We start from the raw sequence: 57,671 nt of genomic DNA, 5'->3' as shown, positions 1-57,671 counted from the left end.
TCGACGACTGCGGAATGTGCAGCTCAATGGCCAGGCCCGCATCGCCCGGCAGCCCTTCATCCCTGAGTACCTTGGCCATATACGTTAGAGATCCTTGCCACGACCTGATTTCCGACCTGCCAACGGTCTTGCCGGTGGCTTCCTTGAAATGCCTGAGGATCACGTCCTCGATGTCATCGTTATCGTTGTCTTTTAGAAATTGCTGTTTGGTCGCAGCGTAAACGATCACGGGTTGTCCTTAGATTAGGGCTGATCAGAGTCGGTCGTACTTTTTGCTGCTGCTTTTGGCTTTATCCACGGGGTACTTCTGGCCGTTCGAGGCGAGTTTCCGTGTCACCGCCTCGTTGAGGTCGATGCCGAGCACGCTGCTCAGGCGAACCAGGTACATCAGTACGTCCGCCAATTCGTCTTTTACGGCGAGGCCTATTTCGGGATCTTTAACTACGGAGAGCGAATCGGCATCGCTCATCCATTGGAAAATCTCGCATAGCTCTCCTACCTCGCCAGTGAGCGCCAAGATGAGATTTTTCGGGGAGTGGAACTGCTGCCAGTCGCGGTCATCTGCGAAACGCTGAAGGGATGCGGCAAGCTTCACTACGTCAACCAGCGGCACGGATGAGGTGTCTGAGTCACTCACGGGGCAATCTCTTGAGTATCGGGGGGGCACAAAGAATGTGTAGGAAATCTGCGTGGGATTGTAAGAGTTTTCGCCGCTTGCGCAGCTTTTTTGTGTTTTTTCTTACACGCTCTCTGAGTTCCGCATTGCTTGCCAATATTCGATAGGTACTTTGAGCATCGCTAAGTAGGCCGCAACGACCCCCATGCCCACCGGCTAGCGGCTTTTCCCCTCTGTTCGTTAGTTTGAAAAATGGGCCGTTTCTGGGCTAGCAAGTGATGGCAGTCGGCACCAGACGGACGGATGTTGGCCGTGACGAAAATTATTGTTGGGGTTGGACGCAAAGCGCAGAAGACCGCGTATTTACTAGATCGCAGGCACAAAAAAAGACGTCCATAGACGTCTTTTTTCGTTGATTTGGTGGAGCCGGGGGGATTTGAACCCCCGTCCGCCAGTACTCCGCTGTCGGTACTACATGCGTAGCCGTTTCTATTAAGTTAACCCTCAGCGACCCGAAGGGCAGGATGCTTTGGGCGAGTTGTGTAAGTTTTAGCCGCTTCGTCCACAACGTACTGCACGGCGATTCTGTTCTATATGACAATCACTTTGGGTTTACAGACATCCCCTGGTGATTGCTGGACCCGAAGGTACCAGAAGCTCAGGGCTAAGGCTGCTTACGCAGCGAGAGCGAATTCCTGGCCGTAGTTTTCGTCATTGGCAACTATAAGAAGTTGCAACAGTGGATTTACGAGTTCTGTTACCAACTCGGCATGCACCTAAAGTTTCGCGACCGGCGTCGAATCCTAAACGGCCCCGTGCTTGTAACTCGTTGTTTCTTAGTGAGTGACAAGCCTATGCAGTGTACGCCAAACACTCGCGGAAGGCCAACCCGAAGGTTGGTCTTCCGCTACGGCGCTGCCTATTGGCCGCCTTTTTCGCTGTTCTGCAGGTCTTGCAGCGCCTTCGAGGTGATCTCGATGCATTTTTTGTCATCACCCGCAGCGTGGGCCGCCTTGGCCTGGGAGACGGCAGTGTCTATCTCGCCGCTTTTACCACTGGTGTCGGTGGCGAGCAGCGCTTTACCGTTGTTGATTTTGTCCAGATTGATTTTGCACAGATCGGGCTCGCCCGCCGCGAACACAGGGGAGGCCAGCATCGCAGCGGTAATGAACAAGCCAGCAAGAGCGGAACGCTTCATAGGGTATCTCCTTGCGCAAAAGGGCTCGACGCTGCTGGCGTTCAACCGCTGCCAGCGACATCACTGATAAACCTCGCTTGGCGAGGCCTATGCAGATGACTACGCCGGCGCGCAGGGGTTCTGTTTTTTTTGCAGGCTCAGTGAGCGCGGGCCTGGGTGACGCGGTCCACCAGGTAGACCAAGCCGTGATAATCGATGCCGCCATGCTGGCTCAGGCCGATCTCGCAGGTGCGGCTGGTGGAGATGCCTTCGCTGCAATATTGCACCGCATCCTTGAGGGTGCGCAGTGAGTGGGCGTTGAGTTCCGGCGTGGTGAAGCCCTTGTCGCCGGCGAACCCGCAGCAATGAATGCCTTCCGGGATCACCACGGTGTTGGAGCAGCGGCGAGCGAGGTCGATCAGGGCCTGGCTCTCGCCCAGGTGCTGGGTGCTGCAGGTGACATGCACTGCGATGGGGGCTTCCTGGGGGGTGAAGTCGAGGCGGTCCATCAGGTGCGTGCGGATAAATCGTACGGGGTCGTAAAGATCCAGGCGCGTTTCGCCCAGGTCCTGCACCAGGCGCAGGGTGCAGGGGCTGGTGTCGCAGTAGATCGGGTCGAGCCCGCCACGGCTGGCGTGGAGCAGTGCGCCGATCAGTTCCTGGCGCTTGTGTTCGGCCTGTTCGGCGTAGCCTTTGGAGGCGAACGGCTGGCCGCAGCACAGGCTGTCCTGATTGTCGGGGAACACGACTTGGTAACCGGCTTTTTCCAACAGGTTGCGGGTTTTGTCGTACAGCGACATCTGCTCTTTATCGCCCGCCGCCGGGCCCATGGCGCGTGAGACGCAGGCCGCCAGGTAGACCACCCGGGGTCGCTCGTCCGTCACCGCCGGGCTGAAGCGAATGGCTTTCTCCGGCTGCGGCATGGCGTTGGTCCACTGCGGAATCTGCCCCTTGGACAGCCTGGTCACGCCGGCCGATAGCTTCGCCAGGCGCGGGGCGCCCAGCAGCATGCGTGCGCCATTGGCCACATGCAGTGTAAAACGCGCGCCTTGCAGCGCGGTGGCGAAATGCGTGGCGAGCCATTCGGCGGTTTTCGTACGGTCAGCATCGCGGCTGCGCAGTTTTTTCACCAGGTCGCCGGTATTAATTCCTACAGGGCAACGCTGGGCGCACAGGCCGGTGGCGGCGCAGGTGTCGATGCCCTGGTATTGATAGGCGGCTTCCAGCTCAGCGGTGTCGATACCAGCGCGTTTTTTCGCCTGGATATCGCGCCAGATCACGATGCGCTGGCGGGGGCTCAGAGTCAGGCCTTTCGACGGGCACACCGGTTCGCAGAAACCGCATTCGATGCACTTATCCACAAGCTCGTCGGCGGCAGGCAGCGGCTTGAGGTGCTTGAGGTGGATTTGCGGGTCTTCGCTGAGCACCACGTCCGGGTTGAGAATGCCGTTGGGGTCGAGCAGGCGCTTGAGTTGCCACATCAGTTGATAGGCATCGCTGCCCCATTCCAGCTCGACGAACGGGGCCATATTGCGGCCGGTGCCGTGTTCGGCTTTCAGCGAACCACCGAATTCCACCGCTACCAGTTGTGCCACGTCGTCCATGAACGCTTGGTAGCGTGTGACTTCTTGCGCGCTGTTGAAGCCTTGGGTGAACACGAAGTGCAGATTGCCTTCCAGCGCGTGTCCGAAAAGTATCGCTTCGTCGTAGTGATGTTTGTCGAACAGCTCGATCAAGCGATTCACGCCGATTGCCAGTTGTTCGACCGGGAAGGTCACGTCCTCGATGATTACTGTGGTGCCGGTTTTGCGCACGGCGCCGACGGCGGGAAAGGTGTCCTTGCGGATCGCCCACAGGCGGGCGTTTTCCATGGGGTCTTCGGTGAAGTCGACCTGCTTCTCGACCGGAAACTGGGCCAGGGAAGCCATGATCAGCGCCAGCTGCTCGTGCAGTAACGACGAGGACGCTGCACGCGACTCGATCAATAGGGCGCAGGCATTTTCCGATAGGTGCTGTACGAAAGCGGGCATGCCCGGCTTGTTCTGTACCGAGCGCATGCTGCGACGGTCCAGCAGCTCAACGGCCGAAACGGGTTGGGTCTTGAGGACGGTGACTGCATTGCAGCAGGTTTCGACGTCTGGAAACACAATCAACGCCGACGCTTTGTTGGGGTGATCGATCACGGTGTCGTAGGTGACCGCGCTGATAAACCCGAGGGTCCCCTCGGAGCCCACCAGCAGATGGCTGAGGATATCGAGGGGCTCGTCGAAATCCACCAAGGCATTGAGTGACAGCCCGGTGGTATTTTTCAGACGATATTTGTGGCGGATCTTTGCCGCCAGTTCAGTATTTGCGCGGGTCTCGCGCCCCAGTGTCGCCAGACGCTCAAGCAGCGCGCCGTGCTGTTCGCGAAACGCCGCCACGCTGGCTGCGTCTTCGGTATCCAGGCGGCTGCCGTCAGCCAATACCAGGCGTATCCCGGCCAGGGTGTGGTAGGTGTTCTGCGCCGTGCCGCAGCACATGCCGCTGGCATTGTTGGCGACGATGCCGCCGATTTTGCAGGCGTTGATCGACGCTGGGTCCGGCCCGATCTTGCGCCCGAACGGCGCCAGCCACGCGTTGGCCTGGGCGCCGATCACGCCGGGCTGCAGGCGGATTTGTGTGCCTTGGCCGCGAATTTCGCGGCCATTCCAGTTGTCCCCCAGTACGATCAGCACCGAGTCGCTGATGGCTTGGCCGGACAGGCTGGTGCCAGCGGCACGGAAGGTCACTGGAACGTGGTCGCGTTGAGCCAGTTGCAGCAGCGCGACGACTTCGTCTTCCGACTCCACGCGGATCACCAGCTGTGGGATCAGTCGGTAAAAACTGGCGTCGGTGCCGAAGGCGAGGGTGGAAAGCGGGTCGTCGAAGCGTCGATCTTTCGGGATCAGTTGTGCGGCGTCGCGCAGGAAAGCAGCAGGCAGGCTCATCGGTCCTCCAGAAATAGCAGACGCCGGAACCGTTGTCCGGCGTCGATTCTTACCCTATTGCATGCAGGTCTCAGTGCACCAGCATACCGGTGAACCAGTAGGCCTGGGCCAGGGTGATCAGCCCGACGATGGTGGCAAAGAACAAGCTGTGCTTGAGGGTGAAGCGGAACAGGTCGGATTCCTTGCCCACCAGGCCGGTGGCGGCGCAGGCCACGGCGATGGATTGTGGCGAGATCATTTTGCCGGTGACGCCGCCGCTGGTGTTCGCGGCAACCAGCAGGGTGTCGTTCACACCGATCTGATGCGCAGTGGTGGCTTGCAGCGAGCTGAACAGGGCGTTGGACGACGTGTCGGAGCCTGTCAGGAAAACCCCCAGCCAGCCGAGGAAAGGCGAGAAGAACGGGAAGGCTGCACCGGTGCCAGCCAATACCAGCGCCATGGTCGACGACATGCCGGAGTAGTTGGTGACGAAAGCAAAGGCCAGCACCATGCCGATGGACAGGATCGGCCAGCGCAGTTCGTAGAAGGTCTCTTTTAAAGTGGTAAGACCAGTCTTGATGTCGATCTTCAGTACCAGCATCGAGATCAGCGCGGAGAAGAAAATCGCGGTGCCGGTCGCGGAAATCGGGTCCAGCTTGAACACGGCCGGAATCGCAGTGGGGTTGGTCACGATCGGTGCGACCTTGATCACCAGTTGATCCAGGTGCGGGATCGCAAAGTTGAACACCCAGCTGTACATCGAGCCACCGGCGGCGAACATCGCTTTGAACGGCTTGAGGGTCCAGATGGTGACCAGCACCGTGAGAATCAGGAACGGCGACCAGGCCTTGAAAATCTGCACCAGGCTGTAGGGCGAGACAATCGTGTTGCGCGGCAGGCCGAAACCGCCTGCACTTGCGGTGACCGCAGCGCTGGAGGTGGCGCCGGCAATCTGTGCGCCCGCAGTGCGCTTGGGTTGCCAGACTTTCAGGAACAGGGTCAGGGAAATCAGGCTGGCCAGGGCCGAGGTGATGTCCGGCAGTTCAGGGCCGATGAAGTTGGAGGTGAAGTACTGGGTGATGGCAAAGCTCAAGCCTGCCACCAGAGCGGCCGGCCAGGTTTCACGCACGCCGCGCAAGCCGTCCATCATGAACACCAGCCAGAAAGGCACGAACAGCGACAGTAGCGGCAATTGGCGGCCGGTCATGGCGCCGATCTTGAACGCGTCGATGCCAGTGACTTGCCCGGCCACGATGATCGGGATGCCCAAGGCGCCAAAGGCCACGGGAGCGGTGTTTGCGATCAGGCACAGGCCGGCGGCGTACAGCGGGTTGAAGCCCAGGCCGACCAACAACGCTGCGGTGATCGCCACGGGGGCGCCAAAACCGGCCGCACCTTCCAGGAAGGCGCCGAAGCAGAAGCCGATCAGCAGCACTTGCAGGCGTTGGTCATCGGTAATCGACAGGACCGAACTGCGGATGATCTCGAATTGGCCGCTTTTGACCGTGAGTTTGTAGAGGAACACGGCCGCGACGATGATCCACGCGATAGGCCATAGGCCGTAGGCAAAGCCGTAACCGGCGGCGGCCAGCGCCATGTCCACCGGCATCTGGAAGGCGAAGATCGCCACCAGGATCGACAGCGCCAGGGTGATGCTGCCGGCCACATGCCCTTTGAGGCGAAACACGGCCAGGGCCAGGAAGAAGAATACGATCGGGATGACGGCCGCCAGTGCGGACAGGCCGAGGCTGCCGAGCGGGCTGTAGAGCTGTTGCCAGGTTTGCATATGGGGTGGCCCCTGATTGTTGTTGTTTGGTCAGCCTGGATAATTGGTAATACCAATTTACAATCGCTGTTGGCTAGAGTAAAAGCCTTGCCAGGGCGTGTCAATTTGCCGCTTGCGAAACTTTGGTCGTAGGTCGGTGTGCAGGGGGGGCTGATCGGTTGAAAGGAAGGCGTTCTGATAGGTGCCGCAAGTGCTGCGATAGGCCAGAATAGAGCCCCGGCGAGTGGTCGGGATGGTGGAGAGTGAGTGATGGGGTTTGATCAGGTGCGTCAGCGCCGTTTGTCTGACGATATTGTCGAGCAGCTTGAGGGCATGATCCTCGAGGGCACGCTGAAGTCGGGTGAGCGCTTGCCGGCCGAGCGCGCTTTGGCTGAGCAGTTCGGGGTGTCGCGGCCTTCCTTGCGCGAGGCGATCCAGAAGTTGGCGGCCAAGGGGTTGCTCGTCAGCCGTCAAGGCGGTGGCAATTATGTGGCTGAGTCCCTGGGCTCCACGTTCAGTGATCCGTTGCTGCACCTGCTGGAGAACAATCCCGAGGCCCAGCGTGATCTGCTGGAGTTTCGTCAAACCCTCGAAGCGTCTTGCGCCTATTACGCCGCGCTGCGCGCCACGGAGGTTGATCGCGAGCGGCTGACGGCGGCGTTCGAGGTGCTACAGGATTGCTACACCCGCTGCGATGAAGTGAGTCGAGCGGAAGAGGGCGCGGCCGATGCGCGGTTTCACTTGGCGATCGCCGAAGCCAGTCATAACGCCGTGTTGCTGCACACCATTCGCGGTCTGTTCGACCTGCTGAAACGAAATGTGGTGACCAACATTGGTGGCATGTACCAGCAGCGTACGGAAACCCGCGACATGCTGATCAATCAGCATCGGGATCTGTACCTGGCGATTATCGAAGGTCGCGCCGAGCAGGCGCGCGAGGTTTCAACACGTCACCTGCTGTATGTGCAGGAAGTGCTGGAGGAAGTGCGTCAGGAAGTTCAGCGCGTGGCGCGTGCGGAGCGGCGCAAGGGGATGTAGCCGAGGGGGGCGCCCACGGCTGCATCGCAGCAAGGATTATTCTTCCTTGCCCTTGTTGCGCACGGCGCGATGCAGTTCGCGGTTGGAATCACGTTCGCGCTCGGAATCACGCTTGTCGTATTCCTTCTTGCCCTTGCCCAGTGCGATTTCGCACTTGACCAGGTGCTTGCTCCAATACCAGGACAGACAGACGCAGGCATAGCCCTTCTGCTGTACAGCGGCTGCGAGCTTTTCCAGTTCGCGGGCATTGAGCAGCAGCTTGCGCGTACGCACCGGGTCGGCGATCACGTGGGTGCTCGCGGTGGTCAGCGGGGTGATATGACTGCCGAGCAGCCATGCCTCGCCATCCTTGAGCAGCACATAACTGTCGACCAGTTGCAGCTTGCTGGCACGCAGACTCTTTACTTCCCAGCCGGCCAGGACCAGACCAGCCTCGAACCGATGTTCGATGAAGTAATCGTGTCGCGCCTTTTTGTTTTGCGCGATGGTCCCTGTGGGGTGTTTCTTTTGTTTAGCCATAGGGGCGGCATTATAGGGAGTTGCGAGCGTGTCGGCTACGGTCAACCTGCGTGCTTGAGCGTGTTGGATGAATCCCGGACAATGCAGGCAGTTCTCTGGATTTTTTCTTTCGCGGATCGGGCTGTTTTTTCGCGATGTTTGCCTCAGCTGTGGAAATAACGCACACATGACGACGCACATTCAACGTTCAGCGCTGTTGCCCTATCCGGCACAGGCGCTCTATGACCTGGTCAACGACGTGGCGCGTTACCCGGAATTCCTGCCGTGGTGCTCAACGGCCGAGGTGCTGGAAAGCAGTGATGACCACATGGTCGCCAGTGTCGGTGTCGCGAAGAGTGGCCTTAGTCAGCATTTTGTTACGCGTAATGTGCTGGTGCCCGGTAAGTCCATCGAAATGAATTTGCAGGAAGGGCCGTTTACCCAACTGCATGGCGTATGGGTGTTCAAGGCGCTGACGGATAAGGCCTGCAAAATCAGCCTGGATCTTTCTTTTGACTATGCCGGGCCTATTGTGCGGGCGACGTTGGGGCCGTTGTTCAACCAGGCCGCCAATACCCTGGTGGATGCTTTTTGTCAGCGAGCCAAGCAACTGCATGGTTGAGATCGAAGTGGTGTATGCCGCCGAGGATCGCCAGGTGTTGCTGGCGGTGTCGGTGCCGGTGGGCACTCATCTGCGTGCTGCGGTGCAGGCGTCCGGTATTGCAGCGCGATTTCCCGAGCTGGATCCAGCGAATTGCCCTTTGGGGATATTCGGCAAGGTGGTTGCGGATGCCGACGTGCGCGCAGTGCAGGCCGGTGACCGTATTGAGATTTACCGTCCGTTATTGGTGGATCCGAAAGAGGTGCGCCGGCTCCGCGCGGCCAAGGCGGCCCTGGCCAAGCAGCAGCACCCATAGGCCAGGCAAATGGCAGGCAACAAAAAGCCCGGCATGCCGGGCTTTTTGTTGAGCGCCGCACACTTACTGCGGGCTGGTGTCCAGAGGCTGCGGCGTCGGGACGGGTACTGTCTCCACCCCGTCGACGTCTTTCTGGATCTTGTCGAGCAAGGAGCCAGGCTTGGCCGGTACTTCGGACTTCGGCTTCTCGCCTTCCTGCGCAGGCGCAGTCACGTTGTTACCGTTATCCTTGCCAAGCAGGGCTTCATCACGGCTTACGCCGGGCATGAAGTCGCCGGACAGGCTGACAAGCTGGTCATTGCCATTGAAGATGACACTGACGCGCTCCTGCTGGCGTTCACCGCCACCTGGTTGCAGGCTGTAGAGATAATCCCAGCGATCGGCATGGAAAGTGTCGGTCAGCAGGGGATTACCCATGATAAACCGTACTTGCCGTCGGGTCATTCCGGGGCGTAACTGGTCTATCATGTCCTGCGTGACGACATTGCCCTGCTGGATGTCGATTTTGTAAACCCCGGGGAATGAACAACCGGCGAGTGCGAGCAGTCCCACAAAGGTGAAACTGGTTAGCAAGAGCTTGGTGTTTTGCATCGGTGGGCGACTTCCACTATCTTGGCTGGGACAACGTAAACGCCGATCATACCCGTATTAAGAGAAGCTGCGAAGCAGCATCCGCGAGAAAGCTAACCATGGTTGAAAATAGCGAACTACGCAAAGCCGGTCTCAAAGTGACTCTGCCACGAGTCAAGATTCTACAAATGCTCGATTCTGCTGAGCAGCGCCACATGAGTGCCGAGGATGTCTACAAGGCGCTGATGGAGTCTAATGAGGACGTTGGTCTGGCCACGGTTTACCGTGTGCTGACCCAGTTTGAAGCCGCTGGGCTGGTGGTTCGTCATAATTTCGACGGCGGTCATGCAGTGTTCGAATTGGCTGACGGTGGTCATCACGACCACATGGTTGACCTGGATACCAACGAGGTTATCGAGTTCACCAGCCCGGAAATCGAAGCGTTGCAGCATAAGATTGCTGAAGAGCATGGCTTCGATCTGGTTGACCATAATCTGGTCCTGTACATCCGTAAGAAAAAGTAACAAGCGCTGCAGATTTACGCTGCAAAACGATCGAAGGCGACCTCAGGGTCGCCTTCGTGCTTTCTATAAAGAAGGAATGTTGTTCGCTCAGGCCTTTGCTGCCACGACCATTTTCTTCGCGTGCGCCAACGACTCCTTGGTCAAATCAATACCGCCGAGCATGCGCGCCACTTCTTCCACACGTTCGGACTTGTTCAGCTTGGACACGGCCGTGTGCGTCGCATCACTGCCGCGTACCTTGTGCACAAACAAGTGTTGATGACCTTGGGCTGCCACTTGCGGTAAGTGGGTGACCGTCAGTACCTGGCCTCGATCCCCCAGGCGTCGCAACAGTTGGCCAACAATTTCTGCTGTCGGCCCGCCAATGCCCACGTCAACTTCGTCGAATACCAGTGTCGGTACCCGGGAGGTTTGCGCGGTAATCACCTGGATCGCCAGGCTGATCCGCGAGAGCTCGCCGCCGGATGCCACTTTTGCCAACGCCTTGAGCGGCTGTCCAGGGTTGGCGCTTACCAGTAGTTCAACCTGCTCCAGCCCGTGGGGTTGCAGCTCGTTGCTGGTGTTGGCGTGCAGTTCGATGGTGAAGCGCCCGCCCGGCATGCCCAGGCGTTGGATCTCCAGCTCTACTGCGCTGGCCAGGCCGGTCGCGGCTTGTTGGCGCAGGTCGCTCAGTTCGCGCGCTTTCTCCTGGTAATGACGAGCGAACGAGGCGAGTTCTTCGCCCAGTCGTTCGATGGACTCGTCATTCGCATTCAGGGTCTCGATTTCATCCAGCAGCTTTTGCTGCATTGTTGCCACTTCGGTGGGCTGGATTCGATGCTTGCGCGCCAGGGTATAGATGGTGTCCAGGCGTTCTTCTATTTCCTGCAGGCGTGCCGGGTCGGCATCGAAGTGATCCAGGAAGCGATTCAGTTCGCCGACCGCTTCCTCCACCTGGATCTGTGCACTGGTGAGCAGCGTCGTAGCTTCGCTCAGCGAGCCGGAGGCATTGTTCACGCTCGACAAGCGATTGAGGCTGGCAGTCAGTGCATTGAGCACGTTGCCTGAGTCGCTTTCACTGCATTGCTCAACCACCTGGCGACAAATACCCAGCAGTGTTTCTGCGTTGGTGAGGTTCTTGTGTTCCTGCTCGAGCTGCTCCAGTTCGTTCTCGCCCAGGCCCAGGCTCTCCAGTTCTTCGAGTTGATAGCTGAGCAGCTGATGGCGAGCACGTTGTTCATCGCCGGAGTTGGAGAGTCGCTCCAGTTCCTGGCGAGTCTGGCGCCAGCGCTGGGCGGCCAGTTGCACCTGGCGGGCAAGGTCTGTGGCGCCGGCGTATTCATCGAGCAGGCGGCGATGGGTGTCGGTCTTCAGGAGCGACTGGTGCTCATGCTGGCTGTGGATATCGATAAGCAGCTCGCCCAGGGCTTTCAGGTCGCCCAGTGGGCAGGGCGTACCGTTGATATAGCCGCGAGAGCGACCCTCCGCCGTGATAACCCGTCGCAGGATGCACGGGCCTTCATTATCAAGGTCGCGTTCGACCAGCCAGGTTTCGGCCTCGGGAATATCGGCCAGGTCGAAGGTGGCCAGGATATCAGCCTTGTCTGCGCCGGGGCGCACCACGCCGCTGTCGGCGCGATCACCCAGGGTGAGGCCCAGGGCATCGAGCATGATCGACTTGCCGGCGCCGGTTTCGCCTGTGATTACGCTCATCCCGCGGTCCAGTTCGAGATCCAGGTGTTCAACGATGGCGTAGTTATGTACGGACAGGTGCACGAGCATGACGGCCGCTCCCAGGCTTTAGATCTGGTTATTTATACAGTGTTTTGTTCGAGACTGACAATCCTGGCGTTTAGCTCGATTTGCTTGAATAGACGTGTTTTTTAGCGCGCTGAGGAATGAAGGGGCAGGAGTTGATCCCGGTCATGGGAAAGACTTTTGGTAACGCCTACGCCCTTGAACCTGGAAATTGTGGCCCCATATACCGGAACAGAAGCGCGAGTTGAGTTCGCGCATGATTTTGAAAGGAGAAAACTATGGCTGACGAACAGACGCAGGATACGCAAACTCCAGACGCCAATTCGGCTGTCGGCGACGAGCTGGCAACTCGCGTGCAAGTGCTCGAAGAGCAATTGGCCGCTGCGCAGGATCAGTCTTTGCGTGTTGCCGCCGATCTGCAGAACGTCCGCCGCCGTGCCGAGCAGGATGTAGAGAAGGCTCACAAGTTCGCACTGGAAAAATTCGCCGGTGACTTGCTGCCGATCATCGACAGCCTGGAGCGTGGTCTCGAGTTGTCCAATCCGGATGACGAAAACATCCGCCCAATGCGCGAAGGGATCGAGCTGACCCTGAAAATGTTCCAGGACACCCTGAAGCGTTATCAGCTGGAAGCCATCGATCCAACCGGCGGCGAACCGTTCAACGCTGAACATCATCAGGCCATGTCGATGCAGGAAAGCCATGACCTGGAGCCTAACAGCGTGCTGAAAGTGTTCCAGAAGGGCTACCAGCTCAACGGTCGCCTGCTGCGCCCGGCGATGGTCGTGGTGAGCAAGGCGCCTGCTCCGGTTGCGCCTTCTATTGATGAGCAGGCTTGAAATACGCTTTAAAGCCCCCATCTATAAGTCAAGCGTTTAAGTGCTACCGCAGTTAGCCACCACTGCTGCGGCAACCAAATTCAAGTTTCGGGAGAGTAAATCATGGGCAAAATTATCGGTATCGACCTGGGGACCACCAACTCGTGTGTGTCCGTCATGGAAAACGGCAAGGCCAAAGTCATTGAGAACGCCGAAGGCGCGCGTACCACTCCGTCGATCATTGCTTACGCAAATGACGGCGAGATCCTGGTCGGTCAGTCGGCCAAGCGCCAGGCTGTCACCAACCCGCACAACACTCTGTACGCAGTAAAGCGTCTGATCGGTCGTAAATTCGACGAAGAAGTCGTACAGAAAGACATCAAGATGGTGCCTTACAAAATCGCCAAGGCTGACAACGGTGACGCCTGGGTTGAAGTAAATGGCAACAAGATGTCTGCACCGCAGATTTCGGCTGAAGTCTTGAAAAAGATGAAGAAAACGGCCGAAGACTACCTCGGTGAAACAGTGACCGAAGCGGTAATTACCGTTCCGGCCTACTTCAACGACAGCCAGCGCCAGGCGACCAAAGACGCCGGCCGCATCGCGGGCCTGGACGTAAAACGTATCATCAACGAACCAACCGCAGCTGCTCTGGCTTACGGTATGGACAAGGCCAAGGGCGACCACACTGTGATCGTTTATGACCTGGGTGGTGGTACCTTCGACGTCTCGGTTATCGAGATCGCTGAAGTTGACGGCGAGCACCAGTTCGAAGTGTTGGCCACCAACGGCGACACCTTCCTGGGTGGTGAAGACTTCGACATTCGTCTGATCGACTACCTCGTTGACGAATTCAAGAAAGAAAGCGGCATGAACCTCAAGGGTGATCCGCTGGCCATGCAGCGCCTGAAAGAAGCTGCCGAGAAGGCCAAGATCGAACTGTCCTCGAGCATGTCGACCGACGTGAACCTGCCGTACATCACTGCAGATGCCACCGGTCCTAAGCACTTGAACGTGAAGATTTCTCGCGCCAAGTTGGAAGCACTGGTTGAAGACCTGGTTCAGCGCACCATCGAACCTTGCCGCATCGCGCTGAAAGACGCCGGTATCGACGTTGGTTCCATCAACGACGTGATCCTGGTCGGCGGTCAGACCCGTATGCCATTGGTTCAACAGAAAGTCACCGAGTTCTTCGGCAAGGAAGCACGTAAAGACGTGAACCCGGACGAAGCGGTTGCCATGGGTGCTGCCATCCAGGGTGCGGTACTGGCCGGCGACGTGAAAGACGTGCTGCTGCTGGACGTCAGCCCGCTGACCCTGGGTATCGAAACCATGGGCGGCGTGATGACTGCGCTGATCGAGAAAAACACCACGATTCCTACCAAGAAATCCCAGGTGTTCTCGACTGCCGACGACAACCAGGGCGCGGTGACCATTCACGTGCTGCAAGGTGAGCGTAAGCAGGCTGCTCAGAACAAGTCCCTGGGCAAGTTCGACCTGGCCGAGATTCCACCAGCTCCACGTGGCGTGCCACAAATCGAAGTGACCTTCGACATCGATGCCAACGGCATCCTGCACGTTGGCGCGAAAGACAAGGCGACTGGCAAAGAGCAGAAGATCACCATCAAGGCCAACTCCGGTCTGTCTGATGAAGAAATTCAACAGATGATTCGTGATGCTGAAGCAAACGCTGATGCGGATGCCAAGTTTGCCGAGCTGGCTGGTGCCCGTAACCAGGGTGATGCGCTGGTTCACTCGACGCGCAAAATGGTCGCTGATGCTGGCGATAAAGTGACTGCCGAAGAGAAGGCTGCCATCGAAGCTGCTGTCGTTGCCCTGGAAACCGCCGTGAAAGGCGATGACAAGGCAGCTATCGAAGCCAAGATCGAAGAACTGTCGAAAGTGTCTGCGCCAGTTGCTCAGAAAATGTACGCCGAACAAGGTCAGCCAGCTGACGGTGCTGCGCAACAGGCAGAGCCTGAAGCCAAGCACGACGACGTTGTCGATGCCGAGTTCGAAGAAGTCAAAGACCAGAAGTAAGTTGGTCGCCCGGTTGACCGCTATCAAGCGGTGACTGGTAGGATGTCGCCGCGCGGGAGCTTGCTCCCGCGTTGGCGTGTCTGGGGTATGCGAATTTTTACAGCATGCGACAGTCTTCGGATGCTGGCGGTGTGATCGGGAATGCTCCTGCTTTCCGAGCAGTAAATACCGCATTTTTGGCCGGGTCCCTGGCTAAAAGTAGTAATGACCAGGATCGTTGAATTGACGTGAGTTGGGTCCGGGCCTGTATTGGGGCTCAACGAGTTTGGCAAGGCTCAGGAGGGTCTGGCCGAACGTCCTTAAGAGTGCAAAGACTTATGGCAAAGCGTGACTATTACGAAGTATTGGGTGTGGAGCGCGGCTCCAGCGAGACGGACCTGAAGAAGGCCTACCGTCGCCTGGCGATGAAGCATCACCCGGACCGTAATCCGGATAGCAAAGAATCCGAGGAAATGTTCAAAGAGGCCAACGAGGCCTACGAATGCCTGTCCGATCCCAACAAACGGGCAGCGTACGACCAGTATGGCCACGCCGGTGTCGACCCGAGCATGGGCGGCGGCGGTGCCGGTTTTGGTGGCCAGAACTTCTCCGATATCTTCGGCGATGTATTCAGCGACTTCTTCGGTGGTGGCCGGGGTGGTCAGCGTGGCGGCGCCCAGCGTGGCAGCGACTTGCGCTACACCCTTGAGTTGAATCTGGAAGAAGCCGTACGCGGCACCAGCGTCAATATCCGTGTGCCGACGCTGGTCAACTGCAAGCCGTGCGACGGTTCGGGGGCCAAGAAAGGCTCTTCGCCGATCACCTGCCCAACGTGCGGCGGTATTGGTCAGGTCCGTATGCAGCAGGGCTTCTTCTCTGTGCAGCAGACCTGCCCGCGCTGCCATGGCCAGGGCAAGATCATTTCCGACCCGTGCGACTCCTGCCACGGCGAAGGTCGTGTCGAAGAGTACAAAACCCTTTCGGTGAAAGTGCCGGCGGGTGTGGATACCGGTGATCGCATTCGTCTGTCGGGTGAAGGCGAGGCGGGTACGCAGGGTGGCCCTACGGGGGACTTGTACGTGGTGATCAATGTGCGCGAGCACTCGATCTTCCAGCGTGACGGTAAGCACTTGTTCTGCGAAGTGCCGATCAGCTTTGTTGATGCGGCGCTGGGTGGCGAGCTTGAGATTCCAACGCTCGACGGTCGAGTCAAGCTCAAGATCCCTGAAGGCACCCAGACTGGCAAGCAATTCCGTATCCGTGGCAAGGGCGTTGCGCCGGTGCGTGGCGGCGGTGCTGGCGACCTGATGTGTCGTGTGGCGGTAGAGACTCCGGTCAACCTGAATCGCCGTCAGCGCGAACTGCTTGAGGAGTTCCGCAGCTCGATGGAGGGTGATGACTCTCACTCGCCGAAAACCGCGGGCTTTTTCGACGGTGTGAAGCGCTTCTTCGGCGATCTGTAAGGAATTGAATATGCGACGTATAGCCGTAATGGGCGCTGCCGGGCGCATGGGCAAGACGCTGGTCGAGGCGGTGCAGCAACGCTCGCCGGCCTCCGGGCTGACGGCGGCGATCGTCCGCCCGGGCAGCACGTTGATCGGTGCGGATGCCGGTGAGCTGGCTTCGCTGGGGCGCATCGGCGTTTCGTTGTCGGGCAACCTGGAGCAGGTGGCTGACGAGTTCGACGTACTGATCGACTTCACCCTGCCGGAAGTGATGCTGAAAAACCTGGCGTTCTGCCGCAAGGCGGGCAAGGCGATGGTGATCGGCACCACCGGTTTGACGGTTGAGCAGAAGCAGTTGCTGGTGGAGGCGGGCAAGGATATTCCTATCGTCTTCGCGGCCAACTTCAGCGTGGGCGTGAACCTGTCGCTCAAGTTGCTTGATCTGGCAGCGCGCGTGCTGGGGGATGAGGCGGATATCGAAATCATCGAGACCCATCATCGCCACAAGATCGATGCGCCGTCGGGCACTGCGCTGCGCATGGGCGAGGCGATCGCTGATGCGCTGGGTCGCGACCTGTCGAAAGTGGCGGTATACGGCCGCGAAGGCCATACCGGCGCGCGTGCGCGTGACACCATCGGCTTTGCAACGGTGCGCGGGGGGGATGTGGTGGGTGATCACACCGTCTTGTTCGCCACTGAGGGCGAGCGCCTGGAAATCACGCACAAAGCGTCCAGTCGCATGACGTTTGCCAAGGGTGCGGTGCGTGCAGCGCTCTGGTTGGAAGGTCGCGAAGCGGGTCTTTACGACATGCGCGATGTGCTGGATCTGCACTAAGCAGTAGCTAAAACGGGGCCTCAAGCTTATGCTTAGGCCCCGTTTTTACCCGCTGAGCGACGTCCTGTCGCATTCCCCTGCCTTTAAGGCTCATTAGCGGTGGACCAAAAAAGCCTTTTTCTGTAAGCTACAGCTTTAGTGTGTCCACTAAAAGCGCGCAGAATAATTCAGTGAAGAAGCGGGGTGACGTGTCCATACGTCACTCCGCTTTTTTACAACCTGCGATCGCCCTTTCAGGCTTTATTTACGGGAGGTCTTCTTGACTAAGCCAGCCATACTCGCCCTTGCTGATGGCAGCATTTTTCGCGGCGAAGCCATTGGAGCCGACGGTCAGACCGTTGGAGAGGTAGTGTTTAACACTGCCATGACCGGCTATCAGGAAATCCTTACCGATCCTTCCTACGCCCAACAGATCGTTACCTTGACCTATCCGCACATCGGCAACACCGGTACTACACCGGAAGACGTCGAGTCTGATCGTGTCTGGTCTGCCGGTCTGGTGATTCGTGACCTGCCCCTGGTTGCGAGCAACTGGCGTAACACGATGTCGCTGTCTGATTACCTGAAGGCCAACAATGTTGTGGCGATCGCGGGTATCGACACGCGCCGCCTTACGCGCATCCTGCGTGAGAAGGGGTCGCAGAACGGCTGCATCATGGTCGGTGACAATATTTCCGAAGAGGCGGCGATTGCCGCAGCCCAAGGTTTCCCTGGCCTGAAGGGCATGGACCTGGCGAAAGTCGTCAGCGTCAAAGAGAAGTACGAATGGCGCTCCACGGTCTGGGACTTGAAGACCGACAGCCACGCGACCATCGAAGCCGCAGACCTGCCTTACCACGTGGTCGCCTATGACTACGGCGTGAAGTACAACATCCTGCGCATGCTGGTCGAGCGCGGTTGCCGCGTGACCGTGGTGCCGGCGCAAACCCCGGCCAGCGACGTGCTCGCCCTGCAACCGGACGGCGTGTTCCTGTCCAATGGCCCGGGTGACCCTGAGCCATGCGACTACGCCATCCAGGCGATCAAGGAAGTGCTGGAAACCGAGATTCCGGTGTTCGGTATCTGCCTCGGTCACCAATTGCTGGCCCTGGCCTCCGGCGCCAAGACCCTGAAAATGGGTCATGGCCACCACGGCGCCAACCACCCGGTACAAGACCTGGATACCGGCGTTGTGATGATCACCAGCCAGAACCACGGTTTTGCGGTAGATGAAGCCACCCTGCCGAGCAACGTGCGCGCCATTCACAAGTCGCTGTTCGACGGTTCCCTGCAGGGTATCGAGCGCACCGACAAGAGCGCGTTCAGCTTCCAGGGCCACCCTGAAGCCAGCCCGGGCCCGAACGACGTAGCGCCGCTGTTCGACCGTTTCATCAATGAGATGGCCAAGCGACGCTGACTGAGCGGCCTGCGGGCGGCCCCGGATGTCGGTGGCCCCCGCAGGCTCTTCAAAGATTGTTCAAGACGGCTTGCCGACTGACCTGCGGATTTGAGTGACAAACCCATGCCAAAACGTACAGACATAAAAAGCATCCTGATTCTCGGCGCTGGCCCGATCGTGATCGGCCAGGCCTGTGAATTCGACTACTCCGGCGCCCAGGCCTGTAAGGCCCTGCGCGAGGAGGGCTACCGCGTCATCCTGGTGAACTCCAACCCGGCCACCATCATGACCGACCCGGCCATGGCCGACGCCACCTACATCGAGCCGATCAAGTGGCAGACCGTTGCCAAGATCATCGAGAAAGAGCGTCCGGACGCGCTGCTGCCGACCATGGGTGGCCAGACCGCACTGAACTGCGCCCTGGACCTTGAGCGCGAAGGCGTCCTGGAAAAGTTCGGCGTAGAGATGATCGGCGCCAATGCCGACACCATCGACAAGGCTGAGGACCGTTCGCGCTTCGACAAGGCCATGAAGTCCATCGGCCTGGCCTGCCCGCGCTCCGGTATCGCCCACAGCATGGAAGAAGCCAATGCGGTCCTCGAGACCCTGGGCTTCCCGTGCATCATTCGTCCGTCGTTCACCATGGGCGGCACCGGTGGCGGTATCGCTTACAACCGTGAAGAGTTCGAAGAAATCTGCGCCCGCGGCCTGGACCTGTCGCCGACCAAAGAGCTGCTGATCGACGAATCCCTGATCGGCTGGAAAGAATACGAGATGGAGGTTGTCCGCGATAAAAAGGACAACTGCATCATCGTCTGCTCCATCGAAAACTTCGACCCGATGGGCGTGCACACCGGTGACTCGATCACCGTGGCTCCGGCACAGACCCTGACCGACAAGGAATACCAGATCCTGCGTAACGCCTCCCTGGCGGTACTGCGCGAGATCGGCGTGGAAACCGGCGGCTCCAACGTTCAGTTCGGTATCTGCCCGAACACTGGCCGCATGGTCGTGATCGAGATGAACCCGCGTGTGTCCCGTTCGTCGGCCCTGGCTTCGAAAGCCACCGGCTTCCCGATCGCCAAGGTCGCGGCCAAGCTGGCCGTGGGTTACACCCTGGACGAGCTGTCGAACGACATCACTGGCGGCAAGACCCCGGCGTCCTTCGAGCCTTCCATCGACTACGTCGTCACCAAGCTGCCACGTTTTGCCTTCGAGAAATTCGCCAAGGCTGATGCGCGCCTGACCACCCAGATGAAGTCTGTCGGTGAGGTCATGGCCATCGGCCGTACCTTCCAGGAATCCCTGCAGAAAGCCCTGCGCGGCCTGGAAGTGGGCGTTTGCGGCCTGGACGAGAAACTCGACCTGAGCAACCCGGAAAGCATGAGCGTGCTCAAGCGCGAGCTGACCGTGCCGGGCGCCGAGCGCATCTGGTACGTGGCGGACGCGTTCCGTGCCGGCATGACCGTCGAAGACATCTTCGGCATGAACATGATCGACCCGTGGTTCCTGGTGCAGATCGAAGATCTGATCAAGGAAGAAGAGAAGGTCAAGACCCTGGGTCTGGCCAGCATCGACCGCGACATGATGTTCCGCCTCAAGCGCAAAGGTTTCTCTGATCAGCGTCTGGCCAAGCTGCTGGGTGTGACCGAGAAGAACCTGCGTACCCATCGCCACAAGCTGGAGATCTTCCCGGTCTACAAGCGTGTTGACACCTGCGCGGCCGAGTTCTCCACCGACACCGCGTACCTGTACTCCACCTATGAGGAGGAGTGCGAAGCCGCGCCGTCGGGTCGCGACAAGATCATGATCCTGGGCGGCGGTCCGAACCGCATCGGCCAGGGTATCGAGTTCGACTACTGCTGCGTCCACGCTGCCCTCGCCCTGCGCGAAGATGGCTACGAGACCATCATGGTCAACTGCAACCCGGAAACCGTTTCCACTGACTACGACACCTCCGATCGTCTGTACTTCGAGCCAGTGACCCTGGAAGACGTGCTGGAAATCGTGCGCGTCGAGAAGCCAAAAGGCGTGATCGTCCAGTACGGCGGGCAAACTCCGCTGAAACTGGCGCGTGCCCTGGAAGCGGCCGGCGTGCCGATCATCGGTACCAGCCCGGACGCCATCGACCGTGCAGAAGACCGCGAGCGCTTCCAGCAAATGGTTGAGCGCCTGAACCTGCGTCAGCCGCCAAACGCCACTGTGCGCAGCGAAGACGAAGCCATCCGTGCCGCCAGCAAGATCGGCTACCCGCTGGTGGTGCGTCCGTCCTACGTGCTGGGCGGTCGTGCGATGGAAATCGTCTACGAAGAAGAAGAGCTCAAGCGTTACCTGCGTGACGCGGTGAAAGTGTCCAACGACAGCCCGGTGCTGCTGGACCACTTCCTCAACTGTGCCATCGAGATGGACGTGGACGCGGTGTGCGACGGTACCGACGTGGTGATCGGCGCGATCATGCAGCACATCGAACAGGCGGGCGTTCACTCCGGTGACTCCGCTTGCTCGCTGCCGCCGTACTCGCTGCCGGCGCACATCCAGGACGAAATGCGCGAACAGGTCAAGAAAATGGCCCTGGAGCTGGGTGTTGTCGGCCTGATGAACGTGCAACTGGCGTTGCAAGGCGAAGACATCTACGTGATCGAGGTCAACCCGCGTGCTTCGCGTACCGTGCCGTTTGTTTCCAAGTGCATCGGTGTGTCCCTGGCCATGATCGCTGCCCGCGTGATGGCTGGTAAGACCCTGAAGGAAATCGGCTTTACCAAGGAAATCATTCCGAACTTCTACAGTGTGAAAGAGGCGGTGTTCCCATTCGCCAAATTCCCTGGCGTGGACCCGATCCTGGGCCCAGAGATGAAGTCGACCGGTGAAGTAATGGGCGTTGGCGATACCTTTGGTGAGGCGTTTGCCAAGGCCCAGATGGGCGCCAGCGAAGTGCTGCCGACCGGCGGTACTGCGTTTATCAGTGTGCGTGATGACGACAAGCCACTGGTTGCAGGCGTGGCCCGCGATCTGATCAACTTGGGCTTCGAAGTCGTGGCCACTGCCGGGACCGCCAAGCTGATCGAAGCTGCCGGCCTCAAAGTGCGTCGCGTGAACAAGGTGACGGAAGGCCGTCCGCACGTGGTCGACATGATCAAGAATGACGAAGTCACCCTGATCATCAACACCACCGAAGGTCGCCAGTCGATCGCGGATTCCTATTCCATTCGTCGTAACGCCTTGCAGCACAAGATCTACTGCACCACCACCATTGCTGCTGGCGAAGCCATCTGTGAAGCGCTCAAGTTCGGTCCGGAAAAGACCGTGCGTCGCTTGCAGGATCTACACGCAGGATTGAAGGCATGACCAAATACCCAATGACCGTCCAGGGCTTCAAGGCCCTGGAAGAGGAGCACGCCCACCTGACCAAGGTCGTCCGTCCGAAGCTGAGCCAGGACATCGGGACGGCCCGCGAACTGGGTGACCTGAAGGAAAACGCCGAATACCACGCTGCCCGCGAGCAGCAAGGTATGGTCGAAGCGCGGATCCGTGACATCGAAGGCCGTCTGCAGAACTCCGTGGTCATCGATGTGACCACCATTCCTCATACGGGCAAGGTGATCTTCGGTACGACCGTCGAAATCGCCAATGTCGAGACCGATGAAAGCGTGACCTACCACATCGTGGGAGAGGACGAGGCCGACATCAAGCAAGGCAAGATCTCTGTGGGGTCTCCGATTGCTCGCGCCTTGATCGCCAAGGAAGAGGGTGATGTGGTCGCTGTGAAAACGCCGAGCGGTGTGATCGAGTACGAGATTGTTGAAGTTCGTCACATCTGAAAGACGGCGCCCGCTTCGTGCGGGCGCCATGCTTTGGCAGCTCTCCCAGATGCTTTGGGTGGGCGGCCTGTGGTTGTTGCACATCGGTGTGTTGCCGGCGCTGGGCCTGATTGGCCTGGCACCGCTGCTGATCGACGAGATCGATGGACTACTCAGTGCGCTGCTGGTGGGTTTTGCGGCGGCGTGCGTGACACTCCAGGTATTGGTGCTGGTCAAGGCCGAGGGCTTGGGGAGTTTGTGGCGGGATATTCGCGGGCAACTGCTGTTGATGGCGCTGTATGCATGCGCAATGTTTTGCGTGGTGCATGTCTGGTTGCCGGAAGCGTTGCGCTGGCAGCTATTCAGCTATCTTGTGCTAGGGTTCTCCGGCCTGGTGCTGGTTTTACAGCCTGCACCGGGATGGAGTGGCGGGGCGCGCGAAGCACGCCCGTGACCCTTTTTATTACTTGAAGCGGTGTACGTTCGACAGTTGCTTGTTGACGCTGAAGTTTTTGCGATACAGCAGCGCCATCTTGCCGATGACCTGGACCAGGTCCGCTTTGCCTGCCTTGCATAGTTCTGCAATAGCAGCCAGGCGAGCTTCGCGATCAAGGATGTTGACCTTGATCTTGATCAGTTCATGATCGTTCAGTGCACGTTCGAATTCGGCTAACACACCTTCAGTCAAACCGTTATCTGCCACAATCAGAACTGGTTTCAGATGGTGGCCAATGGATTTGTACTGTTTCTTCTGCTCTTGAGTGAGCGGCATAATCTGACCCCTGCGTCTGATCTTGTAAAAAGCGGCGGCCAGTTTACCCGAGCGAGTCCGGGACCGCCCAGTTAATCACGACCCGTTTTATTTTTCGAGGTGGCCCGTGGCCCGTTCCAAAACCAGCCTTAAGTGGCTACAAGAACATTTCAACGATCCTTACGTCAAAAAGGCGCAAAAGGACGGTTACCGGTCCCGGGCCAGCTACAAGTTGCTGGAACTCCAGGACAAGGACAAATTGTTCCGCCCAGGCATGAGCGTGATCGACTTGGGTGCCGCCCCGGGTGGCTGGTCCCAGGTGGCCAGTCGTCTGATTGGTGGGCAAGGCCGGTTGATCGCTTCCGACATCCTGGAGATGGACAGCATCCCGGATGTGACGTTCGTGCACGGGGACTTTACCCAGGACGCGGTCCTGGCTGAAATCCTGGAAGCCGTCGGAAATTCGCAGGTGGACCTTGTGATTTCCGACATGGCCCCCAATATGAGTGGATTACCGGCTGTTGATATGCCGCGAGCCATGTTCCTGTGCGAATTGGCACTGGATCTGGCGGGTCGGGTATTGCGTCCGGGTGGTGATTTCCTGGTCAAAGTCTTCCAGGGTGAAGGCTTCGACGAGTACCACAAGAACATTCGCAAGCTGTTCGACAAGGTGCAGATGCGTAAGCCGGACTCCTCGCGTGACCGGTCTCGCGAGCAGTATCTGCTGGCGCGGGGGTTCCGTGGCATCGAAGGCGCCGCCAGTGATGAGCGTCTTTGAAGGTTTGAAGGGAGTCGATAGGTTTTTTTATATCGCTTTCGTCACGAAGCTTTACGAATATTGTGTAGTCAAAGTTTCACAAAGGGTTACAGACGGCGCCTGCCAGTGTTGTAGGTAATGTAGTAAGTTAGGCCGGTGAATATCATGCGAAGCGCGCGCCAGTAGCGGAGCTTGCTTCAGAGGGTAGTTAATTGAACGATATGGCAAAGAATCTGATCCTGTGGTTGATCATCGCGGCTGTCCTGGTGACGGTGATGAACAACTTCTCCAGCCCTAACGAGCCGCAGACCCTCAACTATTCCGACTTCATCCAGCAAGTTAAGGATGGCAAGGTCGAGCGCGTAGCGGTTGATGGCTACGTGATCACCGGCAAACGCAACGATGGCGACAGCTTCAAGACCATTCGTCCGGCCATCCAGGACAACGGTCTGATCGGTGATCTGGTGGATAACCACGTGGTCGTCGAAGGCAAGCAGCCTGAGCAGCAGAGCATCTGGACCCAGTTGCTGGTAGCCAGCTTCCCGATCCTGGTGATCATCGCGGTGTTCATGTTCTTCATGCGTCAGATGCAAGGCGGTGCGGGAGGCAAGGGCGGACCGATGAGTTTCGGCAAGAGCAAGGCACGCCTGCTCTCCGAAGACCAGGTGAAAACCACGCTGGCTGACGTTGCCGGTTGCGACGAAGCCAAGGAAGAAGTGGGCGAGCTGGTCGAGTTCCTGCGCGATCCGGGCAAGTTCCAGCGGTTGGGCGGCCGCATTCCTCGCGGTGTGCTGATGGTTGGCCCTCCGGGTACCGGTAAAACCTTGCTGGCCAAGGCGATTGCCGGCGAAGCCAAGGTGCCGTTCTTCACCATTTCCGGTTCCGACTTCGTCGAGATGTTCGTCGGTGTGGGCGCCAGCCGTGTTCGTGACATGTTCGAGCAGGCTAAGAAACATGCGCCTTGCATCATCTTCATCGATGAAATCGACGCCGTCGGTCGCCATCGTGGCGCCGGCATGGGCGGCGGTCATGATGAGCGTGAGCAGACCCTCAACCAGTTGCTGGTTGAGATGGACGGCTTTGAAATGAACGACGGCATCATCGTGATCGCTGCTACCAACCGTCCGGACGTGCTGGACCCTGCATTGCTGCGTCCAGGCCGCTTCGACCGTCAGGTTGTGGTGGGCTTGCCGGATATCCGTGGTCGCGAACAGATCCTGAAAGTACACATGCGCAAAGTGCCAATGGGTGACGATGTGGCTCCGGCCGTGATTGCCCGTGGTACTCCTGGCTTCTCCGGTGCCGACCTGGCCAACCTGGTCAACGAGGCCTCGTTGTTCGCTGCCCGTACCGGCAAGCGTATCGTGGAGATGAAAGAGTTCGAATTGGCCAAGGACAAGATCATGATGGGCGCCGAGCGCAAGTCCATGGTCATGTCCGAGAAAGAGAAGCAGAACACCGCTTATCACGAAGCCGGTCACGCCATTGTCGGTCGTGTTGTGCCTGAGCACGACCCGGTCTACAAAGTATCGATCATCCCGCGTGGTCGGGCGCTGGGTGTCACGATGTTCCTGCCGGAAGAGGACCGTTACAGCCTGTCCAAGCGCGCACTGATCAGTCAGATCTGTTCGCTGTACGGTGGGCGGATTGCCGAAGAGATGACCCTTGGCTTCGACGGCGTCACCACCGGCGCTTCCAACGACATCATGCGTGCCAGCCAGATTGCACGGAACATGGTGACCAAGTGGGGCTTGTCGGAAAAACTCGGTCCGCTGATGTATGCCGAAGAAGAAGGCGAAGTGTTCCTGGGGCGTGGCGGTGGTGGTCAAAACGCCAGCTTCTCCGGTGAGACAGCCAAGCTGATCGACTCCGAAGTGCGCAGCATCATTGACCAATGCTATGGCACGGCCAAGCAGATCCTCACGGATAACCGCGACAAGCTGGATGCCATGGCAGATGCGCTGATGAAGTACGAGACCATTGATGCCGACCAGATCGACGACATCATGGCCGGCCGCACGCCGCGTGAACCTCGCGATTGGGAAGGCGGTTCGGGCACCTCTGGCACTCCGCCCGTGGTCCAGAACGAACGCCCCGAAACCCCGATTGGCGGCCCGGCAGCTGACGTCTAAGGTTTGAAATGACTTCTGTGTTGTCCTCCACCCGGTTGCCTTGCGGCAACCGGGTTCTTGATTTGGCCCATACGCATGTCATGGGCATTCTCAATGTAACCCCCGACTCTTTCTCTGATGGCGGCCGCTTCAGTCAGCGCGATGCTGCATTGCGTCATGCAGAGGCCATGGTGGCGGCGGGAGCGACCCTGATTGATGTCGGCGGTGAGTCGACTAGGCCTGGTGCTCGACTGGTTTCTCCCTTGGAGGAGCTGGAGAGGGTCGCGCCAATAGTTGAACGCATTGCGCGTGAACTGGACGTGATCATCTCGGTTGATACATCAACCCCGGCGGTAATGCGCGAAACTGCGCGCCTGGGGGCGGGAATGATTAACGATGTCCGCTCCCTTCAGCGTGACGGTGCGCTTGATGCGGCAGCGGCCACCGGTTTGCCGGTGTGTCTGATGCATATGCTGGGTGAGCCGAGCAATATGCAGGACAGTCCTCACTATGATGATCTTGTTGGTGAGGTGAGTGGATTTCTTGCCGAGCGGGTTGCGCACTGCGTTGCCGCCGGGATTGCTGTGGAAAAGATCGTCCTCGATCCTGGTTTCGGCTTTGCCAAGACCCTGCAGCACAATCTAAGTCTGTTCAAACATATGGAGTCCTTGCATGCCCTTGGTCGGCCTCTTCTGGTCGGCGTTTCGCGCAAGAGCATGATAGGGCTTGCGCTGAATCGCCCGGTGGGTGAGCGATTGTACGGTGGTCTTGCACTGGCGGCGCTTGCAGTCACCAAGGGTGCGCGTATCTTGCGGGTGCATGATGTTGCCGAGACGGTGGATGTGGTGCGTATGATTGCCGCGGTAGAATCAGCCGAATAAGAATGATGGAGCACTTATGACTAAAAAATATTTTGGCACCGACGGTATTCGCGGTCGGGTCGGCGAGTTTCCGATTACTCCTGATTTCATGCTAAAGCTCGGCTGGGCCGCAGGTATGGCGTTCCGCAGCATGGGCGCGTGCCGCATCCTGGTGGGCAAGGACACCCGGATTTCGGGTTACATGTTCGAGTCGGCGCTGGAGGCGGGGCTGTCTGCCGCGGGTGCCGATGTGATGCTGCTGGGGCCGATGCCGACGCCGGCCATCGCTTACCTGACGCGAACCTTTCACGCTGAAGCCGGTATCGTGATCAGTGCCTCGCATAACCCTCATGATGACAACGGCATCAAGTTCTTCTCGGGCCAGGGCACCAAGCTGCCGGACGAGATCGAGCTGATGATCGAAGAGCTCCTGGATGCGCCGATGACGGTGGTTGAGTCCAGCAAGCTTGGCAAGGTGTCGCGTATCAACGACGCCTCCGGCCGATACATTGAATTCTGCAAAAGCAGTGTGCCGAGCAGCACCAGTTTTGCCGGCCTGAAGATTGTGGTCGATTGCGCCCATGGTGCGACCTACAAGGTGGCGCCGAGCGTATTCAAGGAGCTGGGCGCAGACGTGACAGTGCTGTCGGCCCAGCCTAACGGGTTGAACATCAACGAGAACTGCGGCTCCACCCATATGGAGCAGTTGCAGGCCGCCGTACTTGCCGGGCATGCCGACCTGGGTATTGCCTTTGATGGTGATGGTGATCGTGTACTGATGGTGGATCACACGGGTGTCATTGTTGATGGTGATGACCTCCTGTTCATCATTGCTCGCGACCTGCACGAGCGTAACAAGCTGCAGGGCGGTGTCGTCGGTACGCTGATGAGTAACCTGGGGCTTGAACTGGCCCTGGCGGATCTGGGTATTCCGTTCGTGCGTGCCAATGTCGGTGACCGTTATGTGATCGCGGAACTGCTTGAGCGCAACTGGCAGGTAGGTGGTGAGAATTCCGGACACGTAGTCTGCTTCCAGCACACCACGACAGGCGATGCGATCATTGCTGCGCTGCAGGTGCTTATGGCCATGAAGCGTCGTGAAGAAAGTCTGGCCCAGGCGCGCCAGGCCATGCGCAAGTGCCCGCAAGTATTGCTGAACGTGCGTTTTGCGGGCGGTGAAAATCCTATTGAGCATCCGGCTGTCAAAGAGGCATGTGAGCGTGTAACCCTGGCAATGGAGGGGCGTGGCCGTGTGTTGTTGCGCAAGTCCGGCACAGAGCCGTTGGTGCGTGTCATGGTCGAAGGTGATGACGAAACACAGGTTCGCGGCCATGCCGAAGACCTGGCAAAACTGGTAACTGAAGTTTGCGCCTGAATTCGGCTTGCCAGTGATGATGTGGTTGGGTAACATCTGCGCCCACTTTGACCGACGAGGTACAGCATGCGTCGCACTATGGTAGCTGGTAACTGGAAGATGCACGGTACCCGCGCCAGTGTCGCTGAGCTGATCAATGGCCTTCGTCACTTGGCCTTGCCGAGCGGTGTTGATATCGCGGTTTTCCCGCCTTGCTTGCATATCACCCAAGTGGTTGATGGCTTGAAAGGCAAGTCGATCCAGGTCGGCGCGCAGAATTCTGCGGTGGAAGCCATGCAAGGCGCATTGACCGGTGAGATTGCACCGAGCCAGTTGGTCGATGCGGGTTGTTCCTATGTGCTTGTCGGGCATTCCGAGCGCCGTCAGATGATGGGCGAGCGTGATGGAACACTCAATCGCAAGTTCGCAGCAGCACAGGCTTGTGGCTTGATTCCGGTGTTGTGCATAGGGGAAACCCTGGAGCAGCGCGAATCGGGCAAGACTCTTGAAGTTGTCTCGCGTCAGCTGGGCAGCATCATCGAGGAGTTGGGTGTTGGTGCGTTTGCAAAGGCAGTTATCGCTTACGAGCCGGTCTGGGCCATTGGTACCGGGCTGACTGCGACACCGCAACAGGCGCAGGATGTGCACGCAGCCATCCGCGCGCAGTTGGCGGCAGAGAATTCTGAAGTCGCACAAGGTGTGCGGCTTCTATACGGCGGCAGCGTGAAGGCGGCCAATGCGGTCGAACTGTTCGGCATGCCGGATATCGATGGGGGGCTCATTGGTGGAGCTTCCCTGAATGCAGATGAGTTCGGTGCGATCTGTCGCGCCGCGGGAAACTGAAAAAATGCTGGAAACAGTCGTAGTCGTTTTTCATCTGTTGGCTGCTCTGAGCGTAGTTGCTCTGGTTTTGCTGCAACAGGGTAAAGGTGCGGATGCTGGTGCGTCTTTCGGTGCAGGTGCTTCAAATACTGTGTTCGGAAGCCAAGGTTCCTCTACCTTTCTTAGTAAGTTTACTGCTATACTTGCCGCCGGTTTCTTCATAACCAGCTTGGGGTTAGGTTACTTTGCTAAAGAGAAAGCTCATGTGCTGACTCAAGTAGGTCTCCCAAACCCAGCAGTGTTGGAAGTACCAAAAGCAAAACCGGCTTCTGATGATGTCCCGGTGCTTCAAGAGCAAAAGTCGGCTACTCCAGCGACTGACGTGCCTCCAGCTCAAGAGCAGAAGTAAGAAGGGTTGTAAACGCTGTATTGCCGAGGTGGTGGAATTGGTAGACACGCAACCTTGAGGTGGTTGTGCCCATAGGGTGTAGGGGTTCGAGTCCCCTTCTCGGTACCAATTATCAGGAGAGCCCGCTGTTGCGGGCTTTCTTGTAGGTGGAAGGTTACATTGACCCTGTAAGGGATCGGTCGTATACTTCCGCCCCAGCTTTGTCGCGGGGTGGAGCAGTCTGGTAGCTCGTCGGGCTCATAACCCGAAGGTCGTCGGTTCAAATCCGGCCCCCGCAACCAGTTTTAGCGGAGCCCCTTTTAAGGGGCTTTTTGTTAGCTGGACACTTTCAACGCCGCTGTTCGACGGCGTTTCAAGGATGGGCGTTTCGCCCATTTTTTTATTTTGCACAGCATGCACATACATGCACGAGGGGGTTCAGGTGTCGAGCAAGCTAGAAGAGTTGCAGGCCTTGTTGGCCCCGGTGGTCGTGGCCCTAGGCTATGAATGCTGGGGTATTGAGTTTTCGGCTCAAGGTCGCCACTCAATGTTGCGCGTTTATATCGATAAAGAGGGCGGCGTGCTGGTGGACGATTGTGCCATTGTCAGCCGGCAGATCAGCGGTGTGCTGGATGTTGAAGATCCGATCTCCGTTGAATACACCCTCGAAGTTTCCTCGCCAGGCATGGAACGCCCACTGTTCACTATTGATCAGTTTGCAAAATTTGCCGGTGAACAAGTGAAGATCAAGCTGCGATCTCCCTTTGAAGGGCGACGCAACTTTCAGGGCCTTCTGCGCGGTGTAGAAGAACAGGATGTCGTGGTGCAGGTAGAAGACCATGAATTCCTGTTGCCGATCGATATGATCGACAAGGCCAACATTATTCCCAGTTTTGACTGAGACGCGGATCCCGCGGATCCAATGGCTTGCGAAAGGCGAGGCGTACGATGAGCAAAGAAGTACTGCTGGTTGTTGAGTCGGTATCCAATGAAAAGGGCGTACCGGCAAACGTGATTTTTGAAGCGCTGGAGCTGGCCCTGGCCACTGCTACCAAGAAGCGTTTTGAAGACGAAGTTGATCTGCGTGTGGAAATCAACCGCCACACCGGTGCCTATGAGACTTTCCGTCGCTGGACGGTCGTCGAAGAAGCCGATCTTGATGATCCGGCCATCGAAACCTGGCCAAGCAAGGTTGCCGAAACGCATCCTGGTGCCAAGGTCGGTGATGTCGTCGAAGAAAAGATCGAATCGATCGAATTCGGCCGTATCGCTGCACAGACCGCCAAACAGGTCATCGTGCAGAAGGTTCGCGAAGCCGAGCGCGCTCAAGTCGTTGACGCCTATCGCGAGCGCCTGGGTGAAATCATCTCCGGCACCGTGAAAAAAGTCACCCGCGATAACGTGATCGTCGACCTGGGCAACAACGCCGAAGCGTTGCTGGCTCGCGAAGACATCATTTCCCGCGAAACCTTCCGTGTCGGCGTGCGCCTGCGTGCGCTGCTCAAGGAAATCCGCACCGAGAACCGCGGCCCGCAGCTGATCCTGTCGCGTACCGCACCGGAAATGCTGATCGAGCTGTTCCGTATCGAAGTGCCGGAGATCGCCGAAGGCCTGATCGAAGTCATGGCTGCGTCCCGCGACCCGGGTTCGCGCGCCAAGATCGCGGTCCGCTCCAAGGACAAACGCATCGACCCGCAGGGCGCGTGCATTGGTATGCGCGGTTCGCGTGTTCAGGCAGTGTCGGGCGAGTTGGGTGGCGAGCGTGTGGACATCGTGCTGTGGGACGATAACCCGGCGCAGTTCGTCATCAACGCCATGTCGCCGGCTGAAGTGGCGGCAATTATCGTTGACGAGGATGCCCATGCCATGGACATCGCCGTTGGCGCAGACAATCTGGCTCAGGCCATTGGTCGTGGTGGTCAGAACGTGCGTCTGGCCAGCCAACTGACCGGTTGGACCCTGAACGTGATGACCGAATCGGACATCCAGGCTAAGCAGCAAGCTGAAACCGGTGACATCCTGCGCAACTTCATCGAAGAGCTCGAAGTCGATGAAGACCTGGCGCAGGTGCTGGTAGATGAAGGCTTCACCAGCCTGGAAGAGATTGCCTACGTACCGTTGGAAGAAATGCTCAACATCGACGGCTTTGACGAAGACACCGTCAACGAGCTTCGCGCTCGGGCCAAGGATCGTTTGTTGACTAAAGCCATCGCTACTGAGGAAAAGCTGGCAGACGCCCATCCGGCCGAAGACCTGCTCTCGCTTGAGGGTATGGACAAGGATTTGGCGATGGAACTGGCGGTGCGCGGCGTAATTACCCGCGAAGACCTGGCCGAGCAGTCTATTGACGATCTGCTCGACATCGACGGCATTGACGATGATCGTGCCGGCAAGTTGATCATGGCCGCCCGAGCCCATTGGTTCGAGTAACTAGGCGCGGCCTGAGGAGAGAAGTGCATGACGCAAGTCACGGTGAAACAACTGGCCGATGAGGTCAAAACACCGGTAGAGCGCCTGTTGCAGCAGATGCGTGAGGCAGGTCTGCCGCACACCGCCGCCGATGAAGGTGTGAGCGATAGTGAGAAGCAGTCTTTGCTGACTCACTTGAAGAGCAGCCACAAGGCGAAAGTGGAAGAACCGCGCAAGATTACATTGCAGCGCAAAACCACCAGCACCCTGCGTGTTGCTGGTAGCAAGAGCATCAGCGTTGAAGTACGCAAGAAGAAAGTCTTCGTACAGCGCAGCCCGGAAGAAATCGAAGCCGAGCGCAAACGCGAACTGGAAGAACGTCGCGCAGTAGAAAATGCTGCTCGTCAGAAGGCTGAAGAAGAAGCCAAGCGTCGCGCCGAAGAAGAAGCGCGTCGCCAGCCTGCTGCTGCGCAACCTGCTGCCACTGAAGCGGTCGCCGCGCCTAGCGCGCCAGTTGAAGCTGTGCGTGAGGCCGCTCCGGTTGCCGCTGCACCAGCACCGGCTGCTGACGCCCGTAAACGCGACGAACCTCGTCGTCCGGACAAACCACGTGCCGACGATAACAATCGTCGCGGTGGTGGTGGCGATGGCGAGCGCAAAAACGCTCCGCATCGTGCTTCGGTCAAAGAGAAAGCGCCTGCTCCACGCGTTGCCCCACGTACTACCGACGAGGAAAGCGATGGCTTCCGTCGTGGTGGTCGCGGCAAGGCCAAGCTGAAGAAACGCAACGCCCACGGTTTCCAGAGCCCAACCGGCCCTGTCGTGCGTGAAGTGAAGATCGGCGAGACCATCACTGTGGGCGACCTCGCCCAGCAGATGTCGGTCAAGGCTGCTGAAATCATCAAGTTCATGTTCAAGCTGGGCACACCGGCCACCATCAACCAGGTACTGGATCAGGAAACTGCCCAACTGGTTGCTGAAGAGCTGGGCCACAAAGTGACCCTGGTCAGCGACACCGCCCTGGAAGATTCCCTGGCCGAGTCCCTGAAGTTTGAAGGTGAGGCGGTTTCCCGTGCACCGGTTGTGACCGTAATGGGCCACGTTGACCACGGTAAAACCTCCCTGCTCGACTATATCCGTCGTGCCAAGGTAGCCGCAGGCGAAGCCGGGGGTATCACCCAGCACATCGGCGCGTACCACGTTGAAACCGACCGTGGCATGGTGACGTTCCTCGATACCCCTGGTCACGCTGCGTTTACCGCAATGCGTGCCCGTGGTGCCAAGGCGACCGACATCGTGATCCTGGTGGTTGCAGCCGACGACGGCGTGATGCCACAAACCATCGAAGCCGTTCAGCATGCCAAGGCAGCTGGCGTTCCGCTGGTAGTCGCTGTGAACAAAATCGACAAGCCGGGCGCCGATCTCGATCGCATCCGTAGCGAACTGTCGGTTCACGGTGTGACATCCGAAGAGTGGGGTGGCGACACTCCATTCGTACCGGTTTCCGCGAAGATGGGTACTGGTGTTGACGAACTGCTCGAAGCCGTTCTGCTGCAAGCCGAAGTTCTGGAACTGACTGCTACTCCATCGGCTCCTGGCCGTGGCGTTGTAGTTGAGTCCCGTCTGGACAAGGGCCGTGGCCCGGTTGCGACCGTTCTGGTCCAAGACGGTACCCTGCGCCAAGGCGACATGGTGCTGGTCGGTTCGAACTACGGCCGTGTACGTGCCATGCTCGACGAGAACGGCAAGCCAATCAAGGAAGCCGGCCCGGCTATCCCGGTCGAGATCCTCGGCCTGGACGGTACACCGGACGCTGGCGACGAGATGAGCGTGGTTGCCGACGAGAAGAAAGCCCGTGAAGTGGCTCTGTTCCGTCAAGGCAAGTTCCGTGAAGTCAAGCTGGCCCGTGCTCACGCCGGCAAGCTGGAAAACATCTTCGAGAACATGGGCCAGGAAGAGAAGAAGACGCTTAACATCGTCCTCAAATCTGACGTACGTGGTTCCCTCGAAGCGTTGAACGGCGCTTTGAACGGCCTGGGTAACGACGAAGTGCAAGTGCGCGTTGTCGGTGGCGGTGTCGGTGGTATCACCGAATCCGACGCCAACCTGGCACTGGCTTCCAACGCTGTACTGTTCGGCTTCAACGTGCGTGCCGATGCCGGCGCTCGCAAGATCGTCGAGCAGGAAGGCCTGGACATGCGTTACTACAACGTCATCTACGACATCATCGAAGACGTCAAGAAAGCCCTCACCGGCATGCTTGGCAGCGACGTCCGCGAGAACATCCTGGGTATTGCCGAAGTACGTGACGTGTTCCGCTCGCCGAAATTCGGCGCGATCGCCGGCTGCATGGTGGTTGAAGGCACTGTGTACCGTAACCGTCCTATCCGTGTACTGCGTGAAGACATCGTTATCTTCGAAGGCGAGCTGGAATCCCTGCGCCGCTTCAAGGATGACGCTTCCGAAGTACGTGCCGGCATGGAATGCGGTATCGGCGTCAAGAGCTACAACGACGTCAAGGCTGGCGACAAGATCGAAGTCTACGAGAAGGTTCAGGTTGCTCGCAGCCTCTAACTCGCGCACTTCAGGAGCCACGCAACGCGTGGGCATGCAATTGCCCCGCGCAGCGTACGGACTCTAAACGCAACGCCCGGTCTGGCTTTTGTCAGGCCGGGCGTTTGCCGCTTTCAGACCCCACGGGTTTCACCGTGTGGCAGTAACAGGTAACAAGACATGGCAAAAGAATACAGCCGTACCCAGCGTATCGGCGATCAGATGCAGCGCGAGCTGGCCCAATTGATCCGTCGCGAAGTCAAAGACCCACGCGTTGGCCTGGTCACCATCACCGCCGTTGAAGTGAGCCGTGACGTGGGTCACGCCAAGATCTTCATCACCGTGATGGGGCAGGACAACAGCGAAGAAATCGCGCAAAGCATCAAGGTGCTCAACTCGGCTGCAGGCTTCCTGCGCATGCAGTTGGCCCGTGAAATGAAGCTGCGCAGTGTTCCTCAGCTGCACTTTCACTACGATGAGAGCGTCGTGCGGGGTGCACATCTGTCGGCCCTGATCGAGCGCGCCGTGGCTGAAGACAGCCAGCACCCGTCCACACCTGAAGACGCCAAGGAGTAAGCGGTGGCTCAGGTCAAACGTATCCGTCGCAACGTCAGCGGCATCATTCTGCTCGACAAGCCCATTGGCTTTACCTCCAATGCGGCGTTGCAGAAGGTCCGCTGGCTGCTCAATGCCGAGAAGGCCGGGCACACCGGCAGCCTCGATCCACTGGCCACCGGCGTGTTGCCGTTGTGCTTTGGCGAGGCCACCAAGTTCTCCCAATACCTGCTCGACTCCGACAAGGGTTATGAAACCCTGATGCAACTGGGCAAGACCACCACCACGGCCGACGCCGAAGGTGATGTTTTGCAGGTTCGCGACGTGACCGTTGGTCGTGCTGATATTGAAGCTGCTTTACCCGCTTTTCGTGGGGAAATCAGTCAGATACCGCCGATGTACTCGGCGCTCAAGCGTGATGGCCAGCCTCTTTACAAGCTGGCACGTGCGGGCGAAGTAGTGGAGCGCGAACCGCGTTCTGTTACTATTGCGCGCTTGGAATTGCTCGCCTGTGAAGGCGACACCGCCCGGTTGGCCGTGGACTGCAGCAAAGGCACCTATATCCGTACCCTGGTGGAAGATATTGGTGAAAAGCTCGGTTGCGGCGCGTACGTTGCAGAACTGCGGCGCACCCAGGCCGGTCCTTTCAGCCTGGCCCAGACGGTCACGCTGGAAGAGTTGGAAGCGGTACACGCCGAAGGCGGCAATGAAGCAGTTGATCGCTTCCTGATGCCATCGGACAGCGGTTTGCTCGATTGGCCATTGCTGCACTTCTCGGAGCACAGCGCGTTCTACTGGCTCAACGGCCAGCCGGTACGTGCCCCGGATGCCCCGAAGTTCGGCATGGTGCGGGTACAGGATCATAACGGTCGCTTTATCGGTATCGGTGAAGTGAGCGAAGACGGGCGCATCGCGCCGCGTCGACTGATTCGGTCAGAATGACCGAACGAGTGTGGCTGTTAACAGGCACGGTCAACACTCATTTTTAGATACAGGGATTTGTCCCTGGCCTGTTGAAACTGCCCTTTGGGTGGTTTCCTGAAAAAAGGATTGCCTCATGGCTCTCGACGTTCAAGAAAAAGCACAAATCGTTGCTGACTATCAGCAAGCTGTTGGTGACACTGGTTCGCCAGAAGTGCAAGTTGCACTGCTGACCCACAACATCAACAAGCTGCAAGGTCACTTCAAGGCCAACGGTAAAGACCACCACTCGCGTCGTGGTCTGATCCGCATGGTAAACCAGCGCCGTAAGCTGCTGGACTACCTGAAAGGCAAGGATCTGGGTCGTTATCAGACTCTGATCGGTCGCCTGGGTCTGCGTCGCTAATAAGCGATTGCGCTAGAGGTTGGTTGTCTGCCGTGTGCCAGTGGGATTCCCGCTGGCCCATGGCAGGCTCCCAGCCTCAAGTTTTATCTGGACACACGTTTTACCCTGGACGAGCGTCGGGCCGATTCCCGGCATTGCCCAAGAATTTCGCAAGAAGACAAGTTCCCCAAGAGCCACAAAGAAGGTAGGACACCGTGAACCCGGTTATCAAAAAATTCCAGTTCGGTCAGTCGACCGTTACCCTCGAGACAGGCCGTATCGCCCGTCAAGCCTCCGGCGCAGTGCTGGTTACCGTTGATGACGACGTTACCGTACTGGTGACCGTTGTTGGCGCCAAGACCGCTGACCCGAGCAAAGGCTTCTTCCCTCTGTCCGTTCACTACCAGGAAAAGACTTACGCTGCCGGTAAGATCCCTGGCGGTTTCTTCAAGCGCGAAGGCCGTCCTTCCGAGAAAGAAACCCTGACTTCCCGACTGATCGACCGTCCGATCCGTCCGCTGTTCCCAGAAGGCTTCATGAACGAAGTGCAGGTTGTCTGCACCGTCGTTTCCACCAGCAAGAAGACCGACCCGGACATCGCTGCGATGATCGGTACCTCGGCGGCCCTGGCCATCTCCGGTATTCCTTTCGATGGCCCGATCGGCGCAGCCCGCGTTGCATTCCACGAAAGCACCGGCTACCTGCTGAACCCGACTTACGAGCAACTGAAAGCATCGAGCCTGGACATGGTCGTTGCCGGTACCTCGGAAGCCGTGCTGATGGTTGAATCGGAAGCCAAAGAGCTGACCGAAGACCAGATGCTGGGCGCCGTACTGTTCGCCCACGACGAGTTCCAGGCTGTCATCAAGGCTGTCACCGACCTGGCTGCCGAAGCTGCCAAGCCAACCTGGAGCTGGGCTCCACAGGCTGAAGCCACCGAACTGCTGGGCGCTATCCGCTCCGAGTTCGGCGCTGCCATCTCCGACGCCTACACCATCACCGTCAAGGCCGACCGTTATGCTCGCCTGGGCGAGTTGAAGGACCAGGTCGTGGCCAAGCTGTCCGGTGAAGAAGGCCAGCCTTCCGCCAGCGACGTCAAAGCGGCTTTCGGTGAGATCGAATACCGCACCGTCCGCGAAAACATCGTTAACGGCAAGCCACGTATCGACGGTCGCGACACCCGCACCGTGCGCCCGCTGAACATCGAAGTCGGCGTTCTGCCGAAGACTCACGGTTCGGCCCTGTTCACCCGTGGTGAAACCCAGGCGCTGGTCGTTGCGACCCTGGGTACCGCCCGTGACGCACAGTTGCTGGACACCCTGGAAGGCGAGAAAAAAGACCCGTTCATGCTGCACTACAACTTCCCTCCGTTCTCGGTGGGCGAGTGCGGTCGCATGGGGGGGGCTGGTCGTCGCGAAATCGGTCACGGCCGTCTGGCCCGCCGTTCGGTCCAGGCCATGCTGCCTGCCGCTGACGTGTTCCCGTACACCATCCGTGTCGTGTCGGAAATCACCGAGTCCAACGGTTCCAGCTCCATGGCTTCCGTTTGCGGTGCTTCCCTGGCACTGATGGACGCCGGTGTGCCGATGAAGGCGCCGGTTGCCGGTATCGCCATGGGCCTGGTTAAAGAAGGCGAGAAGTTCGCCGTCCTGACCGACATCCTGGGCGACGAAGACCACCTGGGCGACATGGACTTCAAGGTAGCCGGTACCGCCAAAGGTGTGACCGCGCTGCAGATGGACATCAAGATCAAGGGCATCACCGAAGAGATCATGGAAATCGCCCTGGGCCAAGCCCTGGAAGCGCGCCTGAACATCCTCGGCCAGATGAACCAGATCATTGGTCAGTCCCGCACCGAGCTGTCGGAAAATGCTCCGACCATGATCGCGATGAAAATCGACACCGACAAAATCCGTGATGTTATCGGTAAAGGCGGCGCGACCATTCGTGCGATCTGCGAAGAAACCAAGGCTTCGATCGATATCGAAGACGACGGCTCGATCAAGATCTTCGGCGAAACCAAGGAAGCGGCTGAAGCAGCACGTCAGCGCGTCCTGGGTATCACTGCCGAGGCCGAGATCGGCAAGATCTACGTCGGTAAGGTTGAGCGTATCGTCGACTTCGGCGCATTCGTCAACATCCTGCCTGGCAAGGACGGTCTGGTGCACATCTCCATGCTGAGCGACGCTCGCGTTGAGAAAGTCACCGACATTCTGAAGGAAGGCCAGGAAGTGGAAGTGCTGGTACTGGACGTGGACAACCGCGGCCGTATCAAGCTGTCCATCAAGGACGTAGCAGCAGCCAAGGCTTCGGGCGTTTAATCACCCCCCAGGCTTCACGCTGAAAAAAAGGACTCTTCGGAGTCCTTTTTTTTGGGATGCAGGAAAGTACCTAAAAATCAGACGCTTAAATGAGAGCAAAAGCCGCAACTTGCATGCAGGCACGGGCGGCATCATGCAAGTTGCACGAATCCGAAATTTTCTATTTTTTATAAGTTGTTGTTTATAAAGGATTTTATTGGTGGTTCGGACTTGGCACACTGCCTGCAATAACCCTGTTAACGCTGCAGCATCAAGGTTCACACACTGCAGACTTTCAATAAAACAGGAGTTACTCGTATGAAGAAGTTCGCTCTCGCTACTGCTACCGCTCTGACCCTGGCCATGGGTGCTAACGTTGCCTTTGCCCAGACTTCCCAAGCGCCAATGACCCTTGCAGCGGGTGAAGCCACCAAGGCGAAAGAAGCTACTTCCGACACTTGGATCACTACCAAAGTCAAAGCTGACCTGCTGACCGAAAAAGGTATTCCAGGTTCCGACATCAAGGTTGAAACCAATAAAGGCGTGGTTTCCCTTTCTTCTGACGTCGCTATCTCGGACTCGCAAAAAGCGACTGCCGTAGCCATCACCAAAAAAATCAAAGGTGTAACCGCTGTTTCGGCTGACGGCCTGCTGGCTGGCGGCGCGACCAAGGCGGACAACATCGACAAAACCAAAAGCGCAGCAGCAGGCGCTAAAGAGTCCACCTCCGATACCTGGATCACCACCAAAGTAAAAGCTGACCTGGTAACCGAGAAAGGCATTCCTGGTACCGACATCAAAGTCGAAACCAATAAAGGTGTAGTGTCCCTGTCTTCGACCACCCCGGTCACTGAAGCTCAGAAAACTACCGCGGTGAACATCACCAAGAAAATCAAAGGCGTTAAAGCTGTATCGGCCGACGGCCTGAAAGCAGAGTAACCCTTGGAGCTTCGTCTGAACGAGACGGCGGCGGCTTAGGGTGAGTTAGATATCCACCCGATGCACCTCTGGAGTTCATGCGACCGACCACACGGATGTGGTCATTACAGGCCCCGGCACTTGTGTCGGGGCCTGTTCTATTGTGGGCGGTTCCTACAGGGCTTATTCGGCATCCAGGTGCATTGGCGTAACGACGCGACCATCTTTCTCCGCCTGGCCCAGATTGGCATCAATGAAGTACACCCGGTCATCTTCCAATTGGCCTTTATCCACCAGGTAATCCTTGATGGTGCTGGCACGGTCCTGGCCAAGTTGGCGTAGCAGTACGTCGCTGCCACTCCAGAATTTGATCACGCCGTCGCGAAGCTTCGCGCTGCGCTCATCGCTGCTCAGATCCTTCCATTCGGCCGGCGGTTGTTGTTTCAGACGGGTGCGGTAGATGCCTTCCAGCAAGGGGGCTTTTTCCTTCTCGGGTACGACGAGCAACGACGCCTGGGCGGGTACTTTGTCACCGCGACGTTGAAGAATCTTGTAGTAGTTGTACTGGTATTCACGCTCTAGCCGCTGGGCCGCAAGGAATGGCCCATCGCTGCTGGCTGCGGCGGTGCCTTCAATTTCCAGGCGCAGGGTAGGACGCTCTTTCAGCGCTTTGGCCAGTGTGTTCAAGGCGCTTTCGGCATCCTTGTTCAACTCGCTGGAACCGGCGGCGAACGACACATTACCGAGATCTTCCGAGCCGCCACCGGTCACCAACCCACCGATAAACTTGAACGGCGCCGTTGCTGCGCGTACCACGAGGTTACGCAGGGTCTGCCATACGATCGGCATCACGCTGAATTGCGGGTTGTTCAAGTCACCGGTTACCGGCAATTCGATGGAGATCTTGCCATCACTGTCCTTGAGCAAAGCGACGGCCAGGCGAATCGGCAAGTCCACGGCATCGGCGCTGTCGACTTTCTCGCCCAATTGCAATTGCTCAACCACCACCTTGTTCTCGGCCTTCAACTGGCCTTTGGTGATGACGTAGTGCAGGTCGAGGTTCAGTCGTCCCTTGCGGATACGGAAGCCAGCGAACTTGCCGGAATAAGGCGTCAGGGTGGTCAGTTCGACACGCTTGAAGCTGGTCGCAATATCCAGCGCCGCCATCGGGTCGAACGGGTTCACGCTGCCCTTGATAGTCACTGGCGCATAGCGATCAACCTTGCCCTTGATATCGACGCTGGCCGGTTTGGCCTGGCGACTGTCGATAGTGCCGATCTGCCCGTTGAGCTGTTGAATCGCGGTGGCGAAGTTGGGGGTAAGGCTGAAATCGGCAAAATTGGCCGAGCCGTCATTGATCGCAATCTGCCCGATGCGGATGCCCAGGGGCTTGTCCTTGCTGGCGGTTTTGGAACCTTTGTCGGGCGCTTGTGGAATCAGCAGGTCATCCACGTTGGTGGTGCGGTCGTCGTTGATCATGAAGCGCGCATACGGCTGCAGCAGGTTGACCTTGTCGATCGACAGGCTGTCGCCGTGCTGGTAGTTCACGCCTTCGAGCACCAGGCGCTGCCATTTGAGAAAGTCGCGGGTCTTGAGGGTATCCAGGGTGTGCAATTGATCGACCTGAGCCCGGCCGGTGACCTGCAACTTCAGCGGATCGGTGCTTTTGAGGTTCACATCCAGATTGCTGCCGAGCATACCGCTGCGCAGTTCCAGGCGAATGAACGGGCTGATGTAGGACTGGGCCACCCGCAGGTCGATGTCCTGGGTGTTCACTTTCAGCCTGGCACTGACCGGGTTGAGGTTGACCTCGCCGGACGCCTGGAGCTTGCCTTGCTTGCCCACGCCGGAGTCGACCTTCACGGTAAACGGGCTCCGGTTGAGGCTGTCGAAATTCTGCATGTCGACGTTCAACGGGCCGAGTTCCAGCGCTACTGCTGGCTTGGCCTGTCGATCGGCCAGGTGCACCTGGTAGTTACGCAGTTGCACGTCCTTGAGCAGCACTTGCCACGGTTTGCTTGGCGCGGCGGGTTCGGCTTTTGGCGAGTCGGCGGTGGCGGGTGCGTTTTTCGCTTCGGTTGCCTTGGCCGGTTTGCTCGGCTGGCTGGCGAACAGTTTCTGCCAGTCCAGTTGCCCGTCAGCCTCAAGGGCCGCCCAGGTCTCCAGTTTGTTACTGCGGATCTTGCCGACCACCACTTGCTGCTTGGCCAGGTCCACCGTGGTCTCGCTGACGTCCAGGCGCTCCAGGCGCACCAATGGGCGGCCGTCCGGTGCCTTGATGGCAAAGGGCGCGATGCTGGCGGCGGTGTTGGTCAGGTTCAGCTCGGTCTCTTTGGCCAGGCTGAATTTGTACTCGGTGCTGAAGTTGAGCACGCCGTCTTCAAGCACCAGTGGCAGCGCGTCACGTACATAGGGCCACCAGGCTTTCATCTTGCCGTCGGTGACCTTCAACGTGCCTTCGGAGGTGATCGGCACCAGGCTGAAATTGCCTTTCCAGTCGATCTGTCCACCTGCGGGGCCGGCTGCGACCAGGGTCATGTCGGCATTGTCTTCGGGCAGGGTGCTGAGGTTCTTCAGCTCGAAGTCGAGTGTGTCGTAGAGGAATTCGATGGGCTCGCTGGGGCGCAAGTCTTCGAAATGCACATAGCCGCCGGCCAGCTTGATGCTGTCGATACGCAAAGGGAACGGTTTGGCATCCGGATTGGTCGGTGTTGGCTCGCTGGGCGGCAGTTTGAACAACTGCGCCAGGTTGAGTTGGCCGGACTTGTCAAACAGCAGCTCGGTCTTGGGCTTGTCCAGCTGTATATCGGCCAGGTGCAGGGCGCGGGTCCAGAGGCTGTCGATCTGCAGGTTGGCGTAGAGGCGTTCGAACCCGACTTGTTCCTTGCCGGGTTCACCGATCTTCAGGCCCCACAGGGTTAATTCCAGGCTGAACGGGTTGAGCTCGATTCGCTCGATCCGCGCCGGCACCGTGGCGTAATTGGCCAACTGCTGGTTGGCGATGCGAAGGGCGATGCCGGGGAGAATCAAAAAGCCCAGCAAGCTGTACAGGGCAAGGGCGGTCAACAAGGCGCCAGCGGCGCGAATCAATCCTTTGGGCATGGGGCGGCGCCATCTATGTCAAACAGGAGTGCCTTGGAGTATGGCACGGGTTTTCGGTTCCGAAGAGCAAGGGCCTTTGAGAAACGTCTTACAGTTGGAGTATCAGGGTTTTCAGGGGCGGTTGCTGATCCTGGGACGGGAAGTCCGCTCCAGGCGTCATGATTTTCCAGTCACGCACCGGGCGCCCGGCTTTTTCCGCGCAGCGCAGCACCTGTTCGCGCCAATCCTCCATGCTGACTTTCGCCAGGTTGTTGCAGCAGATCAGCACGCCATTGTCAGCGGTGGCCAGCAGGGCTGGCTTGAGCAGGCTCTGGTAGTCGCGCAGCAGGTCGACGGTGCCGAACGCGCTCTTGGCCCAGGCCGGTGGATCCAGCAGCACCAGGTCGTATTGACGTTGCTCCAGGCGCGGATAACTCGGCAGCTTTTGCCCACGGCGCTGGGTGATCGGCAGGCCTGCCAATTGGCGAATCGCCGGGAAGTAGTCGGACTGTACGAACTCCATGCTCGGCAATTGCGGGTTCAGCAAGCCGTTTTCGCGACCGACCGCCAGGTTGCCCTCGGCAAAGTCCAGGTTGCACACCTCGCGGGCGCCACCGGCGGCTGCGCTCAGGCCCACGCCGCAGGTGTAGGCGAACAGGTTGAGCACGCTTTTTCCGGCGCTGTTGGCCTTGACCCAGCCGCGGGTGTTACGCAGGTCGAGGAACAGCAGCGGGTCCTGCCCGGCATGCCGCCCACGCACGCGGTAACTGAGGCCCCACTCGTGGCCAACCAGGTCCTGCAGTGCGGCGGGTTCGGCGCGATACACCGTGTCTTCGCGGTCGATGCGCGAATTGCCACGGGCGCGATCGTTGTACACCAGCAGCAACTCCAGGCCCATGTACTGGTTGACCTGTTGATGCAGGTCCAGCAGGTCGGCGGTTTCCAGGGATTGGTGGAAACTCTGCACCAGCAACTGCGGGCCGTAGCGGTCGATGGTCAGGCCCCCGGCGCCTTCCTGGCTGCCATGGAACAGCCGGTAACAGTCGGTGCCTTGGGCGTGCAACTCGCTGATCAGGTCTTGGCGATGATCGAGGGCGGCGCGCAGCGCCTGATTCAAGGGAGACATGGAGCGCGCCTTGCTGGGGAATTGAGGGCGCGAAGTTTAACAGCTATGCGCCGTCGCCTACATCAACCCCATCCGGCGATGGGCGCGTTGCACAGAGCCATTGCGCATCGCCCAGCGCAACATCGGGGCACTGCGTTTGACGCCGGCACGGATCATCTGGCGTTGCAGCGGGCTCTGGTGCTGGTCGAGCATCGCGCTGGCCCAATCCGGCAGCAGGTCGATCCCGGCGCGCATCATCAAGCTGCCAAATGGCTTGGCCAGCAGGCTGGGGGAGGGAGCATTCAGCAGTAGCCGCAGCACTTCGCGGCTGCGATCGTCGCACAGCAATTGCGGGCGGATGCGAGCCAGATAATCCGAAACGTCCTGCCGAGAACGCGGAACATGCCGCGCACCCAGCTGTTCAGCGACCAAGGCAATTTCACTGTAGTAACGGTCCTCGTCGCGACCGGACAGGTGCGGGTTGCAATAACGCAAGTGAGCGGCCAGGAAGTGACTGACCTCCGCCACATGCACCCAGGTCAGCAATTCCGGGTCGCTGGCCGCATAAGGCCGGCCATCCGGGGCGTGGCCGACCACCTGCAAGTGAATGGTGCGGACTTTTTCGATCAGCCATTCGGCGTCTCTGCGCGAGCCGAACGTCGTGCCCGAAATGAACTGCGAGGTCCGCCGCAAGCGCCCGAGCATGTCCTGGCGAAAGTTGGAATGGTCCCACACGCCCGCCAGGGCCAGCGGATGCAAGGCTTGCAGCATCAAGGCGCTGATGCCGCCGATGAGCATGCTGCTGAAGTCGCCATGCACTTGCCAACTCACCGAGTCGGGCCCGAACAAGCCTGGGTCGCCCTTGGGGTTTTCCAGGTCCAGTTGGCCCAGCGACAGGCCGGTCAGGCTCATCAACTGGGTTTCGATACGGCTGCGGATAAATTCCATGGCGACGTGGGGTTTCCTATCGGTTCAGGCGTTTGTCGATCAAACCGTCGACCACGCTCGGATCGGCCAGGGTCGAGGTGTCACCCAGGCTGTCCAGTTCGTTGCAGGCAATTTTGCGCAAGATCCTGCGCATGATTTTGCCGGAACGGGTTTTCGGCAAGGCCGGGGCCCATTGGATCAGTTCCGGCTTGGCGAAGCTGCCAATTTCTTTGCTGACCAGATCCAGCAGGTGTTTTTTTAACGCATCGCTGGGTTCCACGCCATTCATGGGGGTGACAAAGGCATAGATGCCCTGGCCTTTGACATCATGGGGATAGCCCACCACGGCGGCCTCGGCCACCTGGTCGTGCAGCACCAGGGCGCTTTCTACCTCGGCAGTGCCGATGCGATGGCCTGACACGTTGATCACATCGTCGATGCGCCCGGTGATCCAATAATCGCCGTCTTCATCGCGGCGTGCGCCGTCACCGGTGAAGTAGTAGCCGGGGTAGGGTTTGAAGTAGGTGTCGACCATGCGCTGCGGATCGCCGTACACACTGCGGATCTGCCCCGGCCAGCTGGCTTTGATCGCCAGTACGCCACTGCCGGCGCCGCTGAATTCCTTGCCGTGTTCATCGAGGAGTACCGGCTGTACGCCGAACATTGGCTGGGTCGCGCACCCTGGCTTGATTCGCTGGGCGCTGGCCAGTGGGCTGAGCATGATGCCGCCGGTCTCGGTCTGCCACCAGGTATCCACAATCGGGCAGCGCTGTTCGCCCACGGCATTGAAGTACCAGTCCCAGGCCTCCGGGTTGATCGGTTCGCCGACGCTGCCCAGCAGGCGCAGGCTGGCGCGCGAGGTATTTTCCAGCGGGCCGTGGCCTTCGCGCATCAGCGCACGCAGGGCGGTGGGCGCGGTGTAGAAGATGTTGACCTGGTGCTTGTCGATCACCTGCCAGAAGCGCGAACTGTCCGGATAGCTCGGCACGCCTTCGAACATCAGCGAGGTCGCGCCATTGGCCAGCGGGCCGTACACGATGTAACTGTGGCCGGTGACCCAGCCCACATCGGCGGTGCACCAAAACACTTCGCCGTCGCGGTAGTCGAGTACGTACTTGAAGGTCATCGCCGCTTGCAGCAGGTAGCCGCCGGTGGTGTGCAGCACGCCCTTGGGTTTGCCGGTACTGCCGGAGGTGTAGAGGATGAAGAGCGGGTCTTCGGCGTCCATCGGCTCGGGCGGGCAGTCGCTGCTGGCCGCATCCAGGGCTTGTTGATACTTGAGGTCGCGACCTTCGCTCCAGTCAACGGCCGCTCCGGTGCGCTCCACTACCAGCACCGTGCTCACATTCGGACAACTGGCCAGGGCCTTGTCGACATTCTGCTTCAGTGCAACGGGCTTGCCGCCGCGCACGCCTTCGTCTGCGGTGATCACCGTGCGGCAGTCGGCATCGAGAATACGGTCACGCAAGGCATCCGGCGAGAAACCACCAAACACCACGGAGTGCACCGCGCCAATCCGTGTGCAGGCGAGCATGGCGTAGGCGGCCTCCGGGATCATCGGCATGTAGATGCATACCCGGTCGCCTTTCTTCACGCCACGGCTTTTCAGCACATTGGCCAGGCGGCTGACGTTCTGGTGCAGTTGGTGGTAGGTGATTTTTGAAGATTTTGTCGGATCATCGCCTTCCCAGATGAAGGCCGGCTGATCGGCGCGTTGCGCCAGGTGACGGTCGATGCAGTTGTAGCTGACGTTGAGTTGACCACCGGCAAACCATTGGGCGGTGCCGGTGTGGATGTCTGAGCGTTGAACGGTGTGCCAGGGGGTTATCCAGTCGAGAAAGCGCTCGGCCTGTTCAGCCCAGAAGGTATCCGGCTGTTCGATGGATTGGCGGTAGAGGCGCTGATAGTCCTCTTGACTGAGTTGCGCAGCCCGGCGGACGGCATCGGCGGTGGGGAACGTGCTGATATCGAACATGAGCGATCCTTATTCTTGTTTTTGCGACAAGTCATAAAGATGCACCCGGCAGGGGGAGGGTTCAAGGCCAACCTCCAAATGGACATTGGCCTTGCAAAACCCGGATCAGCCGCGGTGACGACCGCGGAAGTAATTGATCAGGCCCTGGGTCGAAGCGTCCTCGGCCGAGGTCTCTTCGGCGCCGGTCAGGCGGTTGTAGACGCCCTTGCCCAGCTCCTTGCCCAGTTCCACACCCCATTGGTCGAAGGCGTTGATACCCCAGATCACGCTCTGTACGAACACTTTGTGTTCGTACATGGCTACCAGGGCGCCCAGGCGACGCGGGCTGATGCGTTCGACCACGAGGGTGTTGCTCGGGCGGTTGCCCGGAATCACCTTGTGCGGTGCCAGCTTCTGCACTTCGTCTTCCGGGATACCTTTGTCGCGCAGCTCGGCTTCCGCTTCGGCGCGGGTCTTGCCGAGCATCAGCGCCTGGCTCTGGGACAGGCAGTTGGCGTACAGCCATTGATGGTGGTCGGACACTGGGTTGAAGCTGACGATCGGCACGATAAAGTCGGCCGGGATCAGTTGGGTCCCCTGGTGCAGCAACTGGTGGTAAGCGTGCTGGCCGTTGCAGCCAACGCCGCCCCAGATCACCGGGCCGGTATCGGTAGCGACGGGCGTACCGTCCTGGCGCACGCTCTTGCCGTTGGATTCCATGTCCAGCTGTTGCAAGTGTTTGGTGATGTTACGCAGGTAGTGGTCGTACGGCAGGATCGCGTGGCTCTGCGCGCCCCAGAAGTTGCCGTACCACACGCCCAGCAAGCCCAGCAGCACCGGCATGTTCTGTTCGAACGGGGCGTTCTGGAAATGCTGGTCCATGGTGTAGGCACCGGACAGCAGTTCCTTGAAGTTGGACATGCCGATGGCCAGGGCGATCGGCAAGCCGATGGCCGACCATAGCGAGTAACGGCCGCCGACCCAATCCCACATCGGGAAGATGTTTTCTTCGCGAATTCCGAAGGCCACGGCCGCCGCGTTGTTGCTCGACACGGCGATGAAGTGGCGATACAGCTCGGCTTCCGAGCCACCCTGGGCCAGGTACCAGGCACGGGCGGCCTGGGCGTTTTTCAGGGTTTCGAGGGTGTTGAAGGATTTCGACGAGACGATGAACAGCGTGGTCTCGGCGCGCAGCTTCAGGGTCAGCTCGTGGAACTCGCTGCCGTCGATGTTCGCCAGGTAGTGGCAGCGCACGCCTTTGTGGGCGTAGGACAGCAGCGCTTCGGAGACCAGCTCCGGGCCGAGGAACGAGCCACCGATACCGATGTTCACCACGTCGGTGATTGGCTTCTCGGTGTAGCCACGCCACAGGCCGTCGTGGATGCGGCCGACCAGGTCGGTGATCTGGTTCAGCACTTTGTGCACGTCCGGCATGATGTTCACGCCGTTGACCGACAGCTTGTCACCCACCGGACGGCGCAGTGCGGTGTGCAGCGCTGGGCGGCCTTCCGACGAGTTGACCGGTTCGCCTTTGTACAGCGCGTCAATGGCTTCCTTGAGGTGGACCTCTTTGGCGAGGTTTACCAGCAGGTCACGGGTTTCGCCGGTGATCAGGTTTTTCGAGTAATCGAGGAAAAGTCCGCAGCTGCTCAAGGTGAACTGGGAAAAACGCTGAGGATCGGCATTGAACGCTTCGCGCATGCTGAAATCCTGCATGGCTTGGCGATGTTGATTGAGCGCTTGCCAGGCGGGCAGAGCGGTAACGTCATGAGGGGTGCGGTAGTACGCCATCGCTGCGGGTTTCCTTTTATTACGGGGACTGCCTTTAGGACACTTATTTGCCTGGAACATCCAGTCTTTGATCAAGCAATGGGTTCCAGACAGCGCTAACCATAGCGCAGGGCGATTACATTAAACCTAGCGTGTCGATATGTCTTGGCTTTGTCTGCGCTAAGGCCGGTACTTTTTTATACCGGCACTTTTTATTTACGCAGTGAGGAGGGCAACTGGAAGGGTCAGTCGAGGATCAGATGCAGGTTATCGATGAGACGGGTGGCCCCCAAGTAGGCGGCGACCAGGATCACGATATCCCGATCTTCGGCCGTGGCCGGGCGCAAATGCACGCCTTGGCGCACTTCGAGGTAGTCCAGGCGCAGCCCGGCGGCTTCGATCTGGCGGACCTGTTCGGCGCGCAGCTTGGCGAAGTCATGGTCACCGGCCTTGATCGCAGCGCCTATCTGGCTGAGGCTGCGGTACAGCACCGGCGCAATGGCGCGCTGTTCGTCGCTGAGGTAACCGTTGCGCGACGACAGCGCCAGGCCGTCGTCGGCGCGCACGGTGGGCTCGCCGATGATCTGGATCGGCATGTTCAGGTCATGCACCATGGCGCGGATCACGGCCAGTTGCTGGTAATCCTTCTGCCCAAACACGGCCATGTCCGGCTGCACCATGTTGAACAGCTTGCTGACCACCGTCGCCACGCCTTCGAAATGCCCGGGACGGCTGGCGCCGCACAGGCCTTCGGACAGTTGCGGCACGCTGACACGGGTCTGGCCGGTCATGCCGCCGGGGTACATTTCCTCGACGGTAGGTGCGAAGAGCAGGTTGCAGCCGGCCTGCAGCAACTTTTCCTGATCGGCGGCCAGGGTGCGGGGGTATTTGTCCAGGTCTTCGCCGGCGCCAAATTGCAGCGGGTTGACGAAGATGCTGGCGACCACGAAATCCGCCTGCTGGGCGGCCTTGGTCACCAGGGTGGCGTGGCCGCTGTGCAGGTTGCCCATGGTCGGCACAAAGCCGATACGCTTGCCGGCGCTGCGGGCATGGGTTACGGCGGCCCGCAGTTCACGTACGGTTTTAACGGTGTTCATGCAGAGAACCCATGTTCGGCGGCCGGGAAAGTCACGCCTTTGACTTCGGCGACGTAGGCGCTCAAGGCGTCATGGATGCTGCTCTGGCCAGCCATGAAGTTCTTCACGAACTTCGGCACACGACCGCTGATCGACAGGCCGAGCATGTCGTGCAGCACCAGCACCTGGCCATCCGTGGCCGAACCTGCGCCGATACCGATTACTGGCACTTTCACGGCCTGGGTGATTTCTGCCGCCAACTCGCTCGGCACACATTCGAGCAGGATCATGGCCGCGCCGGCCTGTTCCAGGGCGATGGCGTCCGCACGCATCTGGCGCGCCTGGGCCTCATTCCGGCCCTGGACCTTATAGCCGCCAAGGATGTTCACCGACTGCGGCGTCAGGCCCATGTGCACACATACCGGCACGCCGCGTTCCGCGAGCAGGCGGATCGACTCGGCGAGCCATAACGCGCCTTCAATTTTGATCATGTGCGCGCCGGCTTGCATCAGCTTGCCGGCATTCTGGAAGGTCTGTTCGAGCGTCGCGTAACCCATGAACGGCAGGTCGGCGATGATGAAGGCGCCATCGTTACCGCGCTTGACGCTGGCGGTGTGGTACGCAAGTTCATCGGTGGTGACGGGCAGGGTGCTGTCATTCCCTTGAAGAACCATGCCCAGGGAGTCGCCCACCAGCAGCACTTCAACCCCGGCCTGGCAACTGGCGTGGGCGAACGTGGCGTCGTAGCAGGTCAGCATGGCGATTTTTTCACCTTTGAGCTTGAGGCTCTGCAAGGTGGTCAGGGTAATGTCTGGCATGAAAAGGGTCCTCGTTCAGGCGCTTGGAAACAGCGAGTAACGCGCGTGAGTCTTCGTTTATACAGGCGCACTTTCTTGAGAGCAGTGCTTATAAGGCCTGGATTGCGCCCTTCAGCGCCGGGTTGGCGGCAGCGGGACGCCTATAGTCGTGAGGAGGACACGGGAAGTCAATTGGATGTGTTACCGCATTGTTACGATGACGGTGTTACCGCTGTTACTGACGCGATTCAGCAACGGTGAGCCGTTCAAGACCGACAAACGGGCAGGCTTCAAGCAGTTCGTTGAGGGTTTGGCCATCGGGTAACGCCAGGCTGGCGGGCGCCAGTTCGGCCAACGGGTACAGCACAAAAGCCCTCAGGTGCATCTGGTAGTGCGGCACCTTGAGACGCGGTTCGTCGATCAGGCGATCGCCAAACAGCAGGATGTCCAGGTCAAGCGTGCGCGGGCCCCAGCGCTCGAGGCGTTCGCGGCCCTGGTCGTTCTCGATGGCTTGCAGCGCATCCAGCAGCTCAAGAGGGGCGAGGTTACTGTCAAGGGCGGCCACTGCATTGGTATAGCGCGGTTGGCCCGGGAGCAGGGAGTCACTTTGATAGAAGGCAGAGACACCGGTGACGTGCGTGCCGGGCAATTGCGCCAGTGCTTCGATAGCGCTGCGCAATTGCTGATCCGGGGCCGCCAGGTTGCTGCCCATGCCGATGTAGATGCGTTCCACGCTTATTCGCCCGAGGCGTCGGCCGCGCTGCGCTTGCGCTTGCTGCTGCTGCGGCGACGCTTCTTCGGCCCGGCGCCTTCGCCATCGCCTTTGCTGCCGAGGTCACGGATCATGTCGCGGCGTTCGCTGTCATTGGCGTCCTGGTAGTCGGTCCACCATTCGCCCAGGCCGTCGGTCTGCTCGCCGGCGCTCTCACGCAACAAAAGGAAGTCGTAGCCGGCGCGGAAACGCGGGTTGTCCAGCAACAGGTCGGCACGTTTGCCACTGCGACGTGGCAGGCGCTCCTGCATGTCCCAGATCTCACGGATCGGTATGGTGAACCGTTTGGGAATGGCGATGCGCTGGCACTGCTCGGCGATCAGCTCATGGGCGGCTTCCTGCATGGCCGGGATCGGCGGCATGCCACGCTCCTGCAGGCGCAGCACGCGCTTGGGCAGGGCCGGCCACAACAGGGCGGCAAACAGGAACGCCGGGGTGACCGGTTTGTTCTGCTTGATGCGCAGGTCGGTGTTGATCAGTGCTTCGCTGATCAGGGTGTGGGTGTACGTCGGGTTGTATTCCAGCGCCTCGGCGCTGGCCGGGAACAGTGGGTCGAATAACTGCAGGTCGACGAGCATTTCGAAGGTGTCGGCGGCGTAGCCCGAGAGGAACAGCTTCAACACTTCTTCGAACAGGCGCGCCGAAGGGATCTCCCGCAGCATCGGTGCCAGTTCGCGAATCGGCGCGGCGGTGTGTTTCTCGATGCCGAAGTTGAGCTTGGCGGCAAAACGCACTGCACGCAGCATGCGCACCGGGTCTTCCTGGTAGCGCTGGACCGGGTCACCGATCAGGCGGATCAGGTTGTTGCGGATATCGTGTACGCCATTGGCGTAATCGAGAATGCGCTCGCTGACCGGATCGTAATACAAGGCATTGATGGTGAAGTCGCGGCGCTGCGCGTCTTCCTCGAGGGTACCGTAGACGTTGTCACGCAGGATGCGCCCGCTTTCGTTGCGGGAAGACTGATTGGTGTCTTCCTCTTCATCGTTTTGCGGGTGGCCGGCGCGGAACGTCGCAACTTCGATGATTTCGCGACCGAAGTGGATATGCACCAGCTTGAAGCGCCGGCCGATGATCCGCGCATTGCGAAATTCGGCACGCACTTGCTCAGGCGTGGCGCTGGTGGCGACGTCGAAGTCCTTGGGCGTGATATTGAGCAGCATGTCGCGTACACAACCGCCCACCAGATAAGCCTGGTAGCCGGCGTTCTGCAAACGTTCGACGATATTCACGGCATAACGGCTGAATTGAGCGCGTTGCAGCGAATGCTGGCTGCTGTTGAGCACTTCAGGCGTGCTGCGTTTGTGTTGCGTACGACGCAAGGGAGAACGGAATGACTGGAACAACTTCTTCAGCATGGGATGCACTGTTTGAAGGAATGTTCGGCCATAACGAAGAATGACCGCATGATGGGCGGGGATTCTAGCATTTAGTCAGGGGATGGTGTAGGAACAAGCTGCAAGCCCCAAGCCAAAAGCTTCAAGAGGTTGCTGGGTGGTCAAATGGCGGAAACTACAAGGGGAGCCGAAGCTCCCCCAGAAGTAGTTGCGTGCTCTATTTTTATTATGGATTGCGGGCTTCTTGTTTTTGTTGATCGCCCTCGCCATGAAGCTTCACCTTCATGACACTCCCAATCGGGAGTCAAGAGCAAACGGATTGCTTTGGTCGCTGTGTTGCTGATCTACGATCCAACCAGTTCAGGCTCTGCCTTAGGGCAGTTTTTGTTGTTCTCGGCCTGGTTGCGGGGCAAGCCCCAAATGCAACGCCTCTCCAAAAGAATCAGTTAGCTGCGCCTCCGCCGTGTTGTTTTTGTTATGCGTGAGTCGATTCGTCTTATTTTTATTGTCTTGTACAAAGCTTGTTATTGTTTTTGTACTAAGCATATAGCAGGGTGCGTGCCAACTTTTGCACCGCCCAGCAAAACCGGGGGGTTGAGGTGGTATCGGGCTTTTGACGGCCCAAAAAAAGCCAGGGCTTCGTTACCGTAAGCCCCGGCTTTTGTTACGCGAAATATCCGCGGTAACAGTTTTTTCACATCTGCGGGTGTTACCTGTGGGGGCGCCCCCTCAACTCTCGCTGGCCACGCCGGTCTTGCGCCGTGGAATGCCCAGGCGCTGGCGACGTTCCCACAGGCATTTACGGCTCACGCCCAGCTTGCGCGCCAGTTCGGTCTCGGTCATATGGTCCTGGTGCTCAAGGACGAAATGCTGGAAGTAATCTTCCAGTGACAGATCTTCCGTCGGCTCGTGGCTGGTGTTGCTACCGCCGCCCTGTTGTGGGGCCAGGCCGATGAAGTCGTCGTCCTCCAGATCGCTCAGCTCAATGTCGATGCCCAGCAGCTCGGCGGAAATCTCCGGGCTCTCCGACAGGATCACCGCACGCTCGACCGCATTTTCCAGCTCCCGCACGTTACCCGGCCATGAGTAATGCCGAATCGCCTGCTCGGCGTCCGGGGCAAACTTCAGGTCGGTACGATTGATGCGCGCGCTCTGGCGCAGCAAGAAGGCGTTGGCGATCTCGTTGACGTCGGCGCCACGCTCACGCAGGGCCGGCAACTTGAGGGCGATCACGTGCAGGCGGTAATACAAGTCTTCACGGAACTGGCCGATCTTGGCCAGGCTCTTCAGGTCCCGGTGGGTCGCGGCGATCAGTCGAACATCGACCTTCTGCGATTGCACCGAGCCCACACGGCGAATCTCGCCTTCCTGCAACACGCGCAGTAACCGCGCCTGGGCTTCCAGAGGCAGTTCGCCGATTTCGTCGAGGAACAGCGTGCCGCCGTCCGCCGCTTCCACCAGGCCCGCACGCCCGGCGCTGGCGCCGGTAAACGCGCCTTTTTCGTGGCCGAACAGTTCGGACTCGATCAGGGATTCAGGGATCGCCGCGCAGTTCACCGAGATCATCGGCGCCTTGGCACGCTTGGACAGGTTGTGCAGGGCGCGGGCCACCAGTTCTTTACCGGTGCCAGACTCGCCCTGGATCAATACATTGGAGTCGGTGGGCGCGACTTTGCGGATCTTGCTGTACAGGTCCTGCATGGGTGGGCAGGAGCCGATGATGCCGATCTCGCCGTTGCTGTTGTCGACGCCTGGCTTGTCATTGGTTTTGCTCGCCGGTCGTTGCTCGGTCGGCGCGCTGCTGGCCGACTGGCGGTCGCGCAGGATACGGGCCACCGCCTGGAGCATCTCGTCATGGTCGAATGGCTTGGCGATGTAATCCACCGCGCCCATCTTCATGGAGTCCACCGCCGACCGCAGGCTGGCGTAGCTGGTCATGATCAGCACCGGAGTGCCCTGGCCCAGCTTGATCAACTCGGTACCAGGCGCGCCAGGCAGGCGCAGGTCGCTGACAATCAGGTCGAACGTGGGAATGCTGAACCGCTCCTGGGCTTCCTGCACCGAGCCGGCTTCGCTGACCTGGTACTGATTTCGTTCAAGCAGGCGACGCAAGGCAGAGCGGATAATGGTTTCGTCTTCGACGATCAAAATGTGCGGCATTGATTCAATTCTCTCGACGGTCTCAGTTCACAGCGGACGTCGCTTCGACATGACGCGGCAAGGTCACCCGAATACGGGTGCCGCGTTGGCTTTCGGTGTCAGCCGGGCTGTCGATGGTGATTTGTCCATAATGCTCTTCAACGATGGAATAGACCAGTGCAAGGCCCAGACCGGTACCTTCACCTGGGTCCTTGGTGGTGAAGAAGGGTTCGAACAATCGGTCCATGATGTTCTGTGGAATACCACTGCCTTCATCTTCGACGATCAGATCGACCGTATGTTCGAAAGCCTCGGTCTTGACGCGCACCGCACCGCCGGCCGGGGTGGCGTCACGGGCGTTGGACAGCAGGTTGATCAGCACCTGGGCGAGGCGTTGGGAGTCGCCGTCGACCCAATGGTCGGGGTCGCATAAATTGAAGAACTGTACTTCGAAATTGCGCCGGTTCAAGGCCAGCAGCCCAATGGCGTCCTGTGCCACCTCGGCCAGGCACACGGCTTCGTCGTGGTTCTGGTGGGCGCCTGCGTGGGCAAAGCTCATCAGCGACTGCACGATGCGCGAAACACGCTTGGTCTGTTCGAGGATCTGCCCGCTGATTTCGGTGATTTCGCCGTCGTCTTCACGCTCTTCCCGCAGGTTCTGCGCCAGGCAGGCAATACCGGTGATCGGATTGCCGATTTCATGGGCCACGCCCGCCGCCAACCGGCCGATACTGGCCAGGCGCTCGGAGTGCACCAGCTTGTCTTCGAGCATCTGGGTTTCGGTCAGGTCTTCCACCAGCAGCACCAGACCACTGTTACCGGGGGCCAGGGGTTCGTCGATGGCGGCTTTGTGCAGGTTGAGCCAGCGGGTCTGGCCGTCAAGGGCCAGGTGCTGCTTGTGCAGGTGTTCGTCGGGCAGGTTGATGAAGCCTTGCAACAGTTCTTTCCAAGGCTCGCCCAGTGTATTCAGGCGTGAGCCGACTACGCGTTGCGCCGCGATACCGGTGAGTTCTTCCATGGCCTTGTTCCACATCAGGATCTCTTGATCCTTGGCCAGGGAGCAGACGCCCATCGGGAGTTCCTGCAGGGTCTGGCGGTGGTAGCGACGCAGGGCATCGAGTTCGGCGGCCAGGCCTGTGAGGCGGGAGTGGTAGTCCTCCAGCCGGCTTTCGATGAAATGGATGTCTTCGGTCACGTAGTTTTCGCCGCCGGCCTTGTAGGGCAGGAAAGTTTCCACCATGTCCTGGGACACGCTCGGCCCCATCAATCCGGACAGGTTGGCTTCGATACGGTCACGCAGGCGGCGCAGGGCGTAGGGGCGGCGCTCATCGAACGGCAGGTAGAGATCGCGCAGCGCCTGCTCGACTTCCTTCTGTGCCGCCTTGGCACCCAACGGCTTGGCCAGTTGCGTGGCGAATTCCTGGGGTGAGGCGGCATGCAATTCACGTCGTTGCGGACGGCGTACGTTATCCACCGCGCAAGCTTCGGCGGCGCTGGTTTCTTCCGGGCTGGCGTTGGTAAACAGTGAGATCAGGGTGAACATCAAGACGTTGGCGGCCAGCGACGCAATCGCGGCCATGTGCCAACTGGTGTCATCCAGCACGTAGATCATGTTCAGCAACGGGATGTAGAAGCCCTGCAGGTTGCCGACCAGCGGCAGCAGCATGGTCACGACCCACACCAGGATCCCCGCCAGCAGCCCGGCGATGAAGCCACGCCGATTGGCGGTCGGCCAATACAGTACCGACAGCACGCCCGGCAGGAACTGCAACGTGGCGACAAATGCAACGATCCCCAGGTTGGCCAGGTCTTGACCCGCGCCCAGCAGCAGGTAGAAACCATAGCCGGCCATGATGATCGCGACGATCAGCGCGCGCCGTGTCCATTTCAGCCAGCGGTAGATATTGCCCTCGGCCGGTGGTTGGTACAGCGGTAACACCAGGTGGTTGAGTGCCATCCCCGAGAGGGCCAGGGTGGTCACGATGATCAACCCGCTGGCAGCCGATAGCCCCCCGACGTACGCCAATAGCGCCAAGGCCGGGCTATTCGCGGCTATGCCGATGCCCAGGGTGAAATACTCAGGATTGGTGGTGGCCCCCAGTTTCAGACCGGCCCACAGGATCAGCGGCACCGCCAGGCTCATCAACAGCAGGAACAACGGCAAACCCCAGCTGGCGCTGACCAGCGAGCGCGGGTTGAGGTTTTCGGTAAAGGTCATGTGGTACATGTGCGGCATCACGATTGCCGAGGCGAAGAACACCAGCAGCAGTGTGCGCCAGGGGCCTTCCTGCAATGGCGTATGCAGGGCGGCGAGGGCGGTCTGGTTCTGCAGCAGCCACAGTTCCAGCTGTTGCGGGCCGTCGAACACGCCGTAGAGCGCGTACAGGCCAACGCCGCCGATGGCGATCAGCTTGATCACCGACTCGAAGGCAATCGCGAACACCAGGCCCTCGTGCTTCTCGCGGGTGGCGATATGGCGTGAGCCGAAGAAAATCGTGAACAGCGTGATCAGCGCGCAGAAGGCCAGGGCCACCCGATGTTGCACCGGTTCGCGGGTCAGGATGCTGATGGAGTCCGCCACCGCCTGGATTTGCAGGGCCAGCAACGGCAGCACGCCGATCAGCATGAACATGGTGGTCAGCGCGCCGGCCCAGGTGCTGCGAAAGCGGAAGGCGAACAGGTCGGCCAGGGAGGACAGTTGGTAGGTGCGGGTGATCTTCAGGATCGGGTAAAGCAGCACCGGTGCCAGCAGAAAGGCACCGGACACCCCGAGGTAGCTGGAAAGAAAACCGTAACCGTATTGATAGGCCAGGCCTACGGTGCCATAGAACGCCCAGGCGCTGGCGTAAACGCCAAGGGACAAGGTGTAGGTCAGCGGATGGCGAATGATCGCCCGCGGAATCATTCCACGCTCACTGATCCAGGCCACCCCGAACAGCGCGGCCAGGTAGGCGGCGCTGATCAGCAGCATCTGGGTGAGGCTAAAGCTCATCGGCATCTTTTTGGCTCTGCAGGATGAAAGTCACGACGATCAGGATCAGCCACAGCAGATAAGGGCGATACCAGGCGCCCGTGGCGTCGATCCACCAATCCATGATGGCGGGGGAAAACAGGTAGATCCCGACGACCAGCAGCAGGACCAATCGATAGATGTACATGTTGGCCTCTGATTGAAAAACTGCGGCGATGGTAACGGATGCCGGCCAAGCTGCAAGCGCCTTCAGCTCAATTGCGCTTCTGCCAGCGTGAGTCTGTGCGGTATCCGCGTGGCGTCCCAGTGCTGGATGCCCCAATCCAGCAGTTCCCGTGGGCTGGCGTGGAGCAGCTCGTCACCGGGTTGCTGCCCGAGGGCGCGCAGGGCCCTTAATAGCAAAGGCGTGGCCTGGTCGGGTGTCAACGGCGGGGAACGATAGGATTTGCCCAATTTGTTACCGTCCGGCTGGACGATCAGTGGCACATGCAGGTAGCGCGGTTGGCGCAGGCCGAGCAGTTCCTGCAGGTAGAGCTGGCGCGGCGTGGAGTCGAGCAGGTCTGCACCGCGCACGAT

General features: G+C 59.2%; 48 protein-coding genes, 2 tRNA genes and 1 other RNA gene (2 of these 51 cut by a window edge). 28 read left to right on the top strand and 23 right to left on the bottom strand.

Features of this window, described 5'->3' with window-relative positions; genetic code table 11:
- From LUU92_RS24880 to LUU92_RS24855, 6 genes are all read right to left on the bottom strand, one after another.
- Positions 1–229 carry the 5' end (the start) of a DUF2075 domain-containing protein gene (locus tag LUU92_RS24880; protein WP_257102782.1) on the bottom strand. 1,643 nt of this gene lie to the left of the window's left edge, so only the first 229 of its 1,872 coding nucleotides appear in the window; it begins with the start codon at positions 227–229; its stop codon lies beyond the left edge, outside the window.
- 24 nt (positions 230–253) lie between these two features.
- A complete protein-coding gene (locus tag LUU92_RS24875) occupies positions 254–637 on the bottom strand; it encodes a nucleotide pyrophosphohydrolase (protein WP_257102781.1) in 384 nt (127 codons plus the stop codon).
- A gap of 397 nt (positions 638–1,034) precedes the next feature.
- Positions 1,035–1,431: a transfer-messenger RNA gene (gene ssrA / locus LUU92_RS24870) on the bottom strand.
- A gap of 104 nt (positions 1,432–1,535) precedes the next feature.
- The gene (locus LUU92_RS24865; protein ID WP_010206635.1) at positions 1,536–1,814 is read right to left on the bottom strand and encodes a PA2433 domain-containing protein; all 279 of its coding nucleotides are present in this window, start codon (positions 1,812–1,814) and stop codon (positions 1,536–1,538) included.
- Positions 1,815–1,951: 137 nt separating this feature from the next.
- Positions 1,952–4,762: an FAD-binding and (Fe-S)-binding domain-containing protein gene (locus tag LUU92_RS24860; protein WP_257102780.1), complete on the bottom strand. Its 2,811-nt coding sequence runs from the start codon at positions 4,760–4,762 to the stop codon at positions 1,952–1,954.
- A 70-nt stretch (positions 4,763–4,832) separates the two neighbouring features.
- Complete coding sequence (locus LUU92_RS24855; protein ID WP_058427665.1) at positions 4,833–6,527, bottom strand: lactate permease LctP family transporter; 1,695 nt, start codon at positions 6,525–6,527, stop codon at positions 4,833–4,835.
- A gap of 249 nt (positions 6,528–6,776) precedes the next feature.
- On the opposite strand from LUU92_RS24855, the gene LUU92_RS24850 reads away from it, so the two are divergent.
- Positions 6,777–7,544, top strand: a complete 768-nt coding sequence (locus LUU92_RS24850) for a GntR family transcriptional regulator (protein ID WP_093529753.1) — start codon at positions 6,777–6,779, stop codon at positions 7,542–7,544.
- Between the two features lie 36 nt (positions 7,545–7,580).
- On the opposite strand, the gene smpB is transcribed toward LUU92_RS24850, so the two are convergent.
- A complete protein-coding gene (gene smpB / locus LUU92_RS24845) occupies positions 7,581–8,063 on the bottom strand; it encodes an SsrA-binding protein SmpB (RefSeq protein ID WP_058427663.1) in 483 nt (160 codons plus the stop codon).
- Positions 8,064–8,229: 166 nt separating this feature from the next.
- Here smpB and LUU92_RS24840 point away from each other — a divergent pair, with 166 nt between their 5' ends.
- Both LUU92_RS24840 and LUU92_RS24835 read left to right on the top strand, forming a co-directional pair.
- Positions 8,230–8,664: a type II toxin-antitoxin system RatA family toxin gene (locus LUU92_RS24840; RefSeq protein WP_071489985.1), complete on the top strand. Its 435-nt coding sequence runs from the start codon at positions 8,230–8,232 to the stop codon at positions 8,662–8,664.
- A complete protein-coding gene (locus LUU92_RS24835) occupies positions 8,657–8,959 on the top strand; it encodes an RnfH family protein (protein ID WP_222540445.1) in 303 nt (100 codons plus the stop codon). Before LUU92_RS24840 ends, LUU92_RS24835 begins: the two co-directional genes overlap by 8 nt.
- A gap of 63 nt (positions 8,960–9,022) precedes the next feature.
- On the opposite strand, the gene LUU92_RS24830 is transcribed toward LUU92_RS24835, so the two are convergent.
- Positions 9,023–9,550, bottom strand: a complete 528-nt coding sequence (locus LUU92_RS24830; protein ID WP_071489987.1) for an outer membrane protein assembly factor BamE — start codon at positions 9,548–9,550, stop codon at positions 9,023–9,025.
- Positions 9,551–9,648: 98 nt separating this feature from the next.
- Between LUU92_RS24830 and fur the strand changes: the two genes are divergently transcribed.
- Complete coding sequence (fur, locus tag LUU92_RS24825) at positions 9,649–10,053, top strand: ferric iron uptake transcriptional regulator (RefSeq protein ID WP_003194220.1); 405 nt, start codon at positions 9,649–9,651, stop codon at positions 10,051–10,053.
- 87 nt (positions 10,054–10,140) lie between these two features.
- Here fur and recN read toward each other — a convergent pair whose 3' ends face one another.
- Complete coding sequence (gene recN, locus LUU92_RS24820) at positions 10,141–11,814, bottom strand: DNA repair protein RecN (protein ID WP_257102779.1); 1,674 nt, start codon at positions 11,812–11,814, stop codon at positions 10,141–10,143.
- Between the two features lie 254 nt (positions 11,815–12,068).
- On the opposite strand from recN, the gene grpE reads away from it, so the two are divergent.
- The 8 genes from grpE (at position 12,069) to LUU92_RS24780 (ending at position 22,536) form a co-directional block, all read left to right on the top strand.
- Positions 12,069–12,629 (top strand): nucleotide exchange factor GrpE, encoded by a 561-nt coding sequence (gene grpE / locus LUU92_RS24815; protein ID WP_071489989.1) that lies wholly within the window; start codon positions 12,069–12,071, stop codon positions 12,627–12,629.
- A gap of 102 nt (positions 12,630–12,731) precedes the next feature.
- Positions 12,732–14,648 carry a molecular chaperone DnaK gene (gene dnaK, locus LUU92_RS24810; RefSeq protein WP_257102778.1) on the top strand — a complete coding sequence of 639 codons (1,917 nt, stop codon included), beginning with the start codon at positions 12,732–12,734 and terminating at the stop codon, positions 14,646–14,648.
- A gap of 317 nt (positions 14,649–14,965) precedes the next feature.
- A complete protein-coding gene (dnaJ, locus tag LUU92_RS24805) occupies positions 14,966–16,090 on the top strand; it encodes a molecular chaperone DnaJ (protein WP_071489991.1) in 1,125 nt (374 codons plus the stop codon).
- A 10-nt stretch (positions 16,091–16,100) separates the two neighbouring features.
- Positions 16,101–16,907: a 4-hydroxy-tetrahydrodipicolinate reductase gene (gene dapB, locus LUU92_RS24800; protein WP_092248366.1), complete on the top strand. Its 807-nt coding sequence runs from the start codon at positions 16,101–16,103 to the stop codon at positions 16,905–16,907.
- Positions 16,908–17,166: 259 nt separating this feature from the next.
- Positions 17,167–18,303 carry a glutamine-hydrolyzing carbamoyl-phosphate synthase small subunit gene (gene carA / locus LUU92_RS24795; protein WP_071489993.1) on the top strand — a complete coding sequence of 379 codons (1,137 nt, stop codon included), beginning with the start codon at positions 17,167–17,169 and terminating at the stop codon, positions 18,301–18,303.
- A 105-nt stretch (positions 18,304–18,408) separates the two neighbouring features.
- Complete coding sequence (gene carB / locus LUU92_RS24790; RefSeq protein ID WP_010206612.1) at positions 18,409–21,630, top strand: carbamoyl-phosphate synthase large subunit; 3,222 nt, start codon at positions 18,409–18,411, stop codon at positions 21,628–21,630.
- A complete protein-coding gene (gene greA, locus LUU92_RS24785; RefSeq protein WP_060752268.1) occupies positions 21,627–22,103 on the top strand; it encodes a transcription elongation factor GreA in 477 nt (158 codons plus the stop codon). Before carB ends, greA begins: the two co-directional genes overlap by 4 nt.
- Positions 22,104–22,131: 28 nt before the next feature.
- Positions 22,132–22,536 carry an MFS transporter gene (locus LUU92_RS24780; protein ID WP_071489994.1) on the top strand — a complete coding sequence of 135 codons (405 nt, stop codon included), beginning with the start codon at positions 22,132–22,134 and terminating at the stop codon, positions 22,534–22,536.
- Between the two features lie 9 nt (positions 22,537–22,545).
- Here LUU92_RS24780 and yhbY read toward each other — a convergent pair whose 3' ends face one another.
- The gene (gene yhbY / locus LUU92_RS24775; RefSeq protein ID WP_028617972.1) at positions 22,546–22,854 is read right to left on the bottom strand and encodes a ribosome assembly RNA-binding protein YhbY; all 309 of its coding nucleotides are present in this window, start codon (positions 22,852–22,854) and stop codon (positions 22,546–22,548) included.
- A gap of 106 nt (positions 22,855–22,960) precedes the next feature.
- Here yhbY and rlmE point away from each other — a divergent pair, with 106 nt between their 5' ends.
- The 16 genes from rlmE to LUU92_RS24695 all read left to right on the top strand — a co-directional run bounded on the left by rlmE (position 22,961) and on the right by LUU92_RS24695 (position 39,187).
- Entirely contained in the window at positions 22,961–23,611 is a 651-nt protein-coding gene (rlmE, locus tag LUU92_RS24770) for a 23S rRNA (uridine(2552)-2'-O)-methyltransferase RlmE (RefSeq protein WP_010206606.1), read from the top strand.
- A gap of 200 nt (positions 23,612–23,811) precedes the next feature.
- Positions 23,812–25,722, top strand: coding sequence for an ATP-dependent zinc metalloprotease FtsH (gene ftsH / locus LUU92_RS24765; RefSeq protein WP_058427653.1), 1,911 nt, complete (start codon positions 23,812–23,814; stop codon positions 25,720–25,722).
- Between the two features lie 8 nt (positions 25,723–25,730).
- Positions 25,731–26,582 (top strand): dihydropteroate synthase, encoded by an 852-nt coding sequence (gene folP, locus LUU92_RS24760; protein WP_071489995.1) that lies wholly within the window; start codon positions 25,731–25,733, stop codon positions 26,580–26,582.
- 16 nt (positions 26,583–26,598) lie between these two features.
- Positions 26,599–27,936 carry a phosphoglucosamine mutase gene (gene glmM / locus LUU92_RS24755; RefSeq protein WP_257102777.1) on the top strand — a complete coding sequence of 446 codons (1,338 nt, stop codon included), beginning with the start codon at positions 26,599–26,601 and terminating at the stop codon, positions 27,934–27,936.
- Positions 27,937–28,002: 66 nt separating this feature from the next.
- Complete coding sequence (tpiA, locus tag LUU92_RS24750) at positions 28,003–28,758, top strand: triose-phosphate isomerase (protein WP_015885920.1); 756 nt, start codon at positions 28,003–28,005, stop codon at positions 28,756–28,758.
- A gap of 4 nt (positions 28,759–28,762) precedes the next feature.
- Positions 28,763–29,146, top strand: coding sequence for a preprotein translocase subunit SecG (gene secG, locus LUU92_RS24745; RefSeq protein ID WP_003194191.1), 384 nt, complete (start codon positions 28,763–28,765; stop codon positions 29,144–29,146).
- A 22-nt stretch (positions 29,147–29,168) separates the two neighbouring features.
- Positions 29,169–29,254 (top strand) — tRNA-Leu (locus LUU92_RS24740).
- Between the two features lie 96 nt (positions 29,255–29,350).
- Positions 29,351–29,427, top strand: a tRNA-Met gene (locus tag LUU92_RS24735).
- Positions 29,428–29,567: 140 nt separating this feature from the next.
- Complete coding sequence (rimP, locus tag LUU92_RS24730) at positions 29,568–30,026, top strand: ribosome maturation factor RimP (protein WP_003235029.1); 459 nt, start codon at positions 29,568–29,570, stop codon at positions 30,024–30,026.
- Between the two features lie 47 nt (positions 30,027–30,073).
- Positions 30,074–31,555 (top strand): transcription termination factor NusA, encoded by a 1,482-nt coding sequence (nusA, locus tag LUU92_RS24725; RefSeq protein WP_025857112.1) that lies wholly within the window; start codon positions 30,074–30,076, stop codon positions 31,553–31,555.
- Between the two features lie 27 nt (positions 31,556–31,582).
- Positions 31,583–34,108 carry a translation initiation factor IF-2 gene (gene infB, locus LUU92_RS24720; protein ID WP_071489997.1) on the top strand — a complete coding sequence of 842 codons (2,526 nt, stop codon included), beginning with the start codon at positions 31,583–31,585 and terminating at the stop codon, positions 34,106–34,108.
- 159 nt (positions 34,109–34,267) lie between these two features.
- On the top strand, positions 34,268–34,663 hold the full coding sequence (gene rbfA / locus LUU92_RS24715; RefSeq protein WP_003176137.1) for a 30S ribosome-binding factor RbfA: 396 nt from the start codon (positions 34,268–34,270) through the stop codon (positions 34,661–34,663).
- A 3-nt stretch (positions 34,664–34,666) separates the two neighbouring features.
- The gene (gene truB, locus LUU92_RS24710; RefSeq protein WP_034117853.1) at positions 34,667–35,584 is read left to right on the top strand and encodes a tRNA pseudouridine(55) synthase TruB; all 918 of its coding nucleotides are present in this window, start codon (positions 34,667–34,669) and stop codon (positions 35,582–35,584) included.
- Positions 35,585–35,699: 115 nt separating this feature from the next.
- Positions 35,700–35,969, top strand: a complete 270-nt coding sequence (gene rpsO, locus LUU92_RS24705; RefSeq protein WP_003177875.1) for a 30S ribosomal protein S15 — start codon at positions 35,700–35,702, stop codon at positions 35,967–35,969.
- A 194-nt stretch (positions 35,970–36,163) separates the two neighbouring features.
- Positions 36,164–38,269 (top strand): polyribonucleotide nucleotidyltransferase, encoded by a 2,106-nt coding sequence (gene pnp / locus LUU92_RS24700; protein ID WP_257102776.1) that lies wholly within the window; start codon positions 36,164–36,166, stop codon positions 38,267–38,269.
- Between the two features lie 297 nt (positions 38,270–38,566).
- Positions 38,567–39,187 (top strand): BON domain-containing protein, encoded by a 621-nt coding sequence (locus LUU92_RS24695; RefSeq protein ID WP_071489999.1) that lies wholly within the window; start codon positions 38,567–38,569, stop codon positions 39,185–39,187.
- A 162-nt stretch (positions 39,188–39,349) separates the two neighbouring features.
- Here the strand turns inward: LUU92_RS24695 and LUU92_RS24690 are convergent, their stop codons facing one another.
- The 13 genes from LUU92_RS24690 to gluQRS all read right to left on the bottom strand — a co-directional run.
- Entirely contained in the window at positions 39,350–42,268 is a 2,919-nt protein-coding gene (locus tag LUU92_RS24690) for a DUF748 domain-containing protein (RefSeq protein WP_257102775.1), read from the bottom strand.
- 88 nt (positions 42,269–42,356) lie between these two features.
- Positions 42,357–43,373 (bottom strand): class I SAM-dependent rRNA methyltransferase, encoded by a 1,017-nt coding sequence (locus LUU92_RS24685; protein ID WP_093514391.1) that lies wholly within the window; start codon positions 43,371–43,373, stop codon positions 42,357–42,359.
- 57 nt (positions 43,374–43,430) lie between these two features.
- The gene (locus LUU92_RS24680; protein ID WP_257102774.1) at positions 43,431–44,300 is read right to left on the bottom strand and encodes an oxygenase MpaB family protein; all 870 of its coding nucleotides are present in this window, start codon (positions 44,298–44,300) and stop codon (positions 43,431–43,433) included.
- 16 nt (positions 44,301–44,316) lie between these two features.
- Positions 44,317–46,254: an acetate--CoA ligase gene (acs, locus tag LUU92_RS24675; RefSeq protein ID WP_257102773.1), complete on the bottom strand. Its 1,938-nt coding sequence runs from the start codon at positions 46,252–46,254 to the stop codon at positions 44,317–44,319.
- Positions 46,255–46,359: 105 nt separating this feature from the next.
- Positions 46,360–48,024, bottom strand: coding sequence for a glucose-6-phosphate isomerase (pgi, locus tag LUU92_RS24670; protein WP_071490004.1), 1,665 nt, complete (start codon positions 48,022–48,024; stop codon positions 46,360–46,362).
- A 224-nt stretch (positions 48,025–48,248) separates the two neighbouring features.
- Complete coding sequence (gene panC, locus LUU92_RS24665) at positions 48,249–49,100, bottom strand: pantoate--beta-alanine ligase (protein ID WP_092248396.1); 852 nt, start codon at positions 49,098–49,100, stop codon at positions 48,249–48,251.
- A complete protein-coding gene (gene panB / locus LUU92_RS24660) occupies positions 49,097–49,897 on the bottom strand; it encodes a 3-methyl-2-oxobutanoate hydroxymethyltransferase (RefSeq protein WP_071490006.1) in 801 nt (266 codons plus the stop codon). Before panB ends, panC begins: the two co-directional genes overlap by 4 nt.
- A 214-nt stretch (positions 49,898–50,111) precedes the next feature.
- Positions 50,112–50,609, bottom strand: coding sequence for a 2-amino-4-hydroxy-6-hydroxymethyldihydropteridine diphosphokinase (gene folK, locus LUU92_RS24655; RefSeq protein ID WP_222540435.1), 498 nt, complete (start codon positions 50,607–50,609; stop codon positions 50,112–50,114).
- A 2-nt stretch (positions 50,610–50,611) separates the two neighbouring features.
- Positions 50,612–52,006: a polynucleotide adenylyltransferase PcnB gene (locus LUU92_RS24650; protein ID WP_071490008.1), complete on the bottom strand. Its 1,395-nt coding sequence runs from the start codon at positions 52,004–52,006 to the stop codon at positions 50,612–50,614.
- Positions 52,007–52,714: 708 nt separating this feature from the next.
- A complete protein-coding gene (locus tag LUU92_RS24645; protein WP_071490009.1) occupies positions 52,715–54,145 on the bottom strand; it encodes a sigma-54-dependent transcriptional regulator in 1,431 nt (476 codons plus the stop codon).
- Between the two features lie 22 nt (positions 54,146–54,167).
- Complete coding sequence (locus LUU92_RS24640; protein WP_162276390.1) at positions 54,168–57,122, bottom strand: sensor histidine kinase; 2,955 nt, start codon at positions 57,120–57,122, stop codon at positions 54,168–54,170.
- On the bottom strand, positions 57,106–57,282 hold the full coding sequence (locus LUU92_RS24635; RefSeq protein WP_003176118.1) for a hypothetical protein: 177 nt from the start codon (positions 57,280–57,282) through the stop codon (positions 57,106–57,108). Before LUU92_RS24635 ends, LUU92_RS24640 begins: the two co-directional genes overlap by 17 nt.
- Before the next feature lie 62 nt (positions 57,283–57,344).
- Positions 57,345–57,671, bottom strand: the final stretch of a protein-coding gene (gene gluQRS / locus LUU92_RS24630) for a tRNA glutamyl-Q(34) synthetase GluQRS (protein ID WP_257102772.1). It continues 561 nt past the right edge of the window; 327 of the gene's 888 nt are visible here — the last part of the coding sequence; the start codon falls outside the window, past its right edge; it ends in the stop codon at positions 57,345–57,347.

It is taken from the genome of Pseudomonas extremorientalis (assembly GCF_024584605.1).
Taxonomy (GTDB): Bacteria; Pseudomonadota; Gammaproteobacteria; order Pseudomonadales; family Pseudomonadaceae; genus Aquipseudomonas; species Aquipseudomonas extremorientalis.
The sequence above is the reverse complement of the archived record's forward strand: the minus strand, read 5'-3'. Positions and strand labels throughout refer to the sequence as shown.

What these genes read in the sequence shown, in the direction of transcription:
- LUU92_RS24865 (WP_010206635.1), bottom strand. Translation starts at nt 1,814, where the DNA reads ATGAAGCGTTCCGCTCTTGCTGGCTTGTTCATTACCGCTGCGATGCTG.
- LUU92_RS24860 (WP_257102780.1), bottom strand. Translation starts at nt 4,762, where the DNA reads ATGAGCCTGCCTGCTGCTTTCCTGCGCGACGCCGCACAACTGATCCCG.
- LUU92_RS24855 (WP_058427665.1), bottom strand. Translation starts at nt 6,527, where the DNA reads ATGCAAACCTGGCAACAGCTCTACAGCCCGCTCGGCAGCCTCGGCCTG.
- LUU92_RS24850 (WP_093529753.1), top strand. Translation starts at nt 6,777, where the DNA reads ATGGGGTTTGATCAGGTGCGTCAGCGCCGTTTGTCTGACGATATTGTC.
- smpB (WP_058427663.1), bottom strand. Translation starts at nt 8,063, where the DNA reads ATGGCTAAACAAAAGAAACACCCCACAGGGACCATCGCGCAAAACAAA.
- LUU92_RS24840 (WP_071489985.1), top strand. Translation starts at nt 8,230, where the DNA reads ATGACGACGCACATTCAACGTTCAGCGCTGTTGCCCTATCCGGCACAG.
- LUU92_RS24835 (WP_222540445.1), top strand. Translation starts at nt 8,657, where the DNA reads ATGGTTGAGATCGAAGTGGTGTATGCCGCCGAGGATCGCCAGGTGTTG.
- LUU92_RS24830 (WP_071489987.1), bottom strand. Translation starts at nt 9,550, where the DNA reads ATGCAAAACACCAAGCTCTTGCTAACCAGTTTCACCTTTGTGGGACTG.
- fur (WP_003194220.1), top strand. Translation starts at nt 9,649, where the DNA reads ATGGTTGAAAATAGCGAACTACGCAAAGCCGGTCTCAAAGTGACTCTG.
- recN (WP_257102779.1), bottom strand. Translation starts at nt 11,814, where the DNA reads ATGCTCGTGCACCTGTCCGTACATAACTACGCCATCGTTGAACACCTG.
- grpE (WP_071489989.1), top strand. Translation starts at nt 12,069, where the DNA reads ATGGCTGACGAACAGACGCAGGATACGCAAACTCCAGACGCCAATTCG.
- dnaK (WP_257102778.1), top strand. Translation starts at nt 12,732, where the DNA reads ATGGGCAAAATTATCGGTATCGACCTGGGGACCACCAACTCGTGTGTG.
- dnaJ (WP_071489991.1), top strand. Translation starts at nt 14,966, where the DNA reads ATGGCAAAGCGTGACTATTACGAAGTATTGGGTGTGGAGCGCGGCTCC.
- dapB (WP_092248366.1), top strand. Translation starts at nt 16,101, where the DNA reads ATGCGACGTATAGCCGTAATGGGCGCTGCCGGGCGCATGGGCAAGACG.
- carB (WP_010206612.1), top strand. Translation starts at nt 18,409, where the DNA reads ATGCCAAAACGTACAGACATAAAAAGCATCCTGATTCTCGGCGCTGGC.
- greA (WP_060752268.1), top strand. Translation starts at nt 21,627, where the DNA reads ATGACCAAATACCCAATGACCGTCCAGGGCTTCAAGGCCCTGGAAGAG.
- LUU92_RS24780 (WP_071489994.1), top strand. Translation starts at nt 22,132, where the DNA reads ATGCTTTGGCAGCTCTCCCAGATGCTTTGGGTGGGCGGCCTGTGGTTG.
- yhbY (WP_028617972.1), bottom strand. Translation starts at nt 22,854, where the DNA reads ATGCCGCTCACTCAAGAGCAGAAGAAACAGTACAAATCCATTGGCCAC.
- ftsH (WP_058427653.1), top strand. Translation starts at nt 23,812, where the DNA reads ATGGCAAAGAATCTGATCCTGTGGTTGATCATCGCGGCTGTCCTGGTG.
- folP (WP_071489995.1), top strand. Translation starts at nt 25,731, where the DNA reads ATGACTTCTGTGTTGTCCTCCACCCGGTTGCCTTGCGGCAACCGGGTT.
- glmM (WP_257102777.1), top strand. Translation starts at nt 26,599, where the DNA reads ATGACTAAAAAATATTTTGGCACCGACGGTATTCGCGGTCGGGTCGGC.
- tpiA (WP_015885920.1), top strand. Translation starts at nt 28,003, where the DNA reads ATGCGTCGCACTATGGTAGCTGGTAACTGGAAGATGCACGGTACCCGC.
- secG (WP_003194191.1), top strand. Translation starts at nt 28,763, where the DNA reads ATGCTGGAAACAGTCGTAGTCGTTTTTCATCTGTTGGCTGCTCTGAGC.
- nusA (WP_025857112.1), top strand. Translation starts at nt 30,074, where the DNA reads ATGAGCAAAGAAGTACTGCTGGTTGTTGAGTCGGTATCCAATGAAAAG.
- infB (WP_071489997.1), top strand. Translation starts at nt 31,583, where the DNA reads ATGACGCAAGTCACGGTGAAACAACTGGCCGATGAGGTCAAAACACCG.
- rbfA (WP_003176137.1), top strand. Translation starts at nt 34,268, where the DNA reads ATGGCAAAAGAATACAGCCGTACCCAGCGTATCGGCGATCAGATGCAG.
- rpsO (WP_003177875.1), top strand. Translation starts at nt 35,700, where the DNA reads ATGGCTCTCGACGTTCAAGAAAAAGCACAAATCGTTGCTGACTATCAG.
- LUU92_RS24695 (WP_071489999.1), top strand. Translation starts at nt 38,567, where the DNA reads ATGAAGAAGTTCGCTCTCGCTACTGCTACCGCTCTGACCCTGGCCATG.
- LUU92_RS24690 (WP_257102775.1), bottom strand. Translation starts at nt 42,268, where the DNA reads ATGCCCAAAGGATTGATTCGCGCCGCTGGCGCCTTGTTGACCGCCCTT.
- LUU92_RS24685 (WP_093514391.1), bottom strand. Translation starts at nt 43,373, where the DNA reads ATGTCTCCCTTGAATCAGGCGCTGCGCGCCGCCCTCGATCATCGCCAA.
- LUU92_RS24680 (WP_257102774.1), bottom strand. Translation starts at nt 44,300, where the DNA reads ATGGAATTTATCCGCAGCCGTATCGAAACCCAGTTGATGAGCCTGACC.
- acs (WP_257102773.1), bottom strand. Translation starts at nt 46,254, where the DNA reads ATGTTCGATATCAGCACGTTCCCCACCGCCGATGCCGTCCGCCGGGCT.
- pgi (WP_071490004.1), bottom strand. Translation starts at nt 48,024, where the DNA reads ATGGCGTACTACCGCACCCCTCATGACGTTACCGCTCTGCCCGCCTGG.
- panC (WP_092248396.1), bottom strand. Translation starts at nt 49,100, where the DNA reads ATGAACACCGTTAAAACCGTACGTGAACTGCGGGCCGCCGTAACCCAT.
- panB (WP_071490006.1), bottom strand. Translation starts at nt 49,897, where the DNA reads ATGCCAGACATTACCCTGACCACCTTGCAGAGCCTCAAGCTCAAAGGT.
- LUU92_RS24650 (WP_071490008.1), bottom strand. Translation starts at nt 52,006, where the DNA reads ATGCTGAAGAAGTTGTTCCAGTCATTCCGTTCTCCCTTGCGTCGTACG.
- LUU92_RS24645 (WP_071490009.1), bottom strand. Translation starts at nt 54,145, where the DNA reads ATGCCGCACATTTTGATCGTCGAAGACGAAACCATTATCCGCTCTGCC.
- LUU92_RS24640 (WP_162276390.1), bottom strand. Translation starts at nt 57,122, where the DNA reads ATGCCGATGAGCTTTAGCCTCACCCAGATGCTGCTGATCAGCGCCGCC.
- LUU92_RS24635 (WP_003176118.1), bottom strand. Translation starts at nt 57,282, where the DNA reads ATGTACATCTATCGATTGGTCCTGCTGCTGGTCGTCGGGATCTACCTG.